Origin of the sequence: Sinanaerobacter chloroacetimidivorans (assembly GCF_018128545.1) — a bacterium.
GTDB classification, from domain to species: domain Bacteria; phylum Bacillota; class Clostridia; order Peptostreptococcales; family Anaerovoracaceae; genus Sinanaerobacter; species Sinanaerobacter chloroacetimidivorans.
Map to the genome: position 1 here is coordinate 1 of NZ_JAGSND010000007.1, position 57,671 is coordinate 57,671.

60 protein-coding genes (1 of these 60 running past the window's edge) are annotated in these 57,671 nt (G+C 44.5%); 45 read left to right on the forward strand and 15 right to left on the reverse strand.

All coding sequences use genetic code 11. The features are described from left to right. The 16 genes from KCX82_RS11220 to KCX82_RS11295 form a co-directional block, all read left to right on the forward strand. The coding region (locus KCX82_RS11220) for a DNA cytosine methyltransferase (protein WP_227018563.1) at positions 1 to 1,748 on the forward strand (1,748 nt) is incomplete at its 5' end. A 2-nt stretch (positions 1,749 to 1,750) separates the two neighbouring features. After that, positions 1,751 to 2,044 (forward strand): hypothetical protein, encoded by a 294-nt coding sequence (locus KCX82_RS11225; protein WP_465250650.1) that lies wholly within the window; start codon positions 1,751 to 1,753, stop codon positions 2,042 to 2,044. A 1-nt stretch (position 2,045) separates the two neighbouring features. Further along, a complete protein-coding gene (locus KCX82_RS11230; protein WP_227018564.1) occupies positions 2,046 to 2,633 on the forward strand; it encodes a hypothetical protein in 588 nt (195 codons plus the stop codon). Beyond that, positions 2,626 to 4,449: a VirB4 family type IV secretion system protein gene (locus tag KCX82_RS11235; protein ID WP_465250651.1), complete on the forward strand. Its 1,824-nt coding sequence runs from the start codon at positions 2,626 to 2,628 to the stop codon at positions 4,447 to 4,449. The genes KCX82_RS11230 and KCX82_RS11235 overlap by 8 nt, the downstream gene beginning before the upstream one ends. Positions 4,450 to 4,469: 20 nt before the next feature. Further along, positions 4,470 to 5,558, forward strand: a complete 1,089-nt coding sequence (locus KCX82_RS11240) for a M23 family metallopeptidase (protein ID WP_227018565.1) — start codon at positions 4,470 to 4,472, stop codon at positions 5,556 to 5,558. Positions 5,559 to 5,633: 75 nt separating this feature from the next. Further along, positions 5,634 to 6,281, forward strand: coding sequence for a hypothetical protein (locus tag KCX82_RS11245; protein ID WP_227018566.1), 648 nt, complete (start codon positions 5,634 to 5,636; stop codon positions 6,279 to 6,281). Between the two features lie 47 nt (positions 6,282 to 6,328). Further along, on the forward strand, positions 6,329 to 6,712 hold the full coding sequence (locus KCX82_RS11250; protein WP_227018567.1) for a DUF6103 family protein: 384 nt from the start codon (positions 6,329 to 6,331) through the stop codon (positions 6,710 to 6,712). 155 nt (positions 6,713 to 6,867) lie between these two features. Beyond that, the gene (locus KCX82_RS11255) at positions 6,868 to 7,263 is read left to right on the forward strand and encodes a hypothetical protein (RefSeq protein ID WP_227018568.1); all 396 of its coding nucleotides are present in this window, start codon (positions 6,868 to 6,870) and stop codon (positions 7,261 to 7,263) included. A gap of 13 nt (positions 7,264 to 7,276) precedes the next feature. Next, on the forward strand, positions 7,277 to 7,489 hold the full coding sequence (locus KCX82_RS11260; RefSeq protein WP_227018569.1) for a DUF6103 family protein: 213 nt from the start codon (positions 7,277 to 7,279) through the stop codon (positions 7,487 to 7,489). Positions 7,490 to 7,544: 55 nt separating this feature from the next. Then, a complete protein-coding gene (locus KCX82_RS11265) occupies positions 7,545 to 8,207 on the forward strand; it encodes a hypothetical protein (RefSeq protein WP_227018570.1) in 663 nt (220 codons plus the stop codon). 160 nt (positions 8,208 to 8,367) lie between these two features. Continuing rightward, positions 8,368 to 8,862, forward strand: coding sequence for a hypothetical protein (locus tag KCX82_RS11270; RefSeq protein ID WP_227018571.1), 495 nt, complete (start codon positions 8,368 to 8,370; stop codon positions 8,860 to 8,862). A gap of 379 nt (positions 8,863 to 9,241) precedes the next feature. Next, the gene (locus tag KCX82_RS11275; RefSeq protein ID WP_227018572.1) at positions 9,242 to 9,658 is read left to right on the forward strand and encodes a hypothetical protein; all 417 of its coding nucleotides are present in this window, start codon (positions 9,242 to 9,244) and stop codon (positions 9,656 to 9,658) included. After that, positions 9,658 to 12,501, forward strand: a complete 2,844-nt coding sequence (gene mobP3, locus KCX82_RS11280; protein WP_227018573.1) for a MobP3 family relaxase — start codon at positions 9,658 to 9,660, stop codon at positions 12,499 to 12,501. The genes KCX82_RS11275 and mobP3 overlap by 1 nt, the downstream gene beginning before the upstream one ends. 50 nt (positions 12,502 to 12,551) lie before the next feature. After that, positions 12,552 to 13,973 (forward strand): DUF3991 and toprim domain-containing protein, encoded by a 1,422-nt coding sequence (locus tag KCX82_RS11285; RefSeq protein ID WP_227018574.1) that lies wholly within the window; start codon positions 12,552 to 12,554, stop codon positions 13,971 to 13,973. Positions 13,974 to 13,987: 14 nt separating this feature from the next. Beyond that, positions 13,988 to 15,805 carry a VirD4-like conjugal transfer protein, CD1115 family gene (locus KCX82_RS11290; protein WP_227018575.1) on the forward strand — a complete coding sequence of 606 codons (1,818 nt, stop codon included), beginning with the start codon at positions 13,988 to 13,990 and terminating at the stop codon, positions 15,803 to 15,805. An 11-nt stretch (positions 15,806 to 15,816) separates the two neighbouring features. Beyond that, the gene (locus KCX82_RS11295) at positions 15,817 to 16,086 is read left to right on the forward strand and encodes a helix-turn-helix domain-containing protein (protein WP_227018576.1); all 270 of its coding nucleotides are present in this window, start codon (positions 15,817 to 15,819) and stop codon (positions 16,084 to 16,086) included. Between the two features lie 215 nt (positions 16,087 to 16,301). On the opposite strand, the gene KCX82_RS11300 is transcribed toward KCX82_RS11295, so the two are convergent. The 9 genes from KCX82_RS11300 to KCX82_RS11335 form a co-directional block, all read right to left on the reverse strand. Next, on the reverse strand, positions 16,302 to 17,225 hold the full coding sequence (locus KCX82_RS11300; RefSeq protein WP_227018577.1) for a S66 peptidase family protein: 924 nt from the start codon (positions 17,223 to 17,225) through the stop codon (positions 16,302 to 16,304). 229 nt (positions 17,226 to 17,454) lie between these two features. Beyond that, positions 17,455 to 18,807, reverse strand: a complete 1,353-nt coding sequence (locus KCX82_RS11305) for a sensor histidine kinase (protein ID WP_227018578.1) — start codon at positions 18,805 to 18,807, stop codon at positions 17,455 to 17,457. Between the two features lies 1 nt (position 18,808). Further along, positions 18,809 to 19,501: a response regulator transcription factor gene (locus KCX82_RS11310; protein ID WP_227018579.1), complete on the reverse strand. Its 693-nt coding sequence runs from the start codon at positions 19,499 to 19,501 to the stop codon at positions 18,809 to 18,811. A gap of 139 nt (positions 19,502 to 19,640) precedes the next feature. Then, complete coding sequence (locus KCX82_RS11315; protein ID WP_227018580.1) at positions 19,641 to 20,135, reverse strand: DUF2127 domain-containing protein; 495 nt, start codon at positions 20,133 to 20,135, stop codon at positions 19,641 to 19,643. Between the two features lie 35 nt (positions 20,136 to 20,170). Further along, positions 20,171 to 21,364, reverse strand: a complete 1,194-nt coding sequence (locus KCX82_RS11320; protein ID WP_227018581.1) for an MFS transporter — start codon at positions 21,362 to 21,364, stop codon at positions 20,171 to 20,173. Further along, positions 21,339 to 21,992, reverse strand: a complete 654-nt coding sequence (locus KCX82_RS11325) for a lysophospholipid acyltransferase family protein (RefSeq protein ID WP_227018582.1) — start codon at positions 21,990 to 21,992, stop codon at positions 21,339 to 21,341. The genes KCX82_RS11320 and KCX82_RS11325 overlap by 26 nt, the downstream gene beginning before the upstream one ends. After that, a complete protein-coding gene (locus KCX82_RS11330; protein WP_227018583.1) occupies positions 21,985 to 24,228 on the reverse strand; it encodes a glycosyltransferase in 2,244 nt (747 codons plus the stop codon). Before KCX82_RS11330 ends, KCX82_RS11325 begins: the two co-directional genes overlap by 8 nt. A 4-nt stretch (positions 24,229 to 24,232) precedes the next feature. Beyond that, positions 24,233 to 24,463, reverse strand: a complete 231-nt coding sequence (locus tag KCX82_RS22970) for a lysylphosphatidylglycerol synthase domain-containing protein (RefSeq protein WP_319633349.1) — start codon at positions 24,461 to 24,463, stop codon at positions 24,233 to 24,235. Then, complete coding sequence (locus KCX82_RS11335) at positions 24,460 to 25,233, reverse strand: lysylphosphatidylglycerol synthase transmembrane domain-containing protein (RefSeq protein ID WP_264373260.1); 774 nt, start codon at positions 25,231 to 25,233, stop codon at positions 24,460 to 24,462. The genes KCX82_RS22970 and KCX82_RS11335 overlap by 4 nt, the downstream gene beginning before the upstream one ends. A 320-nt stretch (positions 25,234 to 25,553) precedes the next feature. On the opposite strand from KCX82_RS11335, the gene KCX82_RS11340 reads away from it, so the two are divergent. From KCX82_RS11340 to KCX82_RS11395, 12 genes are all read left to right on the forward strand, one after another. After that, positions 25,554 to 25,973 carry a GtrA family protein gene (locus tag KCX82_RS11340; protein ID WP_227018584.1) on the forward strand — a complete coding sequence of 140 codons (420 nt, stop codon included), beginning with the start codon at positions 25,554 to 25,556 and terminating at the stop codon, positions 25,971 to 25,973. Continuing rightward, entirely contained in the window at positions 25,960 to 28,545 is a 2,586-nt protein-coding gene (locus KCX82_RS11345; protein WP_227018585.1) for a YfhO family protein, read from the forward strand. Before KCX82_RS11340 ends, KCX82_RS11345 begins: the two co-directional genes overlap by 14 nt. Before the next feature lie 5 nt (positions 28,546 to 28,550). After that, positions 28,551 to 29,483: a glycosyltransferase family 2 protein gene (locus KCX82_RS11350; RefSeq protein ID WP_227018586.1), complete on the forward strand. Its 933-nt coding sequence runs from the start codon at positions 28,551 to 28,553 to the stop codon at positions 29,481 to 29,483. 113 nt (positions 29,484 to 29,596) lie between these two features. Further along, on the forward strand, positions 29,597 to 31,198 hold the full coding sequence (locus KCX82_RS11355) for a putative polysaccharide biosynthesis protein (RefSeq protein ID WP_227018587.1): 1,602 nt from the start codon (positions 29,597 to 29,599) through the stop codon (positions 31,196 to 31,198). Between the two features lie 25 nt (positions 31,199 to 31,223). After that, positions 31,224 to 31,859, forward strand: a complete 636-nt coding sequence (locus tag KCX82_RS11360) for a VTT domain-containing protein (protein WP_227018588.1) — start codon at positions 31,224 to 31,226, stop codon at positions 31,857 to 31,859. Continuing rightward, positions 31,856 to 32,638 (forward strand): undecaprenyl-diphosphate phosphatase, encoded by a 783-nt coding sequence (locus KCX82_RS11365; protein WP_227018589.1) that lies wholly within the window; start codon positions 31,856 to 31,858, stop codon positions 32,636 to 32,638. Before KCX82_RS11360 ends, KCX82_RS11365 begins: the two co-directional genes overlap by 4 nt. Positions 32,639 to 32,690: 52 nt before the next feature. Next, positions 32,691 to 34,157, forward strand: a complete 1,467-nt coding sequence (locus KCX82_RS11370) for a sensor histidine kinase (protein ID WP_227018590.1) — start codon at positions 32,691 to 32,693, stop codon at positions 34,155 to 34,157. Continuing rightward, the gene (locus tag KCX82_RS11375; protein ID WP_227018591.1) at positions 34,154 to 34,849 is read left to right on the forward strand and encodes a response regulator transcription factor; all 696 of its coding nucleotides are present in this window, start codon (positions 34,154 to 34,156) and stop codon (positions 34,847 to 34,849) included. Before KCX82_RS11370 ends, KCX82_RS11375 begins: the two co-directional genes overlap by 4 nt. Before the next feature lie 103 nt (positions 34,850 to 34,952). Then, positions 34,953 to 35,834, forward strand: coding sequence for a hypothetical protein (locus tag KCX82_RS11380; protein ID WP_227018592.1), 882 nt, complete (start codon positions 34,953 to 34,955; stop codon positions 35,832 to 35,834). Positions 35,835 to 35,895: 61 nt separating this feature from the next. Next, positions 35,896 to 36,621, forward strand: a complete 726-nt coding sequence (locus KCX82_RS11385; RefSeq protein ID WP_227018593.1) for an ABC transporter ATP-binding protein — start codon at positions 35,896 to 35,898, stop codon at positions 36,619 to 36,621. Between the two features lie 2 nt (positions 36,622 to 36,623). Then, positions 36,624 to 37,355, forward strand: a complete 732-nt coding sequence (locus KCX82_RS11390) for an ABC transporter permease (protein WP_227018786.1) — start codon at positions 36,624 to 36,626, stop codon at positions 37,353 to 37,355. Between the two features lie 29 nt (positions 37,356 to 37,384). After that, entirely contained in the window at positions 37,385 to 38,587 is a 1,203-nt protein-coding gene (locus KCX82_RS11395) for a COG4705 family protein (RefSeq protein WP_227018594.1), read from the forward strand. Positions 38,588 to 38,613: 26 nt separating this feature from the next. Here the strand turns inward: KCX82_RS11395 and KCX82_RS11400 are convergent, their stop codons facing one another. Continuing rightward, positions 38,614 to 38,811: a hypothetical protein gene (locus KCX82_RS11400; RefSeq protein WP_227018595.1), complete on the reverse strand. Its 198-nt coding sequence runs from the start codon at positions 38,809 to 38,811 to the stop codon at positions 38,614 to 38,616. 120 nt (positions 38,812 to 38,931) lie between these two features. Here KCX82_RS11400 and KCX82_RS11405 point away from each other — a divergent pair, with 120 nt between their 5' ends. Beyond that, positions 38,932 to 39,141 (forward strand): hypothetical protein, encoded by a 210-nt coding sequence (locus tag KCX82_RS11405; RefSeq protein WP_227018596.1) that lies wholly within the window; start codon positions 38,932 to 38,934, stop codon positions 39,139 to 39,141. Between the two features lie 79 nt (positions 39,142 to 39,220). On the opposite strand, the gene KCX82_RS11410 is transcribed toward KCX82_RS11405, so the two are convergent. Further along, a complete protein-coding gene (locus KCX82_RS11410) occupies positions 39,221 to 40,483 on the reverse strand; it encodes a purple acid phosphatase family protein (RefSeq protein ID WP_227018597.1) in 1,263 nt (420 codons plus the stop codon). Positions 40,484 to 40,711: 228 nt separating this feature from the next. Here KCX82_RS11410 and KCX82_RS11415 point away from each other — a divergent pair, with 228 nt between their 5' ends. The 8 genes from KCX82_RS11415 to KCX82_RS11450 all read left to right on the forward strand — a co-directional run bounded on the left by KCX82_RS11415 (position 40,712) and on the right by KCX82_RS11450 (position 47,692). After that, complete coding sequence (locus tag KCX82_RS11415) at positions 40,712 to 41,434, forward strand: ABC transporter ATP-binding protein (protein WP_227018598.1); 723 nt, start codon at positions 40,712 to 40,714, stop codon at positions 41,432 to 41,434. Then, positions 41,431 to 42,357, forward strand: a complete 927-nt coding sequence (locus tag KCX82_RS11420) for an ABC transporter permease (protein ID WP_227018599.1) — start codon at positions 41,431 to 41,433, stop codon at positions 42,355 to 42,357. Before KCX82_RS11415 ends, KCX82_RS11420 begins: the two co-directional genes overlap by 4 nt. Beyond that, positions 42,354 to 43,175, forward strand: a complete 822-nt coding sequence (locus KCX82_RS11425; RefSeq protein ID WP_227018600.1) for a COG1470 family protein — start codon at positions 42,354 to 42,356, stop codon at positions 43,173 to 43,175. Before KCX82_RS11420 ends, KCX82_RS11425 begins: the two co-directional genes overlap by 4 nt. Positions 43,176 to 43,181: 6 nt before the next feature. Next, positions 43,182 to 44,147, forward strand: a complete 966-nt coding sequence (locus KCX82_RS11430) for an ABC transporter permease (protein WP_227018601.1) — start codon at positions 43,182 to 43,184, stop codon at positions 44,145 to 44,147. A gap of 20 nt (positions 44,148 to 44,167) precedes the next feature. After that, positions 44,168 to 44,875 (forward strand): thrombospondin type 3 repeat-containing protein, encoded by a 708-nt coding sequence (locus tag KCX82_RS11435; protein WP_227018602.1) that lies wholly within the window; start codon positions 44,168 to 44,170, stop codon positions 44,873 to 44,875. Positions 44,876 to 44,991: 116 nt separating this feature from the next. After that, positions 44,992 to 45,684 carry a response regulator transcription factor gene (locus KCX82_RS11440; RefSeq protein WP_465250652.1) on the forward strand — a complete coding sequence of 231 codons (693 nt, stop codon included), beginning with the start codon at positions 44,992 to 44,994 and terminating at the stop codon, positions 45,682 to 45,684. Continuing rightward, positions 45,681 to 47,057 carry a sensor histidine kinase gene (locus KCX82_RS11445; protein WP_227018604.1) on the forward strand — a complete coding sequence of 459 codons (1,377 nt, stop codon included), beginning with the start codon at positions 45,681 to 45,683 and terminating at the stop codon, positions 47,055 to 47,057. Before KCX82_RS11440 ends, KCX82_RS11445 begins: the two co-directional genes overlap by 4 nt. A 140-nt stretch (positions 47,058 to 47,197) precedes the next feature. Beyond that, positions 47,198 to 47,692 (forward strand): PepSY domain-containing protein, encoded by a 495-nt coding sequence (locus KCX82_RS11450; RefSeq protein WP_227018605.1) that lies wholly within the window; start codon positions 47,198 to 47,200, stop codon positions 47,690 to 47,692. Positions 47,693 to 47,937: 245 nt separating this feature from the next. Here the strand turns inward: KCX82_RS11450 and KCX82_RS11455 are convergent, their stop codons facing one another. The 3 genes from KCX82_RS11455 to KCX82_RS11465 form a co-directional block, all read right to left on the reverse strand. Continuing rightward, complete coding sequence (locus KCX82_RS11455; protein ID WP_227018606.1) at positions 47,938 to 48,135, reverse strand: 4Fe-4S dicluster domain-containing protein; 198 nt, start codon at positions 48,133 to 48,135, stop codon at positions 47,938 to 47,940. 113 nt (positions 48,136 to 48,248) lie between these two features. Continuing rightward, positions 48,249 to 49,700, reverse strand: coding sequence for a sensor histidine kinase (locus tag KCX82_RS11460; RefSeq protein WP_227018607.1), 1,452 nt, complete (start codon positions 49,698 to 49,700; stop codon positions 48,249 to 48,251). Beyond that, positions 49,690 to 50,385 (reverse strand): response regulator transcription factor, encoded by a 696-nt coding sequence (locus KCX82_RS11465; protein ID WP_227018608.1) that lies wholly within the window; start codon positions 50,383 to 50,385, stop codon positions 49,690 to 49,692. The genes KCX82_RS11460 and KCX82_RS11465 overlap by 11 nt, the downstream gene beginning before the upstream one ends. A 197-nt stretch (positions 50,386 to 50,582) precedes the next feature. Between KCX82_RS11465 and KCX82_RS11470 the strand changes: the two genes are divergently transcribed. The 4 genes from KCX82_RS11470 (at position 50,583) to lgt (ending at position 53,438) form a co-directional block, all read left to right on the forward strand. Next, positions 50,583 to 51,059 carry a DUF2680 domain-containing protein gene (locus KCX82_RS11470; RefSeq protein ID WP_227018609.1) on the forward strand — a complete coding sequence of 159 codons (477 nt, stop codon included), beginning with the start codon at positions 50,583 to 50,585 and terminating at the stop codon, positions 51,057 to 51,059. 227 nt (positions 51,060 to 51,286) lie between these two features. Next, positions 51,287 to 51,958, forward strand: a complete 672-nt coding sequence (locus KCX82_RS11475; protein WP_227018610.1) for a cytochrome c biogenesis CcdA family protein — start codon at positions 51,287 to 51,289, stop codon at positions 51,956 to 51,958. 8 nt (positions 51,959 to 51,966) lie between these two features. After that, positions 51,967 to 52,542: a TlpA family protein disulfide reductase gene (locus KCX82_RS11480; protein ID WP_227018611.1), complete on the forward strand. Its 576-nt coding sequence runs from the start codon at positions 51,967 to 51,969 to the stop codon at positions 52,540 to 52,542. Between the two features lie 134 nt (positions 52,543 to 52,676). Continuing rightward, a complete protein-coding gene (gene lgt / locus KCX82_RS11485) occupies positions 52,677 to 53,438 on the forward strand; it encodes a prolipoprotein diacylglyceryl transferase (protein ID WP_227018612.1) in 762 nt (253 codons plus the stop codon). Between the two features lie 104 nt (positions 53,439 to 53,542). Here lgt and KCX82_RS11490 read toward each other — a convergent pair whose 3' ends face one another. Next, entirely contained in the window at positions 53,543 to 54,832 is a 1,290-nt protein-coding gene (locus KCX82_RS11490) for a PLL family lectin (RefSeq protein WP_227018613.1), read from the reverse strand. A gap of 168 nt (positions 54,833 to 55,000) precedes the next feature. Between KCX82_RS11490 and KCX82_RS11495 the strand changes: the two genes are divergently transcribed. From KCX82_RS11495 to KCX82_RS11510, 4 genes are all read left to right on the forward strand, one after another. Further along, on the forward strand, positions 55,001 to 55,576 hold the full coding sequence (locus KCX82_RS11495) for a hypothetical protein (RefSeq protein WP_227018614.1): 576 nt from the start codon (positions 55,001 to 55,003) through the stop codon (positions 55,574 to 55,576). Between the two features lie 29 nt (positions 55,577 to 55,605). Continuing rightward, positions 55,606 to 56,181, forward strand: a complete 576-nt coding sequence (locus tag KCX82_RS11500) for a hypothetical protein (protein ID WP_227018615.1) — start codon at positions 55,606 to 55,608, stop codon at positions 56,179 to 56,181. Positions 56,182 to 56,427: 246 nt separating this feature from the next. Further along, positions 56,428 to 56,922, forward strand: coding sequence for an RNA polymerase sigma factor (locus KCX82_RS11505; RefSeq protein ID WP_319633350.1), 495 nt, complete (start codon positions 56,428 to 56,430; stop codon positions 56,920 to 56,922). After that, positions 56,910 to 57,671, forward strand: the 5' portion of a protein-coding gene (locus KCX82_RS11510) for an anti-sigma-I factor RsgI family protein (RefSeq protein ID WP_227018616.1). The gene runs 447 nt beyond the window's last position; 762 of the gene's 1,209 nt are visible here — the first part of the coding sequence; the start codon lies at positions 56,910 to 56,912; its stop codon lies off the right edge, out of view. Before KCX82_RS11505 ends, KCX82_RS11510 begins: the two co-directional genes overlap by 13 nt.

Here is a 57,671-nt window from a genome sequence, read left to right on the forward strand (position 1 = left end):
AAGTGAGGTGTTATCTATCTTTTTTCTACTATAATAATCCACTCTTCGGGATAACTATTTCTTCGGTATTATCCTGGTTATCCCGATATCGGGATAACCAGGATCTTTCTATCGCCGGACAGCGCGCCGGTCTTGCAGGGGAACGTTCCAGCCTTTTTATGGACCAAGTCAGAATCGCAAGGGAGATGAGAAAAGCCGATGAACAGCGAGGAGTATCAGATCACCTTATCCGACATCGATTCCTCGTCTGGGAAAACGTCCCTGGAGCATTTTCCAGCGCAGACGGCGAGGATTTCAGGGCGGTCCTCGAAGAAATTGTCCGAATTAAGGACCGCGCCTGTCATGTGCCTCGACCTGACGACGGGACATGGCAATCTGCTGGGGCAATCGTATTGGGAGATGTATTCAGCCTGGCTTGGCGAGTGCTGGATGCTCAATACTGGGGTGTCGCCCAACGTCGCCGTCGAATCTTCCTTGTCGCGGATTTTGGAGGCCGGGCCGCACCCCAAATATTATTTGAGCAGGACAGCCTGTTTGGGAATTCTGCGCAGAGCGGAGGTCAGAGGCAAGGCGCTGCCGCCTCAACTCAAGGATGCCTTGATGACCCAGGCGGGGCTTGCCTGACTCCGTGGGATGTACAGAGCCGCCGCGTATTTAAGAACAGCGGGACATGGTCGGCTTGCTATAGCGGTGAAGGCGGAGAACACGGATCCGTCAAAACAGAAGAAAAAGCAGTCGTAGCCTTTGCCGCAAACCAACGGGATGAGGTGAGGGATCTTCAGAACATCGCCGGAGCCCTGGCCGCACAGCCCGGCATGAAGCAGCAGACCTTCGTAGCGAGCTTTTGCGCCGGCGCCGGTCCCGCGGCAGGCGGCATCGGATACAGTGAAGATCTTTCACCAACGTTGAAGGCATCTGAGAGTGGCACCAACATGGTGCCGGCCATTCTCTGTCTCAACGATCAGGGTGATCAATGCATGAGTGTTTCACAGGATATTTCAGGGACACTGCGGGCACAGATGCACAGCCAGCCTCTGGTGCTGGCAAACCAGCAGGGCGGCGCGGAAATCGGAGAGGGTGTCTGCCCAACCATTACCTCGGCGGCGGGAACCTCAGGAAACAATCAGCCTGTACTGTTTGAAAACCACGGCATCGACAGCCGCTACACCGGACCTCACGAGGTAGCGCCCACCATGTCCGCCCGTTATGGAACAGGCGGAAACAACCAGCCTTTGATATCACAACCCGATGAAGTCATCTGCATCTCCGGCAATACCATTGACCGGGAGCCGGAAAACGGCGGTAACGGTCTCGGCTGCCAGGCTGATCTCGCATATACATTAACCGGAGCCGACCGGCATGCCGTATACAGCCGCCAGCGCAGTGACGAATTCTCTGAAAATGACGTGGTCGCCACGCAAAGCGCCCGGCAGCATAAGGACGCCACCGATCTCGTCTGCCAACCCTATCAGGAAACGGTCGGAACTATCGGCTATAGCGGTCGCAAGGGCGTTAACAACCAGTTTGTGTCCAAGGACAATTGCGTTATGAAACGCCGTAAGCTGATCCGCCGCCTGACTCCGCTGGAATGCGAACGGCTTCAGGGCTACCCGGATGGCTGGACTGACATACCCGGCGCGTCGGACAGCGCCCGATATAAGGCGCTGGGCAATAGTGTGGCGATTCCCTGCGTAGACTTTGTCCTCCGGGGGATCGCGTATTTTTTATCAGAAACGAGAGGTGAATGACCGTGAATAAGCACATCGAAATCGATATGATATCTCCAATGTATATCTACCCGGACAACCTCAAGGCAAAGGCCACATTGTGGCTGTGGGAGCTGCGGGACATCGGGATTATCGGAATCGGCTGCCTGATTTCTGTTTTCATCCTTACGCAGTTAGGCTTCCTGCTGCCTATCGTTCTCACGGCGCTCTACGCCTTTTTGTCCATCCGCTTCGAGGATACCAGCATTCTTGAATTTATCCGCTGCGCCTTTTTATTCTTCATCGGGCACCAGCAGCTTTATAAATGGAGGGCGTGATATGAACAGAAAAGAAAAAAGAGCGGCGAAAGAAAATCAGTCCACTCGCCAGCTCATGGGCATCGCGGGCATCACCGATTACAGCCTGGTGACCGGCCATGGAAGGCTGGTTTTTTTTATCATCAAGCCGACCAACATCAGCGTCCTGTCCGACATTAGCGTCGCGGCACGGATCTATGCGCTGATGAACGTCCTCAAAGGCATCGCTGAAATCGAAATGCTATGTCTGAACTCCCGTGAGAACTTCGAGGACAATAAGAGCTTTCTGCGCCGGAGGATCGAAGCCGAGCAGAATCCTGTCATCCGAAAGCTCCTCCAGCAGGACTTGGCAAATCTGGATCGGATGCAGGTTCAGATGGCGACCGCGCGGGAATTTCTCATTATTATTCGTCTGCGGGACGAAAAGGAATCAGACGTTCTTCCATACCTCTCCCGGATTGAAAAAAGCCTGAAGGATCAGGGGTTTACCGCACGCAGAGCGGACGAGGCGGATATCAAGCGGCTGTTGGGTGTTTACTACGAACAGAACGTCACTACTGAAAAATATGAGGACTATGACGGAGAAAGGTGGGTGATTCTCGGTGAGTAAAATCAGAAAAAAAGAAACGGTGGAGGACGATAAAATCAAAGATTTCCTCGACATGGTAGCTCCTGGGATTATTAAATTCAGCACGGACCATTTCATATGCGGCAATACATTCCGCTGTGTGTGGGCACTGCGTGAGTACCCCACCAGCACCTCCGAGCAGGCGATCCTGCGGCACCTTGGGGAAAAGGACGGCGTTACGCTGCGCATCTATACCCGGCAGGTGACGGCAAACGAGGAAAAGAAGATCATCCATAACGCTGCCAACAAAAACCGCATGAACCGCAGCGCTACCCACGACCTCCAGCAGACCGTCACCGCGGAAAGCAACCTGCAGGATGTGGTGACGCTTGTATCCTCCATGCATCGAAACCGGGAGCCGCTCCTCCACTGCGCCGTCTACATCGAGCTGACGGCCCACGACCCGGACGAACTGAAGCTCCTTCAGACTGACGTACTGACCGAGCTGGTGCGAAGTAAGCTCAACGTGGACCGCCTGCTGCTTCGCCAGAGAGAGGGCTTTCTTACTGTGGGACCGGCGGGACACAATGTGTTCGGCAGTCAGTTTGAGCGGGTTCTGCCGGCCAGCTCCGTCGCCAACCTCTATCCTTTCAATTACAGCGGCAAGACCGACGCCCAGGGCTTCTACCTTGGGCGGGACAAATTCGGGAGCAATGTCATCGCGGACTTCGATCAGCGGGATGAGGACAAGACCAACGCGAACATCCTGATTCTGGGCAACAGTGGCCAGGGCAAGAGTCATTTGCTCAAACTGATCCTTTGCAACATCCTTGAATCCGGCAAGAACGTAATCTGTCTCGACCCCGAACATGAGTATGTCGAGCTTGCCGAAAACCTTGGCGGATGCTTCGTTGATCTGATGCGCGGACAGTATATGATCAATCCCCTGGAACCAAAAACATGGGACGAAGACGGAAGCCCCGGTGACGAGAATGCGCCGCAGACCTTCCGTCAGCGCACGAAGCTCAGCCAGCACATTTCCTTTCTCAAGGACTTTTTCAGGTGCTACAAGGATTTTTGCGACCGCCACATTGATGTGATCGAAATTATGCTGGGTAGGCTCTATGAAAAATGGGGCATCAGTGACCAAACCAATTTCAACAGGCTGACTGCCGATTCGTATCCCATCCTTTCCGATCTGTACACTCTGATCGAGGATGAGTACAAGAACTATGACACAGCAAAGTGTCAGCTTTACACAGCTGAGCTTTTACAGGAAATCCTGCTGGGGCTGCACTCCATGTGCCAGGGCGCCGAGAGCAAATTCTTCAATGGCCGCACCAACGTGACCTCCGATCGCTTCATCGTGTTCGGCGTCAAAGGTTTGTTGCAAGCCAGCCGTAATGTTAAAAACGCCTTGCTATTCAATGTGCTGTCCTTCATGTCGGACAGGCTCCTGACAGAGGGCAACACAACCGCTTCCATCGATGAGCTCTATCTATTCCTCTCAAACCTGACGGCAATTGAATACATCAGAAACTTTATGAAGCGTGTCCGTAAAAAAGAATCCTCCGTGATTCTATGTTCGCAGAACCTTGAGGATTTCAACATCGAGGGCATCCGAGAGCTGACCAAACCCTTGTTTTCCATTCCCACCCACGCATTCCTTTTTAACGCCGGCAACATCGACAAACAGTTTTATATCGACAGCCTGCAGCTTGAAGAATCGGAATACAACCTTATTCGTTTTCCCCAGCGCGGTGTGTGTCTGTACAAGTGTGGAAACGAGCGGTATAACCTTGCGGTCCATGCTCCGGCATATAAGGAGAAGCTGTTTGGAAAGGCGGGAGGGAGATAAAAGGAAGAAGGTGAAAAACAATGGCTGATCCAGCAACAATCGGGCTGGCGGTCAAGGCGGCGGTAACGGCCCTGTCGGATGAACGTCTCAGAAAGACCATCGGCTGGATCATCGCCGCTGTCTTGTCGCCCCTCATTTTAGTCATCGTCCTTATCTGTGGCCTGCTTTCCGGAACCGCTGATCATAACAATTCGGCGGTAGATTTATGCTTTAATGGAGGTGTCATTTCGGGTAATGTTCCCGAAAGCTATCGCGGCTATATCGAAGAAATGCGGAGCAGCTTCACTATGCTGGACGGCTCCATTGCCGCCCTGAATGCGGAAATGGAGGACGGCGAAAGCCTCGATTCGGTGAGGTTGAAAGCGATTTTTTACTCTCTGTTTTTCGGCGCGGAAAGTCCCTCCCGGCTGGAGCATCGAAAATTTGCCGAGTGCTTTGTCGCCTATGAAGAGCGTTCCCGCACCGTAACGAGCAATGACGGCACGGCCAGCGAAGAAGCTTACACCATGTCGGTTCCCATCGGGGAACTGCCTGTGGTATACGCAAACATCGCGTCAGCGATGGGCATGACGATTACAGCTGAGAATCAAGCCAATGCTACTGAAGTCTATTATCGTGTGCTTTACGGCAAACCGGCTCCCACCTACGGTGATGAGTTTGACCAATGGTCGAACAGCTTGCCCCTTTCCTCTGAGCCGTTCATCGGTGCGGATGGTTTCTGTTCTCCGCTGGGAAGTGATTGGAAAAGCTTAGTGACTTCCGAGTTCGGCTACCGAAAAGATCCGTTCACCGGAAAGGGTGCGGGGCACGGAGGAATCGACCTTGGCGCTCCCAAGGGGACTCCTATCCATGCGGCGCTTCCCGGTACCGTTTATGTTGTGCGCTATTCCACAAGCGGCTACGGTTATCATGTGATGATTGATCACGGCGGCGGCTTCGTTACCCTGTATGCTCATTGTTCCAAGCTTTTCGTCACCGAGGGGCAGAAAGTGGATGCGGGAACGGTCATTGCCGAGGTTGGCTCCACCGGCAGATCCACGGGACCTCACTTGCATTTTGAGGTGCGGATCGACGGAGAAAAACAGAATCCGAGAAACTATCTCCCGTGAAAAGGTCGAAAGGGATGGCAGGCCATTATGACAACACGCATGAAAACAACAGAGAAAAAGAAGGAGGATGACGCCATGATTGAGACGAATCAGGAGAAACCGACTCAGCCAGAGTATCTGGCATTAAGATCCCTATGCAAAAACCTGGCGGATTGTGTGGAGCATATCATTCAAACCGCCATGGAATCAGGACAGACGGAATATACCGTTCCTTACGAAACAATCAGTGAAGAGACAGGCATCAATGTGGAATTCAACGATGCTATTTTAACTGCCGTTCACGAAATGCTTCTGGAACGGCCGGAGCTTTCCGAGCTGGAAGCGTTGGAAACGGCCTTTCATCTGGAGGTTTCACAACAGCAGAACAGCAGGGTGGAAAAAAACAATCTGCCGAGGCTTGGAGATTTGCTTGCTTGCGAATGGAAGGATCTTCACCTGATCCATGATGAGATCGATCAGCTTCCTGCTACCATTGTTGAACTGTCAAACACCACTCTCACCGAATCCGGGAGGGCTGCCTGGGCGGACATTCTCAATGCAAAGGTCAAACAGATTTATGCTGGTTCATATGGTTTGCAGATGGAAGTGACCGGAGTTAAGGCATCCCGCCTTAAGGAATTCTCATATATGCTGGCTGGATACTGCTCCATAGAAGAGTATGAGATGTGGGTGGCGGGAGAGACAGAACCAAATCGGGAGTTAGAGCAATCCTGCTCGGAATAAACTGCCGCAGCATGCTGTGATTGAAAAAGATCTAGGAGGAAATGAAAATGGAAAAAGAAAACAAGAAAGAACTTCAAATCAACGTTGCTTATGACGAAAAGAAACTGGAAGCGATGACTTATTTTATGGAAGAAAAGAAAGTCACACTCGAATCTGCTATGCAGGATCATCTAAATGAACTGTATGAGAAATATGTTCCTACCGCGATGAGAAGGTATCTGAACAGGAATGATACCCCAGAGCAGCAGCAGGGCAGCAAACTCGGAACGAGGCAAGCGGAGGCGACTGGTCAGGGAAGCACTCCCGTAAAGAGACGGGAAGATCGCCGTCAGTCACGGGAGCAGAGTCAGGGCGATGCCTCCCCTTTAAAAGAAGTACAGACGGGGGAGCCAGCGGAAGAAAACAACCAGGGAATGTCCATGAGCATGTAAAAAGAAATAAGGAGAAGCTGTCAAAGGACCCCGTCTATGATCTGGAAAATTGTTTTAAGCGGTGGGAGGATTGTTATGTAAATGGAGGCTCGGATCCCTTTTGGTATGATGGGTTTAACTTAAACCTCATCCGCAGACATATCCTGGTTTACAAAATGAAAATCAAAGAGGAATACGATGTGGACGACTACCCGGAAATATATCATCGGGATACGCCACCAGAGGTTCCAGACGACTATATGGCAAATGCAGACTCAATCAGGGCGGGGGCTAAGAAGGCTCTCGCCCTGTATCTTGAGGATGAAAATTATTTGTATCTGTGGGAAAGTAAAGACAGAATTCCACAAAAGGCAGCGGAAAAGCTCAGTCTTAAAAGTATACTCGGCTGCGCTTCCTGCCTGGAATATGCCATCATTTCCGACGATCTTCTGGCGATGCGGCGGCATGGGAATGCGGCGGGGTATCTGTCTTGCTTTGCGTTTTGTGCCGAAAGAGTCCGTGAAATTTTGAAACCTGTGGAGGAATGCCAGGGGATGGTTATGAGCATGTAAAGGGGGTGAAAAAATGAAGCAGGATACCGTGACCGTCAGCTTTGATGCTGCAAAGCTTAAAGCAATCAAGCTGTATATGAGCCGGAAAGGGGTCTCCCTTGAACAGGAGCTGGCGGAACAATTGAATAAACTGTATGAGAAATATGTGCCTGTCAATGTCCGGGATTACATCGGTGAAACGGAAGATGTCGGAGCAGGGAACGCCCAGCCTCGCCAGGTAAAATAGAAGCTTTGGTGCGGTCTGCTTTTGACAGAAGCCAAATACCACAAGGAGGATTTATATGGGAGACACATCAATAGAACTGCGGATAAACCGGCATCAGTGCGACGCGCTTGAGCGTATCCTGACGGAGAGAGGTACGAATATCGAAACGGTGATGCAGGCACGGCTTATAGAGCTTTATTGTCAGACGATACCCGAACAGGAGCGCGTGGACATCAACAATCAGATAGAAAGCGAGCGCCTTGCAGCGGAGCAACGTGAAGCAGAACTCCGCCGCTTTTCTGTTTTCCGCATCACGGAAAAGGGTTCCACTGTCTTTCTCGAATGCAACCAAGCCCTTAATTTCATGCAGGTGGCTTACCAGACACGACGCTATCTGCGGCAGGAGATGGACCCTCCAAACAGCGCCTTTGCGGAATACTTTCTGCGTAACGGCACGCTGATCAGCGAGGAAAAATTCCGTATGCTGGCGGGAGAACGTATTGAGGGAAGTCACAACATCACTAGCCTTTGTGATATTGATCTCGACTGTGGGATGTTCCATACGGCCCATCATCTGGAAGGATGGGCAAGCTTCCGGCTCAAAGATGTGATCACTGCCGCTTATCATGCTTATCGCAAGAGCTACTGCAGCAACGACGACATGTGGAGGATCTTTCTGGATTACCTCGACGGCAGACAGATCACGGAAGCCTCCGCCGCCATGAGCATGGAGATGTGAAGTCCTTACCCGGATGCCGGGGAAGGCTTACATTTTATGCGGCTGTGCCCTTCAAAGTTTTTCGCGTGCTTTTGATTTTTCACTTGCTTTTGACGGCGGAGGGCTTTATTGTGTCGCTTGAGGTTGAAGCCTTGAAAATACTCACAAGGAGGGATTTTTTATGAGCAAAGCAACGAAATCACTTGGACCAAATGAACTAATTGGGATGCTGACACTGGAGGCCGTAAATTTATTATTTCTTGGTGGCAATGCGGACGAGCCGGACGTCAGAAAGCTGGAATCGCTCATCGCACTGATAGCTGAGGCATGGGAGTTACCGCAGGAGGCCTTAGATCAAAGCAAGAAAATTATTGATGCGGAGCGCGAAGCGGTACGCCATATAGTGCGTGGTGAAAAGGCGAAGAGATTGATTCCACAAAATGAACTCCTGCAATGCGTCGGAAGCGCCGATATTATACAGAGCGTGTGGGGACTTTTTGAAACGGCTGTCCGACTTGACACGCGGGAGAAACGGGAGCAAATCTTGCAAAATACCAAGTTTCTAGCCGAATATCTAGGGATGGAGGAATGGATTTTTCACACCAAAATTCTTCATCGTAATAAGGTCGATATGACTGATCCCGCAGCACCGTCACCTCAGATCTCTCTTGGCTGACAATGATAACAATCCTTGCCCCGTATTACCCCTGTGTACCGCTTTACCGGTCAGGGTGGCATCCGTGTACCCCAAGCCAGCCAGAAGCGCCGTGTCGGGCTTTTGGAAAAGCTAAAAAGACATAAAACTGGCGCGTCAGGCAGAAAAGCGGGGATTAACTCCCTGTCGAAAAAAGAGCAGGATAAAGGCGGGTGGTCGCAGGCGACTACCCGCCGCCCACTTCGCCCAGCAGTGCTGGGCGTTTTCTAGTTTTCTGCTCAGGTGGTCGGATTCGGGCTTTGGCACAGTCAGGGTGGTCGGAATCCCAAGGAGTCCAAGCGACCAGAGGCTTTTGAGCGGTCACCTGACAGGTGGCTGTCTGCGGAATGGAGGAATCGAAGTGAAAAACAACAAGGAAAGAACCGCCATCTGGCTCTATCCCGAGACGATGGACCGGATGGACGGATGGCTTGAAAAGGACAACTGCAAAAGCCGCAGTGAGTTTGTCGAGAAGGCCCTTTGCTTCTACATGGGATACCTTGGAACCGAGGACACATCCTCCTATCTTTCCAAAGCCTTGCTTTCGTCGATTCAGGGAACCTTACAGAAAACGGAAGATCGGGTAGCAGGGAATCTCTTCCGGCTCTCGGTGGAGATCAGCATGATGATGCATCTGTTGGCAACCACGCTTCACATCACGGACGAAGAACTGCGCAGACTGCGAGGGCGCTGCGTCGTCGAGGTAAAAAGGACCAAGGGGAGAATCCGGCTGGATGACGCGGTACAATTCCAGAACGGCCCGGATGACGAAGAATAATGGCACGCATCATTCTCAAGTGTCCCTATCTCAAGGGCGGCAGTAAAAAGACCGCCTCTCACTTAGGCCACCTCGTCAAATACATTGCCACCCGCGAGGGCGTGGAGAAGATCAAGAGCGGCCATGAGCACTGGCATTCTACGAAAAAACAGCAGAAACTGATTTCTCAAATTCTCCAAGAATTTCCCGAAAGCAAGGAACAGTTTGAATATGAGGACTATCTCGTTCAGCCTAACCGGGAAAACGCTTCGGAATTTATTACTATCGCACTGGAGCAGAACCTCGATAAGATCGGCGGCCGTGAAAAATATCTGGATTACATTGCAAACCGCCCACGTGTCGAAAAGCTTGATACTCACGGTCTGTTCACCGGAGGGGATGCCCCTCTTATCCTCGCACAAGTCGCAGAGGAAGTATCGGCGCATACCGGAAACGTATGGACGCCGATCGTTTCCCTGCGCAGGGAGGATGCGGCACAGATGGGTTTCGACAGCGCCCAATCATGGAAGGCGCTGCTTTCCTCCAAAGCGCCGGAACTTGCAGAGAACCTGAAAATTCACCCTGACCACTTGAAATGGTATGCTGCCTTTCATAACGAATCCCACCACCCTCATATTCATATGATTTGCTACAGCACCGACCCCGGCGAGGGCTATCTTACAAAACAGGGTATCCAAAAGATGAAGTCCTCTCTGGCACAGGAGATTTTCAGGCAGGAGCTTATTCCGCTCTATGAAGAAAAGACTCGGCAGCGGGAAGAGTTGAAAGAGCAGGCTGTCGAAACGATGCGTGAGCTGATCCGACAGATGAAGAATGGAATCTTACAGAGCGACCGGCTGGAACAGCTCATCTCCTACCTTGCAGACCAGCTCCGTGACGTCTCCGGCAAAAAGCAGTACGGCTATCTTCGACCCGAGCTGAAAAATGTTGTTGATGAGATCGTAGACGAACTGGCAAGGGATAGCAGGGTGTCAGAAGCCTATCGTTTCTGGTGGGAAACCAGAGGGAGGATTGAGGCAGTCTATACCGAGACGCCGACCGATCTATTTCCACTCTCCCGCTGTGCGGATTTTAAACCGATCCGAAACATGGTTATTCAGGAAGCCATGCACATCAGTGATGGGACTCTGACCTTTGAAGAACCGGTATCGGTTGATACGATCCTGCCGGCACCGACGTCAGCAGATGAGCCGGAACCGGATCTGTCAGATGACCCGGAGCCAGAAAATGAATTGGATTCGGAGAGTGAGCCGAAACCGGAACTTGACGATGATGGTCAGGGCGATGTCCTTCCGGAAGGTGAGGTCCTTGATCCGATGGGTGATTTCAGAAAACAGGCGTCTCGGCATGAGCCCTCTGACTCCTGGTGGACAGATGAATATTTACTGGCAAAGCAATATCTGTTTGGGGATGAGGAAGACGAAATCCCGCGTGATTTTAAGGAGGCTCGCGTTCTGTTTTTATCCGAGGCGGAAAGGGACAATCCACTCGCCATGTACGATCTCGGCAGAATGTGTGCGGACGGCCTTGGCTGCGAAGCAAACGCGGAGGAATCCTGGAAGTGGTATGAAAGGGCCCTTGACGGATTTTACATGGCAGAGCTAGAAAAGCCTTGGAAGTATACCGAGTACCGCATCGGGAAAATGTATGCCGCGGGGCTTGGTACGGAGCAGGACTATGAGAAGGCCGCGGACTGGCTGACTCTGTCCGCCAATAAAAAATACAAATATGCCCAATACTCACTCGCCGGCCTTTATTACCACGGCAAAGGTGAAGAGCAGGATCATGAGAATGCATTTTCTCTCTATTTAAGTGCGGCAAACCAGAGATTTCCCTACGCCAGCTTCGAGCTTGGTAAAATGCTGCGGGACGGGATCGGCTGCAGGACAAACAGCGCTCGTTCGGAGCAGCGCTTCCAGGAAGCATTCGACGGCTTTACTTCTCTGGAATCCCAGAGTCATGACGATATGCTCCAGTACCGTCTCGGCTGGATGCTCTTAAACGGCGTTGGTACGGAAAAGAATATTCCGCAGGCAAATGAGTATCTGGAGAAGTCGGCTGGTGTAGGAAACCTTTTCGCCGGCTATCAGCTTGCTCGGTTGATCCTGTCCGAAGACGGCGCCAGCCCGGACGATGTAAAAAAGGCGCTTAATTATCTTCGTCAGGCGGCAGAGGCAGAAAATCCCTATGCTGCATATTTTCTCGGCAAGCTCTACCTCCGCGGTGATGACATCCTGAGGGATGTGGAAGAGGCACTGTGCTGGTTCCGTTTTGCCGCAGAAAAGGGAAACCAGTATGCCGAATGCGCCCTGGGCATTCTTTATCTAAAGGGAGAGGATGTTCCAAAGGATGTGGCTGCGGCATTAGAATACCTGAAACGTGCTGCCGGAAAGGGCAACCAGTTTGCGCAGTACCACCTGGGCAAGATTTATCTTACCGGCGAGGATATCCCGAAGGATATGGAGGAGGCGCGGCGATATCTGATTGCGGCCGCGCAGCAGGGAAATCAGTACGCGCAGTATCTCCTCGGCAAGCTGTACCTGACGGGGAAGGATGTTCCGAAGGATAAGGAGGCTGCTTTTCGGTGGTTTACCCTGTCGGCAACCCAGGGGAATCTTTATGCCCAATTTTTCCTCGACCATATGGATGATTTTAAGGAACCGTCTGTGCTTCTGGCGGGAACCCGGTTGCTGCATCATTTGAGTCGCATCTTTTCAGACAACGCGCCTCTCCTGAAACCGCCCGGCCTGAAGATCGACAGAAAGCGCAGATTGAAGCTGAACGAGAAGAAGTGCGGCACAGGCCACGCCAGAGGTGATCACGAATCGGCCATGAGTCTGTAATTTTTGGCGACCCCTCGTGGATCTGCTAAGAAACGAAAAGGAGGTGCCATATGGGCGTTTACATTCATTTCACAGAGGAACAAAAGCTTCGCGCCAACAACGTAGATCTTGTAGATTTTCTCCAGAAGCGCAGTGAAAAGCTGCTCCCCAGCGGCCGGGAAAAGCGCATTGCATCTGATCGCAGCATCACCATCCATGGAAACGAATGGTATGATCATTCCTTGGAATACGGTGGGTATGCCATCGACTTTGTCCAGCAGTTTTATCACCTGTCCTATCCGGAGGCTGTGACCATGCTGCTGAGCGGCGAACAGGGCGAAGTTTACCGATCGGCAGAAGAAACGCAGGTGGAACCAAAGAAGCCGTTCGCTCTGCCCGCGGCCCACAGCGATATGCGCCGTGTCTATGCTTATCTGGTTAAAACACGGCTCCTGGACCACGTGGTGGTCAGCACTTTTATAAAAGAGAAACTTCTCTACGAAAGCTGTGAAAAATCAAAGGACGGCAAGAAAGAATATCACAACGCCATATTCGTGGGTTTTGATGAGCACGGCATTCCGCGCCATGCTCATAAACGCGGACTCTATACAAAGGGCGCCGGCTTCAAGGGCAATGTGGATGGCAGTGATCCCGCTTACAACTTTCACTATATCGGCACGGGCAATGCCCTCTATGTGTTCGAAGCCCCGATTGATCTGCTGTCCTACATCACCCTGCGCCCGCAGGATTGGGAAAAGCATAGTTATGTAGCACTCTGCGGACTTTCTGAGTACGCCATGACTAGGCTGCTGGAACTGCATCCGAACATCAATCGTGTGGTTCTGTGCCTTGACCATGACGCCGAAGGAATCGAAGCCTCAGAAAAATATTTCGACATGCTCACAGGATGGGGAATCCTCTGCGAACAGGAGCTGTCCGCTCAAAAGGACTGGAATGAAGATATCAAGGCGGCTCATGGCTTTCCCGCCATTCCTGCCGAGGAACATCCTCAGCGCCTGCTCTGCGAAGTGATCTGCGCAGGCCTTGGCGAGGGGATGCAAGATAGTCAAGCCGACTGTTCCCCGGATGCCTTTTCCGCGCTCTTGGCTACGACCCGCGCCCATCTGCATGGGGGGCGTTTTTTACAGGCGGAGGACTGTTTGTGGGATATGCTCTGCCGCGCAGTGAATACCGCCGCAAAGGAATACCGCCAGATGGATCACAGCAGGGACCATGCCACAGTGCAGGCCCGGTTGCAGTACGGATTCAAAACTTATGAAAACCGGAGAAAGATCAAGGCGCGGCTGGATTTGCTGGAGGCAGACATCATAGCCCTTCGGAGCTTCGACCGTGTGCTCACCTCGGGAGAAAAAGATGATTTAGCGGAACGATTTGAAAGCATCGCCGCCCACTGCTTGAAGTCAGTGATCCTAATAGAGCAACACCTGCAAAAACAAGAGCAAAAACAGGAAATGAAATTATCCATGCAGTAAAGGAGGGAATCGAATTGCAATCCCAGGTATCAATTCTGATCGGAGCGGCAGCCATCATGTTTACCGTCATCGGCGGGCTGTCGCTGCTGGCTCATTACTATACCTTAAACGGTATCAAGAGCCATACGGTAGGCGACGGCCAACATGGCACCGCCCGCTTTGCGGCAGAAAAAGAAATTCGAACCACCTATGAGCATATTCCCTTTCAGCCGAAGCTCTGGCGAAAGGGCGAAAGTCTTCCGACCGCGCAGGGCATCATCCTCGGAAGCAAAGGAAAGAATAACAGCATTACGGCGCTGGTGGATACCGATGATGTCCACTGTCTGATGATCGGCGCATCCGGCGTGGGTAAAACGGCCTTTTTCCTGTATCCCAATCTGGAATACGCCTGCGCTTCAGGTATGAGTTTTTTGACGACCGACACCAAAGGCGATCTATTTCGCAATTATGGGGCCATCGCAAAGGATTACTACGGTTATCATGTAGCCGTGATCGATCTGCGGAACCCCACCCGCTCAGACGGAAACAATATGCTGCATTTGGTCAATACCTACATGGATCGTTACCTCGCGGACAACAGCAATTTAACGGCAAAGGCCAAGGCTGAGAAATATGCAAAAATTATTGCCAAGACCATCATCAACGCAAGCGGCGAGAACTACGGCCAAAATCAGTTTTTCTATGATGCCGCCGAGGGCCTGCTTACGGCGGTAATTCTTCTCGTGGCGGAGTATCTGCCTCCCTCGGAGAGTGAGGGGGAGAAAACAGACTGCCGCCACATCATCAGTGTGTTTAAATTGGTGCAGGATTTGATGGCTCCGAGCCGTGTTAAGGGCAAGAGTCAGTTCCAGTTGCTCATGGATAATCTGCCCAACAACCACAAGGCCCGCTGGTTCGCCGGCGCCGCCCTTAATTCTGCCGAACAGGCCATGGCATCGGTACTCTCTACCGTACTCTCTAGGCTCAACGCCTTCCTCGACAGTGAGATGGAGCAGATCCTATGCTTCGATACCGTCCTCGATGCGGAAAAATTCTGCAATGAAAAATCCGCACTGTTTATCGTGCTGCCGGAGGAAGACTTAACCAAATATTTCATGGTCAGCCTGATGATTCAGCAGCTCTACCGCGAGATCCTTGCCGTAGCGGATGAAAACGGCGGGAAGCTTAAAAATCGCGTGATGTTTTATTGCGACGAGTTGGGAACACTCCCCGCCATCGAGTCACTTGAGCTGATTTTTTCAGCCTCGCGTTCACGTCACCTCTCCATGGTGCCGATCATACAATCGTTCGGTCAGCTTCAGAAAAACTATGGCAAAGAGGGGGCTGAAATTATTGTTGATAATTGCCAGGACGTCATCTTCGGCGGCTTTGCACCCAACAGTCAGACCGCCGAGGTGCTCTCCAAGGCGATGGGCAGCCGCACCGTTATGAGCGGAAGCATCAGCAGGGGAAGGAACGATCCCAGCCAATCCCTTCAAATGATGGAGCGCCCCCTCATGACGGCTGACGAATTGAAGTCCATTCCCAAAGGGAATTTTGTGGTCATGAAAACAGGCGCTCATCCAATGCGCACCAAGCTTCGTCTGTTTCTTGATTGGGGTATTACTTTCAATGGAGTTTATGCCGTGCCTGAAAAAAGCAACCGCAAGGTTATCTATGCCGATAAACTTACTTTGGAGGAAAATATCGTCCGCAAACACCTGTCCTGTTTCACCATGCCGGGTGATGATACGGAAGATCGAGAAATGCCCGGAGGCACCGGAGCACTCCACACCCCTGTGGAAGAAGCTCCCGATGGCGCATCACGCCGCAGGTCCATACTCAGAACGTAAGGAGAAATGCCATGAGTTATTTCAACTCCATCTATGCCGCCTCACCCGATGAGTTTCCTCACCGGGCGAGAACCGTCTATATGTATCTGAAGGATCGTGCAGGAAAGGGACCGGACTGTTGGCCTGCTGTGAACACCATCGCCGCTGATCTGCAACTTTCCCGCAGCACCGTCAAACGTGCCCTGCACGATCTTGTCAAAGCTGGGCTGATCGAAAAGGAAGCCCGCTATCGCGAGAACGGGAGCCGCACCTCCAATCGGTTTATTTTAAAAAAGCAATAGACTCGCATAAGTAAATAAGATCAGCTTCCGCCAAGGGAACCCTGCGACTTTTTGCTGAACCGAGTGTCGGTTCATGGTGAACCGCCAAGAACCTCCCACTCTAAAGAATTCTTATCACAGAAAAAGAAGATGTTAGTGGCCAATAACATGTAATTAGTGCATACTTTCATCTCAAAGAAATTGGAACGCTTTGCATTACCTGTAAGATAACGCAACTATTTACTCACCGTTGGTTCTAACACTGTCAATGTATTATTAATTGTATTGAGGTTGACCATTGCACCAATTGGTATAGCAGCTTTATACTTGCCGTGTCCAGATGCGATATTTGTTAATAAAGGTTTTCCTAGTGGAACCATTACCTCTGAAATCAAGTCTTCATAAGACTTCCCATATTCATCTGTACAGTTGGTACATTCACCCATTACGATACCAATGCAATCATTGAATTTACCCGCTGTCTTCAGTTGATTAATATATCTGTACACAGTGTTGACAGGCTCATGGGTCTCTTCAATCAAGAGGATTTTTCCTTTGGTGTTAATATCATAAGGTGTACCAAGTGAACCAACAAACGATGTTAGATTGCCTCCAACCAAAGGTCCTGTAACATTGCCTGGAACTCTGCTAATGGTCAGCATGTCGGGTGGATTTGAGATTTGTCTGGGTGAAAACATTGTTGATGTGGTATTAAAGTATTGCTCAAAGTTATATGCAGGTGTGCTATCTCTAAAGTCAAGCAGCAATAGGCTATGAAAGGTTATTTGGTTGGTAAATTGGTATAAAACGTTTAACAAAATGGTTATATCGCTATAACCTGAAATTATTTTTGGATTATTTGCAATAAAGGAATAATCAAGGTATGGTAATATCCCTTCGACTCCTACTCCACCTCTTGTCGGTAAAATTGCTTTTACATTGGTATTTTTATACATGCTCATCAAATCAGATGCCCTTTGCTGGTCGGTTCCTGCCAGATAGCCGTTGCTCGCATAAACATAATGACCTAAAACAACATTAAATCCAAGGTTTTTCAAAAAAGCGATCCGATCATCTATTTCAGTGGGATCCAGAGGGCTCCCAAGCGTGACAATTCCAATAGAATCCCCAATATTTAAAATTGGTGGTCGTGTTGTCATAATAATCACTTCCAATCACTTGTATTATATGAATCAACTATTTCAGATGTTAATTGATGAAAAATTGCATAATCATGCTAGAACCATTTAATATTAATTCCTGTATTCTTGACCGGATGCACACACTGATTAAAATAGATGTAAAAACCTCCTCGCTGATGTATATCTTACATCAACCAAGAGGTTTACACGAAACTTTGGAACCAACTAAATTCTAAATTTAGCCCCCCTATATAGGTAAAATAATTCTTGCTAATGTTCCAGAACCCTCATTACTTGTAATTTCAATTTTACCATTATGCAATTTCACAATTGATTCGGCAATATGTAAGCCTAATCCGGAGCCGCCGGTTTCTCTGTTTCTTGCCTTATCAACGCGGTAGAATCGCTCAAAGATATTCCCAAGTTCCTCTTGTGGAATTCCGATACCGTAGTCTTTAATGCCAATAATAATATTTTCATCATTCTTTTCTATAAAACAGTCAATTTTATCGGCGCTATATTTCAATGCATTATCCAGCAATATAACAATAACTTGTTTGATTCTTAATTCATCAACCGAAACGATGAGCGGTGAGTAACTGAAGGACAGATTTATTTCACGCTTATAAACGGATTGTAATTGATCTGCCGTACTTTGGCATAACGCTACGAGATCCGTTTCATTTAGAACGATAGAGTTGTCCAGATTCGCTAAATCAAGAAATGCCTCGGTCATTTTCTGAATTCTAGTTGTCTCTAAGTGTATAGTCTGAACTGCATCTCTAGCCATAATTTCATCTTGAAATCCTTGTCTTTGCAGCAGATTAGCGTAACTTTTTATCACTGTCAACGGTGTTTTAAATTCATGAGATGCATCCGAAACAAATTGCTTTTGTTTTTCCATATTCCCCTGAAGCCTGTCGATCATTTTATTAAAAGTCATGACCATAGTATACAGTTCGTCTTTTGTATCCTTTTGCATATCGATTTTCACCATTGAACCGCTTTTTTCAATTCTATCCATTGTAGAAATCATGTTGAAAACAGGCTTCATGATAAGATTGCTTAACCATCTTCCGCCAATCAGCGATAGAACCGCTGCAAAGATAGTGCTGGATATTAATATAACTCGAAGAATCTCCCTTCTTAGTTCCAGCCCCAGAAGGCGTTCTGAAATCTGCAAGCAGATGACGCCCTGATTCCCAAGCCGAATAGGCACATTGGCGACCAATACCTGCACCTCTCCTTTTTGCCCTGCTATGACACGGGTTTTAATATTTTTCGTATTTACATATTTAGCCTTGATCTTTTGAGACAGTATTTTATCATTTGTTACCTCAGTCATAACTCTATTACCCGGAAGGATGATCCGGATGAAAGAATCCTCGACTAATGAATTATTTAATATCTTATCAAGGTCATTAGAAATTTGGTCTTTCTCTATTTCTTTTGTTATTTGGTCAGCCTTATCAAAGATGTTATTTTGCTCCATATGAATCATAGTTTCCATAAATAAAAAGAAAACAATAATATTTATAACAACTAGCAACCCAACTATCCAAGCGGTTGTAAGCAAATTAATTTTCGTAGTGATTCTCATTCTATTTCTCCTTCAATGTATACCCAACACCACGGATTGATAGGATGAAAGTCGGATCATCCAGTTTCTTTCTGAGGTGTCGAATGTAGACGTCAATTACATTCGTGTCCCCCTCATATTCATAACCCCATACATTTGTCAAAATGTTATCGCGCGTAACCACTCTGTTTTTATGGTCTATTAAGTAAACCAACAGTTCATACTCTTTCTGTGTCAATTGGAAGGTTGTACCGGCCTTCGTCACTTCTCTGGAGACCGTATCGACCGTTATCTCACCTACCGTAATGATCGGATCATGCTCACTTGATGCATTCCGCTTTTCCAATAATTCATTATGACGAACCGCGGCACGAACACGCGCCAATAATTCTTCTGTTTCGTAAGGCTTTGTAATATAATCATCTGCCCCCAGGTCTAATCCGAAAACCTTATCCATCGTCGCATTACGTGCCGTCAAAAGGATGACGGGGGTATGGTTGTTAACCTTTCTATACCTTCGTAAAACTTCGGAACCGCTTAGTTTTGGCAACATAAGATCTAATAAAATCAAATCAAAATTAGATTGCAGCATCATTTCAAGACCAGAGTCTCCATCATACGCTAAAGCGGTCTCAAATCCTTCGTATTCAAGTTCGAGCTTAAGGACTTTTGCAATCTGAACTTCATCTTCAACTATTAAAATACTTTTTTTCATATTAACCTCCGAACTACTGATTATGAGAGAATTCTATCTTACTTTACGAAGATTGTTCACAGTTAATTACTACAGTCGTTTATTGATTCGTGCTCAATAAAATCAGCGCATGACAGAGTTTAAATATCATGAAAGGCTTTCAGTGCGATTTATTCTTGATTCTTTTATATTCCAAATAGGTTAGTGCAATCATTATAATATCAAATATACTAAGCAATATTAAAAATGCGGACTGAGTTAATGTATAACGATATATCTGGTAAGCAATAAATATTATTAAAACAAGGATGGCAAGCGGATAAGCCCACAGCTTCTTTTTCCACAATAAGTGAATCAGGATGCACTTTATAACGCCATGTGACATTAGATAGAATACGGCAAAATGTTGCGTACTGATCGAAAAGCTGCCGCTTACATGCAATAGATAATTTGCTACTATATCCCGTGGATCTTCCGACAGCTCATGTTTTGTCAAAAAACGAGTCAGCAAATTCAGTCTGTTGGGAGTAAGAAATAACAAAAAAACACTACCGATGATCTCCAGCAAACCGTGAATTCCCTTTAGAAGAAGCCCTATTTCAAAGCCTACATGAATGATTTCATTGGCTTTCTGTTTATTGACATTATCTTTCATAGAAGTTTTCCGCAAATACACGTCCTTTCTTCGTTCTAAGCGCCTTTCACTGTCTTCCGGAAAAACTTGATCAAATTATCTTTATCTAAAATAAGTAAAATTATTATGGCAGATAGAATGCCAATGATTCCTCCGAATAAAAACGGCGAGTCGGAATTGATATGGTCCCACAACAGACCGGCAATAATGGAAGACAGGAGCAGACCAATGCCCTGAAGCATACCGTAAAGTCCGAGTATAGTCCCCTTGAGGCCAGGCGGAGAGTTTTCTACGATAAACGCCCGTTCTGCACCGCTGATAAAAGCGTTGTATGCGCCATACGCAATAAACAGGATCACGATGGCAGGTTTCTCCGACAGAAATGAAAATCCGAGATAAACAAGTCCGTAGATCAGGTATCCCGGCACAAGGATCTTACTTCTCCCGAATCTATCGGACAACTTGCCTGACGGGATGGCAAGCACGGAAGCGGACACATTAAAAATCAGATACAACAAAATGACCTGCGCTGCTGAAAATCCTCTTTCCTGTGCTTTCAGCAGCAAGAATGTGTTGGATGAATTCCCAAGGCAGAAAATAAAGATAACGGCGAGATACACTTTCAGCTTACCATCAAACTTTAACCCCTTAAGTGTGAGCTTTTCACATACCGTTTCTCTGTTTTTATCTTCCCTGACGGCAAAAATGATCAAAACTCCGATAACTGCAGGAATGATAGAAAATAGGAATGCCTTGTGAAACCCAAAGTTAGTCGCCACAAAAATATAAGCAAACAAAGCGCCGAGTGATGATCCGGCCATATCCAGCATTTTATGCAACCCGAACGAACCGCCAAGCTTTTTCACATCACTGGACTGCGCTACAAGCGCGTCGCGCGGAGCGGTTCGAATGCCTTTTCCCGTGCGGTCAATTACTCTGGCTACTAAAACGCCGGGCCATGACGCAGCCAGAAGAAGAAATATTTTGTAGATAACGGATGCCGAATATCCTGCGAATGCAAGACGTTTTTTATTGTGATATACGTCTCCAATATAACCGCTGAAGACCTTGAGAAGTGATGCAATGCTTTCGGCAAGTCCTTCAATAACACCTACGATTGCGGGTGACGCCCCAAGCGTGGCGGTAAGGTATAGAGGCACCAGAGGATAAACCATTTCGGTGCTCATATCGACAAACATGCTGACAAGCCCCAACAATACTATATTAGAGAAAACTTTGCTCTTTTTCAATACTTTGATCCTCCATTAGCATTTTGACCCTTCTTTTAATTGATTCAAATCTTTCGGCTTTATCTGCTGAGCTCACTTCAATCGGTTCGTGAAAACCAAGAATGATTTCATTAAAAGGCAGCGGCAATTTATAGTTATCCCATCTTTTTCGGAATTCAATTTTTCTTTTCACGCTTATCGCAACCGGCATTAGTTTCCTTTTCGTCAGAAGAGCCGTGACGAATGAAAAGTCCTTCGGGACATGATACGGTCCAAGCGGTCCGTCTAAGGAAATTGCCAGATTTGATACGTCCTTATTATTAACAATATCTCTGATTTTGAATAAGTAATTACCGCCATCAGAGGTATCCGGAATCCGGATCGTATGATATCCGAAATAGTTGCAGATCCCCGCTATGTAGTCACCCCGTCGATCCCTCGTAACGGCAACGTACAATTTCGAACCCTTTAATGCTGGATATAGGCAATACGTATCTCCGTGCCAAAATAAAGCAATCACTTTTTCTCTGTTTTCCTGAGTCAGAACTTCTTTATCGCCGTAGATAATAATTTTGCTTGTACGATACACAAAATTAATATATCCCACAAGAAGATAAACTGCAATCTTTCCCCAAATTTTTTTAAGCATCCTTGCTCTCCCGTGGCTGTTCATTTCTGGTCTGGATTGTTTTTTTATAAAATGACTCGACTCTCTCCGCCATCTTTTCCATTGAATAGTTCTGAGCATATAAGAGTGCATTGGAGCCCATCGTCTCGAGTTCATTTTTATTTTCAAGGAGACAGATTACTTTCTCCGCCCAGGCTTCAATTTCCATCGGCGTTTTATAGCCGTTATATCCGTCTTTGATCACATCATCTGTTCCGCTCGATCGAATGCAGGCTACCGGGCATTTCCCTGCCATAGCCTCCAGAAGAACCATCCCCTGTGTTTCGGATACAGAGCTGAAAACGAAAAGGTCTGAAGCCAGGTAATATCCGGCGATTTTTTCCGGATCTACCGAACCAATCAATAAAATGTCATCAGATAGTGAATACTCATCGACTAAGTTCTTTATGTTCTCTCTTTCCGGTCCGTTTCCGATAATCATGCATTTAAATCTGACATCGGTATTTTCTTTTACGTATTTCAGCCCCCGAATTAAAAAATTGATATTCTTTTCTACGGCCAGTCTGGAAACGGAACACAGCAGGGTTTCACCATTCGGGGCTTGAGAAAGCCTTATATTATTAATGAAATCATCATCAATAACATTATATTTTTCAAAATCGATTCCGGTAGGCAGAACAAGCTTCTGCCGGCTTACACCTACATTTACCAGATATTCTTTGACTGAAAGAGTCGGCGCTATGACGGCATCACACTTTTGAGCAAATTTTCTGGTCATCCTGTGAGACAGAATGTTTTTAAATACCATTTTAAAAATCGGCAGATTTTCAGAATACATTTCAAGACGGGTGTGATAGGTCAGAACCACAGGGATATCATATTTCAGTCCCAGCTTTAGTCCCCTTTTTCCCATCCAGAAGGGATGATGAACGTGAATGACGTCATATTTGTTTTTTATAAATTCCCTGTTGATATCAGGGGAATAGATATTTGCGATCGCGAAATCAAATTTGTTGGTCTTTCTGTAATTCAGCAGCTTGCAACGAACAACGCCTTCCTCCGCTTCAACCGCTCCCGGATATTGAGGCGCAAAGATCACTACGCTGTTTCCCCTGTTCCGCAAGGCAATAGCAAGTCTTCTTATGGAAACAGGAACTCCTCCGAGAAACGGGAAATAGTTGTTTGTGAACATTGCTATATTCAATTTACCATCCGGTACAGGAGCTTTTCCGGAACCGGTAAAGTTCCTGTAATAATGGACTTCCTTAGAGACTTTTCTGTAAAGCACCAAGAATAACAGGAGAACACCGAACATCAGCAGGAGGATGTTGATAAACTGAGCATAAAAAATCGAATGGATAAAGATCCAAAGGCTCTCGATCCTTCTTGTTATTGAATGCGTTGCATTGAGTGATACTGCTTGGGGCTCGACGACTACTTTATCACCGGTGACATCTACCTTTAAATAGTGATAACTGCTGTTTGTGGAATCATCCAGCAATACCCCTCCGGCTCCTCCGCTAAGATAATACGAAACGCCATCTATAACTTTTTTCTCATAATCTGTAGATCCATTCGTAAATACGCCCGTTACCTTATGCTTTGAGAATTGTGTCTTAAGAAAACTTCTGAAGCCCTCTTTTTTAATATAATTGCTGTCGGCAAACAAATCCTGGTTGCCTGGCTCAACCGGCGAGTCATTCATGAATACGAACTTTCGGCTGTAATTATCCGCTTTGACCAACTCATTTACGATCCAATCCTTTTGCCAGTCGGCAGAGGTCATGCCTGTAGTATCAATGAAGATAAAATAACTGTCGTCATACACAAACGAATAGTAGAAAGGTCCAAAGTGCTTATAAAACCTTTCGCCTCCGCCGTCCGAGATCTCACTTTCTCCCAAACCCATCAGATACGGAACGGTAAGCTTGCTTAGCGATTTATTTAAGATTCGGTATTTGTCTTCGGTTCCATCGAGTACTGAATTTCCGGTTGAAATAACGAAACCAATGCTCTTATCTGCGTTAATGTCATTGATCATCTTATCCTGAAATACGTCAATTGAATTCTTTATTGATCCAACAATAGCAAACGAATAGGAAGCCTTTTGTTCTCCGTTTTGAATCATTTTCATGTTTTTATAATTGCTTTCATGAAAGTTGGATTCACTGGAGATTAAATAGATCTTATAGGATAGCAAGGCAATAATGATAATGCCAATAGTGTAAATGAGTCTTTTTAATGATTTTTTGTCCAAAATACTATCCTCCCAATTTGTTTACTTCAATTTTATCATGATTTCTGAACAGTTTCCCATAAAAGATGATCATTCCAATGATAACCCCAATATAAATTGTAAATAGTCTCCAGGTAAAAGTTAAAGAAACAATGTCGCTGTGATTTACATAACCCGAAAATAAAAACGTAAACGCCGCTTCTGCCACACCTGACGCGCCCGGAGTAGGCGCAAAATACATTACTGCCGTTATCACGATTTGTGAAGAAAGATTTCTATTGCAGATGCGGAAGGGTTCAGATCCCGGATCAGCAATACTGGGAACAGAAATAGGGTAAAAAGGAACAGCAATGTAAACCCAATTGAGAGAAATACGTATTTTCTGTTGCCATGGAGGTACATCTGTAAATGCTCGGAAAAGCCTTTTATTTCGACGGCTAATTTATCAAGCTTTTTCGAGGTCCTGTTGTTTGCCGACTCTTTCCTGTTAAAAAATGATATCAATTTTTGAATGGTAAGGATGATTGATTCAGGCTTTTTTATAAGCTTATAAATGAAAATAATCCCAAATGCAGCCAACACCAGCACTACACCCATATAAACCAGAACATTTCTGTTTGGAAACAACCGTTCAATATTCCGATCAAAAATTAATATGATCGGCGCTAAAACCATAAAGAAAATTAAAGGAAGTGCCGTTCTTATAGAAGAACCTGCTGTTGCAGCTCCTATCGGTACTCTCGCTTTATTTAAAAAATAAATTTGTGCGAAGCCTCCGCCGGTTGCAGCCGGTGTGATATTGGACACAAAAATATTGATAAAAGCCAGACTGATGATAAATTTAAACGGTACGTTCACATTAATCGCTTTCAAAGTATAGTAAAACCTTAAGGTATCTGCGATGAAATAGATCGGCAACAATATTGCAATCTGCACAAATAGTTCTTTTGAGAAAATGCCTAAAGATAAAAAGGATGATTTATCACTTGCGATGTGGTATACCGCAATCAACGACAGATACGACATCGCTATAAATATTACCAAAAATATTAAGTATTTAATTTTTATACTAATTGATTTCATACAGAACCTGCCTTTTTTTCTTAAGTAACGCTACTTTTGCGCTTAAAACTATTCTCGGCCATCATGAAACAAATATACTAAATCTGCCATAAAAAGTATCGGTTTTCATTTATTTTTCATTTATTTTTAATCTGTTTTTTATTGTTTATTGAGTGTATGGTGGGTAAGATAAAAATGCCTAAAAATATATTAAAGTTAAATTTATATAACCTTAAAAATGTTTAATCAAACAAATATCACAAAATTAGGAAGCTGCAAATTTTATGAAGATTTTAAAGAAGATAATAGAAAACCAGTTGATTCGATATATTTTTTTCGGGGTTTGTACCACTGCGGTTAATGTGGTACTGTTTTACTTGCTGCGGGAAGTCCTCGTACTTCCTTTATTTCTGTCCAATTTTATTTCCATCAGCATAGCGATCTTATTCGCCTTTGTAGTAAACAAAGTGATGGTTTTTGAGTCTAAAAGCAAAAGCAGCAAGCACATATCAAAAGAATTCTTCTTGTTTTTAAGTATGCGTTTAATTTCAATGGCTGTTGAAATTTTTGGAGTATGGTTTGCAGTTGAAGTTCTGCTGTTTTCAGATATCTACGGTAAATTAATGATGCAGGTGATAGTGATCGTATTCAACTTCATCTTCAGTAAATATATAGTGTTTAAAAAGGGAAGTGTTTCAAATTAGCCGGTTCAAGGATAAAGGTCAGGCAATCCTAACCTTTTTTATAATATTAACAATAGGAATTTATATAGCCAGAAATGGATTTCTCGGATCCAATACGGACTGGATAAGCCAGCATACCGTTTTCCCGGACTATTTCAGGACATTGTTTTATGAAACCGGAGACCTGTTTCCGAACTACTCAGCAAACTTAGGGGCAGGGCAGAACCTTTACAATTTTTCTTATTATGGATTTTTGAGTCCGGTGGTTCTGTTGTCCTATCTGTTTCCGTTTGTAAAAATGCCAAATTATATCATGGCAACCAGCCTCATCAGTCTTGCGACGGCCTGTCTGCTGTTTTACAAGTGGCTTAAATCAAAAGGGTTCTCAGAATTTATCAATATTTCGGTAAGCATGATTTTTCTGCTTGCTTCACCGATGCTCTATCAAACGTACAAGCAGATCATATTTATAAACTACATGCCTTTTTTATGTATGGCCCTCATTGGTGTTGACCGGTATGCCACCACAAAGAAAAAAGATTTGCTGATCATCAGCGTGTTCCTTATGATTATGAGCAGCTTTTACTTCAGTGTCAGCGGGTTGCTTGCACTATGTTTATATTGGCTTTCGGTCTATCTGACGGGAAATGAGAAACTCAAAATCAGAGACTTGTTAAGGAACGGAGCATGGTTTACTGTCCCTATTTTGGTGGCAGTCCTGATGGCAGGGATCCTGCTGATCCCAACCTTCGCCTCGCTCCTTGAAAGCCACAGAGATGGCCAGATGGCAGTAACCCTTTCTGCCATACTGATACCGCAGTTTAGACTTTTGAGATATGCTTACTCCCCATATGGGATCGGTTTGCCCTCCATCGTAATCACCGGCTTGATTGCGGGACTGTTTTACAAAAAAAGAAATGAGCAGATTCTTGCAGTTGGAATGTTCTTAATCACCGTATTGCCAATTTTTCTGTTTTTGTTAAACGGCGGACTCTATGTCGAAGACAAAGCGCTGATACCTTTTTTACCGATAGTTTGTTATTTGATTGCAATACTTTTTCAAAAGCTCGAATCAAAGGACAGACTGTTTAGTAAGAGAATATTTTTAGCCTTTCTGGGTACGGTCATTTTAACTATATTTAGTATAGAACAGACAATATATTGGATCGTAGTATTTGCAGACGCACTGATAATGCTTTTACTGTATTTCATATACCGAAAACATCCTTCAATCAAGCTTTTTATCATTCCAGTGATCGTCATGTTACTGATTACCAATTTTGTGATTCAGAATCCAGGGAAGCTGGTTAGCGGGAATATCTACCGGGAAATTTTCAATCCAGATATCAAAGTGGCGTTAAAGGAAGTGAACCGTGAGGACCCGGCGTATTATCGTTTGGATTCCCTGCTAAACAAGGACGCTAATCTTAACCGGATCTATACTGGAAGTCAATACCTGACATCCTTTTATTCCTCCTCCTATCAAAAGGATTACTTTGACTTCCGAAGCGAGGTCTTTCAGTTGGAGCGACCATACCGCAACTACCTGATGCAGCCTGCTTCCCAGAATCCGTTATTTCTGACCTTCATGGGAGTGAAATATGTCCGCTCAAATTACGCGCCTGTTGACTATGAATTGTTCAAGGAAAAGGGAAACATAAAAATCTACCGCAACGAAAATGTTTTCCCGCTAGGTTATGTAACAAATGATTTGATTCCGGAGAAACTTCTATATAAATATGAATTCCCTTACAGACAGGAACTGCTTCTGCACAATGCCGCAGTCGACGAAAATTCTCCTGATGCGAAAATTTCCACCGGGATGTCACACTTCAAATCGGAAATTAAGCCGTCAGAGGTAATTTTTCCGCAAGTAAAGGGAAGCAATTGCTCACTCACATCCAAAGGCAAAATTTATCGGGTAAAAGCTGAAGAAGAAACAAATCAAACCATCCGTCTGCAGCAGCCCGCACCGGAAGACGAAATACTCTTTCTGGAAATGAACGTGAAAAACCTGTCTCCGCTTCAGGATATCAGCATGAAAATACAGAATGAGCAGAACAGGTTAAGCGCGGAAGACCATGTATACTACAACAAAAATACGGTCTTCCACTACGCAGTCTCCGTTAAGAAAAGAGAAACTGCGTTGCCGGTGACATTCAGTACAGGTGAATATGAGTTTTCAAACGTTCGAAGCTATACCTTGAGTGCCATCGCCTTAAACATCAGAAAGGACAGCCCGTTTGTGGTTTCGTCGATCGGTACGAAGGGCGACGTCATCTCAGGATCGGTAAACGCGGCAGAAGACGGTTGGTTTATAACCACGATTCCTTATGATAAGAATTTTGAGGTTGCCGTAGACGGAAAGGCTGTTTCATTTGAGAAAGTAAATACGGCCTTCGTCGGATTTCCGATTACAAAAGGCGCCCATCGGATCGTATTTCACTATGTCTCCCCGGGGTTTTCTGACGGTGCGATTGCCAGTATTATAGGATTTTTGATCTTCGGTTTTGCCGTTTACACGGACCAGAAAAAGAATACTGACCGAAGAGACCGGAAAACAGGGATTTCCGGTATATCAGTGACGAGGTAAATACCATGGAAAATAAAAAATTATCAATTATAGTATCAGTATATAACGAACAGGAGGTCTTGCGGCACTTCCACAGCGAAATGACAAAGGTATTGGATGGAATGAACGTGGATCATGAATTAATCTATGTAAACGATGGAAGCAGTGATTTCAGCCAGAGTATCCTGGCAGATCTCGCAAAAGACCAACCTACGGTGAAGGTTATTAATTTCTCACGGAATTTTGGCCATGAAGCTGCGATGGTTGCAGGAATCGATAATTCTACAGGTGATTTTGTTGTCTGTATTGATGCAGATCTTGAAAAGCCGCCTGCAGAAGTCATCCGAATGTACCAGGCCTATCTGGATGGCAACGAAGTTGTCAATATGGTGTACAGCAACAATAAAATACGGGGGGCAGTAAGGCAGTATATGACAAAACTGTATTATAAATTTCTCAATAAAATTTCACGAATACAATTTGTCGAAAGCTCATCAGATTTTTTTGGCATTTCACGGACCGTGGCAGATATTCTCAAAGAGAGTTACAGAGAGCGCAAAAGATACATCAGAGGGTTTATCCAAAGTATGGGTTTTCGGTCTATATCGCTGGAATACATTCCAAATGAACGATACGCTGGAACAAGTAAATACAATTTTAAGGCTTTATTGAATCTTGCCATCGTTGCTATTACAAATTTTTCAGACAAGCCGCTTCGGCTGGGATTTTATCTGGCTGCTTTCTGTTTCTTTTTGGCTGGCATTGCTGGAATGATTACGATAAAAGATCTGATTATCGGAAATGGTGCCATGATACTTGATTTCGCCATGCTGATGTTTTTATTTATATTTTCACTCATGTTTTTCTTCTTAGGTATTCTGGGCATTTACCTGGGTGATATCCAACAGGAGTGTAAAGGAAATCCAATTTACCATATTAAAGACACATATAATTTTTAAGCATCCGGGAGCCAAATAAAAATTTATCTTTTGTTTATTTGCATCTTCTATAAATTTTATTTTTAGATTTTATACTAATTTATAGAAATGGTAGAGATGATTGTGGAGGATCGATGAATAAGAAGTCATTCGTGAGAGGCGCAGCGATATTAGGAATTGCCGGTATTCTGGTTCAGGTTATGGGAGCGATTTTTAGAATACCACTTGCCAATATCATAGGAGATCAGGGGATGGGCTACTATCAGACCGTCTATCCCATCTACGTGTTGCTTCTGATTTTCTCGACGAACGGAGCTCCGACAGCAATTTCAAAGATGGTATCAGAGCGGCTCGCACTTGGGAAGCTGAAGGAGGCCCATCGAGTCTTTAGATTGTCGTTCATTCTGATGCTCGTGATCGGAGTATTGGCGTTTTTGGTCTTCTTTTACGGCGCGAAGCAGATTGTTACTGCTCTTGGCAATCCCGGCGCATATTACGCGATGATTGCGATATCTCCGGCCTTGCTGTTTGTCCCACTGATGTCCGTTTACAGGGGATATTTTCAAGGGCATCAGTCAATGGGACCTACCGCCGTATCCCAGCTGACGGAGCAAGCTATCCGGGTAGTCGCAGGGCTGACCTTCGCAGTCCTTCTTCTTGACAAAGGGCTGACTTATGCCGCGGCGGGAGCGACGATCGGAACCAGTGTCGGCCCGATTGCCGGCGTGATCATTCTGATTATAATATATTACCGCCGCAGAGAAGGGTTGCACGAGAAGCTGCGAAGCAGTCGGCATGAACCGATGGAAAGCGCGGGCAGCATTCTCGCTAAACTTGCATCGGTTGCAGTACCGGTCACGGTTGGCGTATCGATTATGCCCATCATGAACCTTGTGGATGTCACGATCATCATGAGACGACTTCAGTATGCTGGATTTACTCACCAGCAGGCGAATGCGCTGTACGGTCAGCTTTCTGGGATGGCCGGACCTGTGATCAATATCCCGATGGCTATGGCCTTGAGTGTTGCATTAAGCCTGGTTCCGGCGATCGCGGCTGCGAACAGTGTAAAGGATCAAGATTTTTTAGATACTAATATAAGGCTTGGCTTCAGGACTGCTATGATCATCGGGATTCCGTGTACATTCGGTTTAATGTCCCTGGCGGGACCGATCATGCAGCTCTTCTATCCGATGCAGGCTGACAGTGCAGCGAACGCGGCTCCTTGTCTTTTCATACTGTCCACGGGTATCATTTTCCTCTCCCTCGCACAAACCATGGTGGGGATACTGCAGGGACTCGGAAGGCCGTATGTTGCTGTGGTGTCTCTCGGAACCGGAGTTCTGGTAAATGCCGTTCTCACCTATGTGCTGACCGGAATCCGAGCCTTGAACGTTCAGGGAGCGGCAATCGCAACCGTCGCAGGATTGATCGTTGTGGGTATCATGAATTTTGGACTTGTGAAAGCGACTACCGGGACGAAGTATGATCTGAAGCTGTCTGTAGTGAGACCGCTCATATCCGGAATCGTGATGACGGTTTTTGTACTGGTCGTCTATTATTCCCTTAAGCCGGTTATCGGCAACAGCTTGGCAACGGCATTATCCATCCTGGTCGGAGGAGGCGTTTATGTGATCATGTTGCTCAAGACAAAATCAATCGCCGCAAACGAAATAAAACTCCTTCCAAAAGGTGAAAATTTGATCGGGCTGCTGCAGAAGATGAAACTGATTTAACAATGCTAACTAAGGATGACGGAACATGAACAACGTAATTGATTTTTTATTGAATATGGATCAGTACCTTAATACAATAGCGGGAAGCTATGGCTATCTCATCTATGCCATATTATTCGCTGTGGTTTTTTGTGAGACCGGTCTTGTGGTTACTCCATTTCTACCAGGTGACTCGATCATCTTTACCTGCGGTGCTTTAGCTGCAATTGGACAGGTCAATATTTTTCTCGTGTTGGCCGTTTTTGCCGCGGCTTCGATTTTAGGAGATACGGTAAATTATATTTTGGGAAAACGCTATGGGACAATGTTGGTGACCAAAATCGGTGGCCGGTTTATCAAAGAAAGGCATATGGAGGAAGCGAGTTTGTTTTATGCCAGATATGGCGGAGCAGCGATATTCCTGGGACGCTTTGTGCCGATCATTCGAACCTTTGTCCCGTTTGTCGCAGGGATAAGTAAAATGAGATATCAAAAATTTGTATTTTATAATATTTTCGGGGGACTTGTCTGGGTAGCTTTGTTTTCGCTGACCGGATTCTATTTCGGAAATATGCCGTTTATTAAAAGCAACTTCAGTATCGTCATTCTAGCAATTATTTTTATCTCTGTACTGCCGATACTCATTAAATATATAACCAGTAAAAAGGAGAGGAAATCATGAGTGTTTTCCAAGCAATCGTATATGGTATTGTCCAAGGCATAACTGAATTTTTGCCGATTTCCAGCACAGCGCATTTGAAGTTGATGCCCTGGATTTTCGGCTGGCCCGATCCCGGAAACGTCTTTGATGTGGCGCTTCATTTCGGGACGGCAATCGCTGTTATAACATTTTTCTTCAAGGATTGGATCAGGCTTGTTACGGCCGGCTTAACTAAGCCTAAGACAGAAGAAGGGAGGCTGTTCTGGAATCTGGTGCTTGCCACGATACCCGGAGCGCTTGCCGGTGTTGTTCTGGACAAGTATATGAGCGTCTTTTCCAACCCGCTTTTGGTCGGCATCCTCCTTATCATAATGGGTATTATTCTGTATCTGTGCGACAAGGCAGGAAAGAGCGACATTCATCTGGAAAAAATCGGATTGAATCGCAGCCTGCTCGTTGGAATTGCGCAGGTGCTCGCAATTATTCCGGGTGTTTCACGGTCCGGAATTACGATGTCGGTCGGCCGTGCAGCAGGCATCGATCGTGAAAGCATCGCAAAGTTTACATTTCTGCTGTCAACCCCCATCATACTTGGCGACGCGCTGTATCATGCAAAGGATCTATCTGGTGTGAACATTGACGCGTTGCCTTTTGCAGCTGCTGTTTTGACCGCTGCTGTCGTCGGGCTCCTCAGTATTCGATTTCTGCTTAATTATCTTCGAACAAAGAGTTTCTTCATCTTTACGGTATACCGCTTTATGTTCGGCTTGCTTGTAATTGCGTTGTCCCTTATTCGTTAATACAATTCCGTACGGCTGAGGCTACACTAATAAGTAGGGGGAGGCTGAAAAATTGTTAATCAGAAAAAGAATAATCATTTCAAATATTGTTATGATCGTAATCCCGGTTGTGCTGATCGTTGTCGCATCCGGTCTTCTGTATCTGTCTTATATGCATCTTTATGATCTGCCACATGATCTGATGGAGGACGGTGGCGACAAATCAGTCTGGGCACAGCACTCGGTTGAAGAATATCTGAACCGCCTTCAGTATTCACAGGAAAATTCGGATTATGATAAACGGGATCTGTCTGATATTCTGGAGCACCTGAAGGACGGGGGATTTTATTGCGAAATTACTCAGAATGGTAAAGTAATCGCATCAAATTATTCGAATGAAATTAAACTGCAAGCTGATGAAATAAGCACCGGGACGACTCTGCCCAACCCGGTTGTCATTCAGACGGGTTCCCGTTTACTGATCCGTGACAGTATAACCAAAAACCAGAATACGATTGCGGTCACCGCGTTTGATCCGGAGTACAAAATCAGCCGGGTAGACTGGCTCAAACAGATGGCGGTCGTCGGCGCATATGTCCTGATCCTCTTTATTCTGTCTATTATTATAATCGCATTAACGAATGCGATCGTCTCCGTGAGGCTTTCAAAAAAAATAACAGGACCTCTGGATCTGCTGAATTATGGAGCCGAACAAATAAAAAACGGCAATCTTGATTTTGAAATTAACTATAATGGCAAAGACGAATTCGGGCAGGCAATATCCAACTTTGATGAGATGAGGCGAAGGCTCCATCAGTCGATTCAATCGCAGCTGAAATACGAAGAAGACCGCAAGGAAATCGTTGCCGGGATATCCCATGACTTGAGAACGCCGTTGACCGCAATTAAAGGATATGTGAAAGGACTGATAGACGGTGTCGCTAATACTCCTGAAAAACAGGAGCAGTACCATGGCATTATCTATAGCAAGGCGTGTGAGATGGATGTGCTGGTAGACAACCTGTTCCTGTTTTCAAAGCTTGATACGGGGCATCTGCCTTTCTATTTCGACGAGGTGGATTGTAAAGAATACATGGATAAGCAGATTGATCGTTTTAAGGATGATTATGAAACGAAGGGATTAAAAATATCCTATTGCAATAACTGTCCTTCGGGTGTTCCGCTTAAAATTGATTATGATCAAATGAACCGCGTATTTATCAATATTTTGGACAACAGTGCAAAATATAAGCCCGCAACTGTTTGCAATGTTAATTTCGAGGTGAATTCTAATGAATATGAAGTGATGATCGAAATCAGTGATGACGGGGACGGTGTTCCCGAAGAAATCATTCCGAATCTGTTCAAAAGCTTCTACCGCGGGGACTCGTCAAGAACCAATTCAAAAGGAAGCAGCGGACTGGGCCTTTCGATTGCGGACCGGATCATCAAAGCCCATAACGGAACGATCAGAGCGGAAAATAAAAAGGGGTTTAAAGTCATAATAAATTTGCCGATTTCAAAGGGGGAAAAAGAATGAAGCGCATTTTAATTATTGAAGATGATAACATTATCGCTGAACTGGAAAGAGACTATCTTGAGATCGACGGTTATGAAGTCGAAATCGCTGCAGAGGGGGATGCAGGGCTTTACCTTGCCTGCAATAACGATTACGATCTGATTCTGCTTGACTTAATGCTGCCGAAAGTCGACGGGTTTGAGCTGTGCAGGGAAATCAGAAAAGAGAAAGAGATTCCGATCCTTATGGTATCGGCCAAAAAAGAATCCATCGATAAAATCAGAGGGCTTGGACTGGGTGCTGACGACTTTATTGTGAAACCGTTTGATCCTGCAGAACTTGTTGCAAGAGTGAATTCCCATATATCCCGGTATGAAAGGCTTATTTCTGCTGACAGACCGATGCCAAAGCAGCAGGAAATCATAATCGGAAAATTAAAGATCCAGCCGGAAGCCTGGCGCGTTTTTCTTGACGATGAGGAAATTAAGCTTACGAATAAAGAATTTGAGCTTCTTCTCTTTTTAGCAACCAACCCCAACATCGTGTTTACGAAAGAACGCTTATTTGATCGCATATGGGGGATGGATGCGATGGGCGATATGGCTACCGTTATTGTCCATATTAACCGGCTGCGGGAGAAGATCGAGAAGGACAGCAGCAAACCCAGCTATATCGAGACCGTATGGGGCGCCGGATATAGATTTAAAGTTTAAGAATTAATTTATCTTTTTTTTATCCCGACGTTATTGGGATGTTATTCACTTCAACTATGATAAAGAAGGCTGTTAACAGACTATCAAAAGAAAGGAGTATGCAATGAATAAAAAGAGATTAAAAACAATCGCAGCTACGGCTGTAGCGGGCTGTTTGCTTCTGACGATGAGCGTTACGGCATTTGCAGCTTCAGGCTCGGGGTATGAGAGTTATAAGAATGCGGTGGAATCCACGATTCTAGCACAAAATGCAACTGTCGATGCGCAATTTGAGGTAAAAGACAACGGATCAGTCATTCTGTCAGGAAACAGCAACGTAAAACTTGACAACGAGAACAGTTCTTCAAAAACAACCCTTACGGCAGATGGAGTGACAAAAACCTTTGCAACGAGCAAGGATGAGTCAACTGGCGCTTTTATAAGAAGCGTAGATGACCAGTATTACGTAATGCAGAAGGACAATGAAAAACAGAATGCCGACCAGAAAGAAAATGACAAACTCACTGCGTCAAGCAGCACAGTGAAGCTCGCCGAAATGCTAGCCGACACATTAGCCGGCGATGTTAAAAATCAGTTCGTAAAGAACGGGCAGACCGTTAGCCTGAATCTTGAGGGCTCGCAAATTCCAGAACTCGCAAAGCTTGCGGTTTCTGCAGCAGCTGAAAACAACGGACGGATTGAGAAAGAGCATAATGGAGACAGTGCGGATCAAGCATCCCTCAAGACATTGATGGATCGGATACCAAAACTCAGTAACACCGATGTAAAATCGGTTTCAATGACCGCAACCGTCGACGGCAACTTGCTCAAGAATAATGTGGCAACCGTTGTAATTACCGGTACCGATGCAAGCGGAAGTACCCATGAACTGTCGATAATGATCAAGGGCGATATTTCAAATGTTGGAAACACCAAAATCGATACGATCGACACGACAGGAAAAAACGTCACAACAATCAGTCGGAATGAACATCACGAAGACTGAGAAGTAAAAAAGTTTTAGAAGGTGGTTTCGGCCACCTTCTATTATCAGGAGGGATACAGTCATGGTTTTAAAAATAGATAATGTCACCAAGATATATCGGAATGGACGGGGGATCAAAGATGTTTCATTTGAGGTAAATGAAGGTGATATTTATGGACTGCTCGGGCCGAACGGTTCCGGGAAAACCACTACCATGAAAATTATTACGGGCCTGTCGAGAGCCGACAAGGGCGATGTTCAGATACTCGGAAAGGCTGTGAAAGACGGCGGAGAAAATTCCATGGAGCAGGTGGGCTGCCTGATCGAAGCCCCTGCTGTTTTTGAATATTTAAGCGCTAGGAGAAATCTTGAAATAGCGGCTGCATATTACCCTAATATCAAAGCACCGAGAATAGAAGATATTTTAAAGCAAACCGGGCTGCTCGATTATCAGAACGATAAGGTCAGGGAGTTCTCTTTAGGGATGAAGCAGAGGCTGGGGCTGGGGCTGGCCTTATTGTCAAACCCGAAGCTGGTCATATTGGATGAACCGGCAAACGGCCTGGACATTGAAGGAATGGTCGACATTCGTGAAATAATACTGAAGCAGGCTAAAAATAACGGCATAACATTTCTGATTTCGAGCCATTTGGCGCATGAACTGGAAATGATCTGTAACAAGATCGCTGTCATGAAAGATGGAAGTCTTCTGGCAACAGCCACGATGGAAGAAGCAATGACACAAGGCGGAAATCTTGAAAACTTCTTTTTGCAAACGATTAGAAGCGAAAAGGAGGTGGCACAGTGAATATGATCTATGCTGGAGTCAGAAACGAGTTTGTAAAACTGCTGTATTTAAAAAAATATAAGGCGTTGCTTGTTCTGCTCAGTCTTTTCTGCATCGGCACCGGTTTGGCAGGGCATTTAGCGAAGGGTTTCATTGGACTGTCACTTTCGAATACACCGCTTGCCGTTTTACCCGTAATAACAGGATTTCTACTTCCGCTTATCATTTCTTTAGCGGCGGCTGATTTGTTTACGGCAGAGCAGGAAAATGGTTCGGTCAAGGCTATAATTACAAGACCTGTAAGCCGAATCAATATCTATACGTCTAAAATATTGACGATCGTGTTGTACGTTATGCTGGCGCTGTTGTTGTGTCTGATAATTAGTTCTGCTTGGAGCGTGCTGGTCAACGGCACCAGCTTAATGTCGGTCATAGAAGCGGTCATATCGTATACTGTATCGATCATTCCTATGCTTCCATACGTGCTATTTGCAGTCATGATATCGCAGCTGTGCAGGAACAGCTCCAGCACCGTTATGCTCTCGGTATTCGGATATATTGCCATCACAGGTGTGGGTATTTTGATGTCAGGCATTTCACCGATTGTCTTTACCTCATATACCGGCTGGTACAAACTGTTTATCGGAGCGGCTATGCCGATCACACACATTTTAAGCGCAACATCGTTACTTGCTGCATATACATTGATTTTCTATGCGGCCGGCGCTTGGGCTTTCGAGAAAAAAGAGTATTAAAAAGAATTGAAATGAAAGAATAAAATTATATGAACATAGCGGAACAAAACAAATCACAAATTATCCTGAGTAAAGTGCCGGAAGTAACTGTTTTCTTCTGGATCATCAAAGTTTTATGTACGACGGTCGGAGAAACCTTTTCTGATTTCATAAATGTAAACCTTGGATTGGGCTTGATCCTTACTACCGTTATTATGGGGATCGCATTTTTCGCGGTATTGTATCTCCAGTTCAGATCGAACAAGTATGTCCCCGGAACTTACTGGCTCACAGTCGTGCTGATTAGCGTATTCGGAACGCTAGTGACTGATAACCTGACTGACGGTCTCGGTGTGCCTCTTGAGTACAGTACAATCGTTTTCAGCGCGTTGCTGGGACTTACGTTCCTCCTTTGGTATTTCAGTGAAAAGACGCTCTCGATTCACTCGATTTTCACAAGAAAAAGAGAAGCCTTCTATTGGCTGACGATTCTCTTCACCTTCGCCCTCGGGACAGCGGTCGGCGACTTGTATTCCGAAGAGCTCGGTCTTGGGTATCTCCGTACGGGTATCATCGTTGCCGCTATCATTGGTTTAGTATATCTGGCGCATAAATTCCTGAAGCTAGATTCTGTATTAGCATTCTGGGTTGCATACATTTTTACACGGCCGCTTGGAGCATCCCTTGGAGATTATCTGTCACAGTCACCTAAATATGGGGGATTGGGCTTAGGAGCTACCATTACCAGCGTTATCTTCCTTGCGGCCATACTCGCGATTGTTGTATATCTTGCCGTTACAAAATGTGATACCGTATCAAATGCAGACTCAGCGGTATTGAAGCACACGAAATTGAGCCATAAGGTCGTATTAGCGCAGACCGTTGCAGTATTGGTTATTTTTCTGTCTGTGGGAGTAGGTGATTATGTATGGTGCAGCAACAGTATTGCGCAGGAAGCTGCCTCGGCCACATTACAAGGTCAATTGACAGATTTCATTAACATAGAAACTGATATGCTCAACTCAGTTAACTCAAACGACTTTGCATCAGCGAAAACCGGAGCAGATGATCTGGAACATGGCTGGGACAATTCAGCGGCGCAATTAAAAAGTATCGATAAAACGACTTGGACGAAAATTGACGGAACCCTTGACGAGGTATTGTTGGCAGTCCGATCACAAAATCCGGATGCCAGCAAATGCAAATCGGTATTAAATAATTCACTTGTAGTTTTAACTGAAGCAAATAAATAGCGGAAAATTTGCCAAAGCGCCGGATTTCAAATCTGGTGCTTTTTTTGGCAGTCGGTCAGATCATCACTATTCAGCTGTGTCTGTAAAACCGCTTTTTCTGTTAAAGCATTCCCAAGTAACTTAAACATTACTGCCAGCTGATTAATCTCATCTTTATCGTTTGAATAAGCAGCGATCAACATTGCAATTCTGTAAGCGCGATTATTCACTTCATCTAGGTTCATAAGAACACCTCTTTTATGTAATTTCCTAATATAATATGAGATTTAATGAAAATAGTTCCGATATTAAAGGAATGCCATAATTCAGTTAAACGTCATATAATACTGTGGGCGGTGGTTAATGTGGATTTGGCAAAGGTAAGTCCTTTTAAGCTTGTAATTATCGGAATGTTGCTAACATTTGTAATTTCTGATGACAAGGATATCGATGAGTTAAATGTTTACGGAAATTTTATTGTGGCTGTAGGAAGTCTGTTATTGACTGTGGCGGCACACAAAGAATTAATAAAAACAAGAGATGAGGAAAAAACAAAAAATATAGTTATCGGCTAGAATTTATTTTAAGCTAAGCATACATAGAGCTCCAGATAATATCGGTGCTCTATTTCTGTGTTCTTTAAAAACTGTTACTTTACTGATTCAAAGTTATAGCATCGTTTAACGTGTTATTAACATCATAAGCCTGTATCTTTAAAGTGTTTTTGTTAACAGTAACCGCAACGAACATCTGTGTGTAAGGCTGTAAATCAACGGCCTGCCAGGAACGCAATTTCCCCGGATAGAACTTCACTCCGCCGGAGTTTGCAGTGATATAGACGGTTCCGTTTCCGGCAGTTGCTTTTGCCTTATTATACATAGGATATGTTCTGACATAATTATGGTCATGACCTTGAAGAACCAGATCAATTCCAGCTTCATCAAAATATGGTGTCAGAGCATCCCTCACTTCGGCGGAGTCATAAGTCGCGCCATAAGGTCCTCTGTGCAACGCAACGATTTTCCACGGCTTGTCTGATCTTTGCATATCCGCTTTCAGCCAGTTGCCTTCCTTTTTCAGATTGTCGCTGCTGCATTCGGTATTTAATATGGCAATATGTGCATAGCCATAATCGAAGGAATATACCGTACCTGCGGGAGCACCGGTACCCATGGCGGCAGGAAGATCGAAGCTGTCAATATAATTTTTCTCATCAGGGTTTGTCCCGTTCCGGTTAATCGCTTCATGATTACCAACGGCTGGTTCGATCGGAAGATTCATCAATTCGGATTTAACAGCCCCGGTGAAAAGATCCCATTGCGCTATTTCCTCCCCGTTGTCAACCATATCTCCCGTATGCAGCAAAAACCTTGCATCCGGAAATGCTTTCAGAGCAATGTCCAAAGTATGTTCCCAAACAGCGTAATCCTTGCTGTTGGCGCCCTGCGTGTCTGTGATTTGCACAAACGTGAACTGATTTGGTTTTTTCTCAGCAGTTTTGAACGTTCCCTGTGTACTGATTAAATCTGTACCGTTTCCCACCCGGTACACATATACGGTCCCCGGCTTAAGATTTTTCAATGATGCCTTATGAATTGTCCTAGTGCCTGCGCCTTTACTGGATTCGTAGCTTTTCGCAGTGGAAATCAGGATATTCTCCCCGGTAAAGCTTTTAAATTCGTTTTTTGGACAGTATTCAATAAACCCAGTATTCATTTCCGAAGATGTTTCCCAGGTGAAATTCCGCTCTGTTTGCGGATCTTCGCCAAAATTATTCACGACACTGATCGATGTGCTTTGCGAAGCTGTTGATATTGGGAATTTTGTGGTGGCGGGAAGTATATCAATGCTGACAGTCGCAGCAGATATTAAAAGTATTATTAGGAGAAAACCCGTCAATCTTCTCAGCTTTTTCATTTTGCCAACCTCTCTAAACTTCTAATCTAAAAATGATATACCGAAACCCAATGCTTGTAAATCTTATCGGCGCGACTTTATTTATCTTTTTTATTTATTCCCCGTAATCTGAGAAAATTTTCAGATTGAGTTTATTGGAATCTCAGATTTCACCTTTATTATCATTATTGTAAAGAACAGTCAAGGAAAAAGAAATTTAGAATACAAACTTTGAAATGAGGTGTGAAAATGCTGGTAACAGAAAACCTAGGGAAAAAATACGATGACTTTACAGCAGTAGAGAACTTATCTTTAGAGGTGAAGGAGGGCTCGATATTTGGATTCCTCGGACACAACGGGGCAGGAAAGACAACGACGATATCGATGCTCACGACACTGATCCTCCCTACATCGGGAAAAGCATATATCGGCGGCTGCGATGTAGTTAAGGACAACCTTAAAGTCAGAAATATGCTTGGATATCTTCCTGAGAACGTCTCCTTGTACGGGGATTTGACTGCCGTAGAAAATCTCAGATTTTTCGGCAGACTATCAGGGATCAGGGATATCGAGCCAAGAATCGAAGAGATACTGGAACTGCTTGATTTTACAGAGTGGAAAAACAAGAAGATCAAAACCTATTCTAAAGGAATGAGGCAGAGGATCGGTATCGCTCAGGCGATCCTGCATAAACCGAAAATCCTTTTCCTGGATGAGCCGACTTCCGGACTTGATCCACAGGGAACAAAGGCAATGAGAGATATTCTTTCAAAACTCAATACAGAATGGGGAACCACGATTTTCATGAACACACACCTGCTGTCAGAGGTGACAAAGCTTTGCACGGATATCGGCATTATAAGCAACGGCAGGCTTCTGGCAGCAGACTCACTGAAGAACATTGAGAAGGAATTCCCGGGTGAGAAATCCCTTGAGGAAATCTACTTTAAGATAGAGGGGGCGAAAAAATGAACGGCGTTCTGACACTGGCAGGCAAGGAAGTGAAAGCAGCTTTCAGAGACAATATATTCCTGATCATAACAGGTCTGTTTGTGGCGTTGTCTGTGATTTCGGTATATATCGGATCAAGCACGAAGAATGCAGAAATGCAGGCATATCAGGATATCGTGCAGTTGCTGAAGTCCCAGGGTGCCGCAAGCTTCCCGGCGCCGCCGGAGATTTTCCCCTTATCCGTATTGAGCAATATCATCAGCTATGTCAGCATGATCGGCGCAGTAGTAGCGATCTTCCTTGGATTTGAAACCTTCAGCGGCGAAAGAGCCAACGGAATGCTGAAGCTGATCGCGGTCAGACCGGTATTTAGAGACCAAATTGTGACTGGGAAGCTTATTGGAGGCGGGGCCGTGATCGGATTACTGCTCGGCATCATTCTGATCTTCAATATCGCCCTGTTTGCCGCAATATCCGGAGTGATCCCCAATGGCAGCGAGATGGCAAGGCTGCTGGTATTTTTCATCATTGCCTTTACGTATCTGATGCTCTTTTATATTGCAACTGTTTATGTATCGATCAAAACGAATGACAGCGCATTTGGATTCCTGTTGATGATGATCATATGGATCACGATATCCTTTGTGCTGCCGCAGCTCGCTGACAGCCAGAGAAGCTTTGCTTATGCGCTCAGCGCGACAGCTCAGACTGTGACACAAGTTCCTTCGGATACCGTAGTATCAAAAACGATCGAATTCTTTTCGCCCGCGGCGCAATTTCAAAACATCGGGAAAGATCTGCTTCAGGTCGTGCCGGATACGGCAAATGCAGGGCTCGTGAGTATCCTGCAGAAACAGATCGGTGCGGTCGCTGAGATCCTGGTGCCGGGGTTGATCCTGCTGCTGTTGTCATTCAAAGCAGCGCAAAAGGAGGAAGTCATATGAAAAGATTTAAAAAAATACTTCTGGTTCTAAACATGACAGTCATACTTCTTGCTACGTCGATGTCTTTCGTGTTTGCCGCAGAACCCGGCAATACGACTCTTTCCTCGGGATGTACGCTTTCTCCGGGTAAAACCACATCGGTACCGCTTTTCATTCAGAATAATGATTCGGGAACGCATAGCTATAATGTGACGGCCGGGGGAATGACGAATAACTATGAGCTGTATTTTGCCTCCGGAGGAGCTCCCGCCAAAGCGATAGAGGTCCAGCCGGGAACGAACGCTGAAATTGATTTGAATATCAGTATGAAGGGGACTCCTTCTGCTGATACGGATCAACTCACGGTTACAACAATCAGGGATGACGGTAAAGAAAGTTCTGTGAATCTGACCGTCGCGGTCAACAAGGATTACGCACTTTCCATAAGCAATATGCTGAATAAAATTGATACGCTCAGCGGCAAATCGACAGAAGTAACTTTTTCAGTAACAAATAACGGTACAAAAGAATTAAGTTCTGTGAAGTTGGAGCCGGAGCTTCCATACAAATGGATCGCCGGGCAGAGTTCAGACACGGGTATCAATTTAAAGCCTGGTGAAACCGGAACGCTGAAGATGAATATCGATGTCCCAAGTTCGCAGACTGCAGGTAATTTTACGGCAAAGTTTGCTGCAACGAGCAATGAAACCAAAAGCGATCAGATCAGTATCCCGGTCACGGTCAAAACCAGCTCCAATATCGCATATTGGATGATCGGCGCACTGCTTGTGATTGCAGTATTTACTGCAGTTCAGTTTAAAAGACACGGAAGGAGGTAATGGAAAATGATGATTGAAATCGCAAAAAAAGAAATCAAGGATATTTTCAGAAACAAGCTTTTCTTAGCTATATTGGTGATGCTGCTCGTCCTGACAATTGTCTCGATCGTGCTCGGCTCCTATCAGGTAAAAATTTCAGTGGACAATTACAACAACTCGATCAGCTTCCTGAAATCTCTCGGAAAAGCAGAGCTGCCGCCGGCGCCGAATCTGAATCCGATCTCGGCGTCAAAGGGATTTGTTAACTATATCGGAATGGTAGGCGCGTTGATGGCGATCGTACTGGGCAATACGGCAATTTCAAAAGAACACAGGAATGGAACCTTAAGACTGATTTTAACAAGAAGCGTTTTCAGGGATACCTTTATGAATGGAAAGCTGCTCGGGAATTTGATCGTTCTGGCAGGGATAACAGTTGTGACCGGAGCGATAACCTTTGTTTCTTTGGCGGCCATCAGCGGTGTTACACTTTCGTCAAATGATGTTGTCCGGCTTCTGCTGTTCTTCCTGATGTCGTTTCTCTACATGGCCTTTTTCATGGTTTTAAGCATGGGAGTTGCCACAATCTCATCGAAAGGAAGTCGCGCATTGCTTATCACTGTGATCGTATGGCTGGTTCTGTCCTTCGTATTCCCGCAGATCGGAGACACCATGGATATGGATAACCAGATCCCGGGCGGTTTCTTCAGCTCAATGGGAATGACCAGAGATCAGGAACATCAGGTGCTCCAGCAATTCAAATTCTATGAAACTGTGAGAAACGGAATTGAGGAAATATCACCGACAAAGCATTATGAACGAATCAGCTTTGCTCTGCTGAATGTCAAGCCCGGATTTGAGGCAAATACACCGTGGGAAGTAGTCGGGCTGAAGTGGATCGATTTTCTGGGATTGATTATTCCAAGCGTGGGCCTATGGCTGTTATCCTATATTGCTTTTTTAAAGCGTGAAAATATATATCAAACAAACTAATAAAAATGGAGGAAAACACAATGAAAAATTTAAAAACAAACATAACCGTGAAGACCGTGGTAACGGTACTTCTGATCCTATCCGTTATGAGTCTCGGCCTAGTGGGATGCGGTTCCGGCTCAAATCAAACGGCAGATTCCGGATCAAACACAAACAGTACCCAGCCTGCAGTGACGAATAATACAGGCGGCGGCTCAACGGATACAGACGGGGACGGCATACCGAACGATGTCGAGAAAACATACGGCACGAATCCTTATATCGCAGATACGGATGGTGACGGGGTAAACGATAAGGTTGATAAAGATCCGGTAAATACAGAGAATCTGATCAAGGAAACAAGCACTGCTCCGCTCGAGGTAACGATCAAGGATGCAAGGGTGGAGGACAACGCCACAGCCGATCATCTCGAAATCACGATGACAAACACAGGCAAGACAGACTTGGCAAACTTTGATATCTACTATACAATAACGGATAAGGCCAACAATACGCAGGAATCCTATTACCAGACGCTGGGAGGATTAACACTTGCAGCCGGTGAGACAAAGACCATTCACTTCGATAACCAGGTGTCGGAAGCGGGGCATTACTACGGAAATATGAACGGCCTTTACGGGACGTCCTCAAATGGATTGACCTTTGACATCCAGCTTCATGCCGCAGGCTTCAAGCCGATGGGATTCACGGTAGAAAAGTCGAAGGGAACCGCTGAAGTGGCGGATTAAAACAATTGAATTTTATATCAGCGGGTATAAGATATAAGTGATTAGATCATTACTGGAGTTGAAACTGGGAATTAGAGCGTGCATGCTCTAATTCCCTTACCAAGGAGTTGATGAATTTGAGGAACAAAGATATCTTGATCATTGAAGACGATAAAGCAATCGTAAGGATTCTGGAGCTGGAGTTCAAGCATGAAGGCTATACGTATGACGTTGCGCTGGACGGCAAGGACGGGCTGGATAAATTTCAAAGCGGCCAATACGGAGTGATTTTGCTTGACTTGATGCTGCCGGAAATCAGTGGTCTGGAGGTTTGCAGAAAAATACGCAAAGTATCAAATGTTCCGATCATTATGCTGACAGCCAGAAGAGATATTACCGATAAGGTGATCGGATTGGACCTTGGTGCGGATGATTATGTAACAAAGCCGTTTGAAATGGAGGAGCTGTTGGCAAGGATCAGAGCCGGTATCAGAAGGGGAAACGCCAGGACTGATGAAATGAAGCTCCTGGAGCTGGCGGACCTGAGCCTGAATGTCAAGACCAGAGAGGTGATCAAGCATGGGGATCCGATCGATCTTACAAAGACGGAATATGATCTTCTGGAATACTTATTTACCAATAAGGGGCGTGTTTTAACGCGAGATCAGATCCTTGAACATGTTTGGGGCTATGATTTTGTCGGGGACGACAACGTACTGGATGTATATATCCGATATTTAAGAAACAAAATCGATTACCCCTATGATGTGAAACTGATCCATACGGTCAGGGGTGTTGGCTATACAATGAAGGAGCAAACGGAAAGATGAAACAGTTTAAATTGAGTAAGATCTCACATAGGCTGACGATGATTTATGCGCTGCTTTTTTTTGTTGCGATCGCCCTTGTGAATGCCGCAACACTGATCAGTATCAATTATTATATCAACCAAACATCAGAAGAGCAGCTTGGGCTTGTAAATCAAGCGATCATTAATGAAGTAAAAACCCTGGAGAATATTCCAAATATCGATATAAAAAACATTTCAAAGATGATCAATAATGTGGATATCAATCTGATATACCATGACAGGGTGATCTATAACTCCGGCGAAAAATATGATCTGCCGCTCAATCCAGACAATAAAACTGTGGTTTCCAAATCAGGCGAAACCAAAATCATGTATTTGAACGACACTTTTACCTTGCAGGACGGAGAAAAAGTCGGCGTCCAGATCATAAAGGATATGGACAATGAACAAAACTATCTCCATGCGCTTTCCGGCATTATGCTTATGATTGATGCAGTAAGTTTGATTCTTTCAATAATAGTAGGATATATCGTCAGCAGAAACGCATTAAGCCCAATCGATAAGATAACAAATCAGGCAAAAAAGATCGGTGCGAGCAATCTTGGCACAAGAATCGAGATCAACGGCCCGGACGACGAACTAAAGCGTCTTTCTGATACCTTTAACGAATTCATTTCCAGAATCCAAATTGCTTATGATAAGCAAAACCGATTTACATTGGATGCTTCTCATGAACTGGCCACTCCACTGGCCGTCATCAAAGGATACATTGACATCCTTGACCGGTGGGGCAAGGACGACAAGGCCGTTCTGGCGGAGGGCATAGAATCAGTGAAAGTTGAATTGTCAAATATGACCAGCCTGCTGGATACGCTGCTTTTTCTCTCCAAATGTGATAATGAGATCTACCATTTGGAAAAAGCCAGATTTTCGCTAAATGACTTGGTCGATGAGATAGTGAAAGAAACTGGATTTGTTGATGAAAAGCATTCTATTTTTGTTACGGGGGACAATGACAGAGAAGTAAAAATAGAAGGTGATCGCCGCCTGATTAAACAAATGATCAGAGCTATTGTGGACAACAGTATCAAATACTCTTCCGACAATGGAATAATTGACATCGATTACAGGATAACTGGAAGGAATGCAGCTATTTCTGTTTCAGATAACGGTATTGGAATCCCTGAAGCGGATCTTCCTCATATATTTGACCGCTTCTACAGGGCGGACAAAGCGAGATCTCGATCAATAGGAGGCGCCGGCCTCGGACTGTCTATCGTAAAATGGATCGTTGATGTTCATCAGGGAACGATACACGCGGAAAGTAAGCCGGGCGATGGAACTAAAATTGTCATAGAACTGCCTGTTGGATCAGATAATCATCTCTCATGATTTTTTCAGTCAATTCTCAGATTCATTTTATTTTAATCTCATCTTCGGTATTTATGATGTAAATATAGGAGGTAGATCAAGCTAAACAGCAAAGAGAATTATATGAATCAACCAAAAGGTAGTAAAAAGGAGATGAAAAAATGAACAAAAAAGTTATAACATTAGTATTGGTAGGCGTAATGGCTCTCGGGGGCACGGTCGTTGCCTATGCGACTACAAATAATGCGGTAAGTACAGCGCCGAATTCTTCGCCCCAGGCAGTATCGGAAGACCAATCAAAAGATCAAGAGGATCAGAACAAAGAATCAAATGATGATCAGGAACTGACAGCTGCAAACACAAAGACGGCGATCACAGAGGATCAGGCAAAACAGACAGCATTGGCTTCGATCAAGGACGGAACAGTTCAATCGATTCAGCTGGAAGATGAAGACGGCGTCGTCGTGTACGGCGTTGAAATTAAATCCGGAAACTCAACTTATGATGTAAAAGTCGATGCCAATACCTGCTCTATCGTGAAATCCGAACAGGATAATGAAAACGGCGAGAAAGGCAAAATAGAGAAAGAATCCCAGGATAATGACAATGTAGAGCACGAAAATGACAGTGAAGATCCTGCCGGATATGAAGACTGAATAAATAAAAATTCCTTCTATAAACAGCAATGCTCTCACTAAAAAAGAGAGCATTGTTTATTATAGTAAAATAAGTGGTATAGAAAATTAAACTTATTCACATTTTGACTCACCAAGAAGTTTTCTCCAATATAATCAAAACATTAGATTATTTAATAAGTACGATCGAATGATGAACAATAAAAACCAGGCTTGCAGAGTGTTGAGCCTGGTTTCTATCTTTATAAATATGATGGAGAGTTATCTTATTTCATTGCAAACGCAGCATGGGGACAAACTTTGGTACATTTCCCGCAACCGATGCATTTCGATGCATCATACGATATTCGGCTTTTAAAAAATCCTTCTTTTATACGAGTGACAGCCCCTGCAGGACAAACTCTTGTCACAGGGCAAAATGGGGACTGGTCACATTTCGATTCATTATACTTTGCTTTTTTCATTGAAACCTCCGATAGATATACCTTCGCTAAGACACGTCACTATTAATACGTACTTTTGAAGTTATCATATCAGAGAAAATAGAAGATCTCAGTGAGTTTATCACAAAACTAAATTAAAAATGTAATAGAAATTCCGTCCCCCCCGATGGACTGCTGGTTACCGATATCTGGATTCCGTGCCGTTCCGCAATCTGCTTTGCAATGGCAAGACCAAGTCCGGTTCCGTTTTTATTTTGCTCGGATTTCGATTTGTAAAACCGTTCAAAGATATGAGGCAAGTCTTCTTGTGGAATGCCGGCACCTTGATCATAGATTGATACAACTCTGTCTTTGAGGGATACGGATACGACGCTGAATTCGGGAGAAAATTTAACTGCATTGTCTATGATGATCATGATCATCTGGCGGATACGTCCATAGTCGCCTGTGATATTGCATAGTGAACTGCTTTGATGCTCATATTGAATTGCAATATGCTTTCCGGAAGCCGCATTTCTTGCGCTTCGTATTACATCATTCAAAACGTCGCACAGGCTCAGATCCCGCATCTCTATTTTAAAGTCAACATTCTGCAGTCTGGATAGCTCCAGCAGATCGTCAACAAGTCTTTGCAAGAAGACACTTTCGTTCAGCATCTGAAGGTAATAATCCTTTATTTGATCAGGATCGGTAACAACGCCATCGTGAAGAGCCTCCAAGGAACCCCGGATGACGGTCACCGGAGTGCGAAGTTCATGGGAAATATTAGCTACGAAATCACGGCGGAGCTGCGCCAGCTTTTCACTTTCTCGGCTTGCGAGAGCCAGCCGTTCGCTTAGAATATCAATTGCTGAAGCAAGCTCACCGATTTCATCCTTGGCATCAACTCCAGTTTTAACAGAATAGTCGCCGCCTGCCAGCTGAACCGCCGAACTTTTCATTTTCTTCAGAGGCTTTGTAAAGGAAATTGCCAATATAACCGATAAGATGATCGACAGCGCAAGTGCAATGAAAACACTGACCGTGAGAATCCCAAAACCCTGTCCAACCGCGTCATCAATACCTTTTACCGGAGAATGGAGCAGTAAGGCTCCGACTACTTTGCCATCTTTCTGAATGGGGATTCCGACTGTTAAGGTGGGTGATTTCAACAAATCACTGAAGCCTTCGCTGAACGTTGTATTGCCTTGGAAAACTTCCTTTACAACGGTATCGGCATCTTTCGGCAGATCTGCATAATTAAAAGACTGGTTACTCATAGGCCCTATTGTAATCAATTCGAGGTTTTCGTCTACGATCCAGACATCTGCACCTGCGATATCGTCTAAAAAGCGAAGGTAAGCCATGTATCCTCCCTGGCCTCCACCCGCCATTCCCGTTCTTGAGCCGGGGCTGAAATGAGTTTCTCCAATCAGGCCGGATAAGGTGTCAGCCATTGCAATTGCGCGGCTTTCAAGTTCTGACTTTTGCAAGTCAACGGTATGCGCTTTGAAAAGCATCATAAAGACGCTGCCGATGATAATGGAAAACAGAAGCAGCGTAATGGAAAAATAAGCAATCAGCCGATAAGCAATTTTATTTCTCATAATTTTTTCCCTCGAATTTGTAACCGACGCCCCAAATGGTTTTTATATCCCATTCTTCGTGCGGTATAGCTTCCAACTTGGCTCGCAGGCGTTTGACGTGAGAGTCTACCGTGCGGCTGTCGCCAAAATAGTCATACCCCCATAAACTGTTCAACAGGTTGTCGCGGGAAAAAACTTTATTTTTATTTGTTGCCAAGGTCCATAGCAACTCGATCTCCTTTTTTGTCAATGGGATATTGATATCATCAATTGCAGCTGTGTAATCATCGAGATTAATGATTAGATTACTGTAACTGAATTTCTGCTGCGGCTGATCCTCTGTGCGGGAAATCCGGCGTAAAATAGCGCGGACTCTTGCCATGACTTCTCCGGGGGAGAAAGGCTTGTCAATGTAGTCGTCAGCGCCTATGTCCAATCCCATAATTTTTTCGAAATCTTCACCTCTGGCAGTGATCATGATGATCGGAACACTATAATCTTTTCTAATTTCACGGCATACTTCAAAGCCATCCATTTGAGGCATCATAACATCGAGCAAAACGACGTCCGGTTTAATCTTCTGAAACAGATCCAGCGCTGCTAGTCCGTCATACGCAACGCTTGTTACAAAACCCTCTTTCTTTGCATATTCCTCTAAGATTGAAGTAATTTGCTTGTTATCATCCGCAATCAGAATCGTTGTCATAATATCTCACCCCATATTGTATGTTGTTTTATTATACCATATCGTAAATTTAGAGTTATGACAAAAGTTTGTCTTTTATAATTGAAATACCTTATTTTTAGAAATTTAAAAACATAATTTTGCCACATTTTATGAGTAATCTATCATCATAGCAGATAAAGCTAAAAACAGTTTCATGGAAACAGGAGGTAATTAAAATGAAAAATTTCAAAAAACTTATCATGGTGGGAGCTATGGTGACAATGATTGGTGCCGCATCGGTCACTGCTTTTGCAGCTTCCTCATACAGCACGCCTGCCGAAGCCGTAGCTGGTTTGACCGGTAAAACAGTAGAGGATGTAACGGCAGAAAGATATGAAACCGGAAAAACATATGGAACCATTGCAAACGACGCTGGAAAGCTGGAAGAATTCCAGACTGAAATGCTTCAGATCAAGAAAGATATTCTGGCAGACAGAGTGGAGGCCGGTTTGATGACACAAGAAAGGGCCGATGAAATCATCGCAGCGATAGAGAATAATCAATCCGCTTGTGATGGCACAGGATCACTTAGAACAGGACAAAGAATGGGTGCCGGGTTTGGCAGCATGAACGGCGGACAAGGATACGGGCAGGGAAATGGCCAAGGTATGCGTGGCTTCGGCCAGGGCGGCGGATTCTGCCAGGCACAATAGCAATACGCAACAACTTTTTAAACCAATAAATATTGCGAAACAAACGAAGGGGATGGGTTTCTGACAGAAAGGGCTCATCCTCTTCTCGTATTCGCAGGTGTTTGAAAAATGTGATTTAATCACGGTTAAAATTCTTCGATTTGGTACAATAAAGTAAATATGTACCGATGAAAACACTGGGATGCGGACATATATATTAATAGAGGCTATGAAGAAAGGGAGAATCAATGGACTATCTGATATCGTTTTTGGAAGGTACCGTTACATTTATTTCACCATGCCTTCTGCCAATGTTGCCGATCTATGTTTCTTATTTTGCGGGACAGAACACAGACGGACAAAATAGATCTACAATCAAAAATGCCATGGGATTTGTACTTGGGTTTTCACTTGTGTTTATAATGCTGGGTGCCTTTGCGGGTACAATTGGGGGCATCTTGAAAGAGCATAGCACAATCGTTAATGTCATCGCAGGAAGTATCGTCGTCCTTTTTGGATTGAATTTTATGGATATCATCAAACTCCCGTTAATCAATTCGCACAGGCAATTCAGTTCGAAGGCGGTTAAAACGGGATTTTTATCATCAGTTGTATTTGGCATCATTTTTTCAATCAGCTGGACACCATGTGTCAGTGCATTTTTAGGTTCTGCATTGATGCTTGCGGCATCCACCGGAGACAGCATTCACGGAATTTTGATGCTTTTGAGCTTCTCCCTCGGTCTTGGAATACCATTCCTTGTAAGCGCCGTTTTAATTGAACGGTTAAAATATACATTTGAAATTATCAAGAAAAACTACCGGAGAATCAATTTGATCTCTGGAGGATTGCTCGTTATAGTCGGTTTCATGATGGCAACAGGCATGATGGGATATTTTCTGTCGATCCTGACATTTTAGGAGGAATTATGAATAGTAAAAGTAAAACAATAATTGGCGCAGTTGCCTTCATCGTATTTCTTGTATTTGCATATTTTGCGTATACGACTTTGTCGGATAATTACAATAAAAAAGAAACCTTGCCGGATACTTCATCTTCGCAGAATGCCACTAAACAGGCTGCTCCGGATTTTACGGTATATGATGCCCAGGGTAACGAAGTCAGATTGTCCGATTTTAAAGGAAAACCGGTCGTACTCAACTTCTGGGCTTCCTGGTGTCCTCCGTGCAAGGGGGAAATGCCGCATTTTAATGAAGTATATGCCGATGAGAAGGACAATGTTGTCTTCATAATGGTAGATATGGTTGATGGTCAGCGTGAAACACAAAAAAAGGGACAGCAGTATGTCGGCGACCAGGGCTTTGATCTTCCGGTCTATTTTTACAATCAGCAGCAGGCAGCGGCCACATATGGGATATCTTCCATACCTACAACCGTTTTTATTGATAAAGACGGGAATATCGTTACAGGCTATCAGGGAGCGATTGATAAGGAAACGCTGCTTGATGGAATAAAATCAATTAATAGCGGAACGAATGATTAATATCTGGGAATACTTTAAATATTGATTCAGTTGTGTTACTATGAGTTTTCAAGGTGTCCCGCAGGAAGACGTTTCGACTGATCTTAGATATCTATGATGATTCCTGCCGATGCGCAGAAATGAGGAGTTGATTTATGAATCCTATTGCATTTTATATATTTGGAATTAGCATAAGGTGGTATGCTATTTTTATTTCAACCGGTATGCTAATAGGGATCATCATAGCAAAATATAACTGCAAGTATCGGAACATTGATTTTGACAGTGTCCTTGATGTGGTGCTGATATCATTGCCTATGGGTATTATTGGCGCCAGACTGTATTATGTGGTGTTTCAATTTAATGACTATAAGGATAACCTGATAAGCATATTGAATATCCGGCAAGGCGGATTGGCTATCCACGGCGGAATCTTGTTTGCAGTGCTTGCCGCATATTTTGTTACGCGGCATAAAAAGCTAAGCTTCTTAAAAATGGCGGATGCAACTGCACCGTCAATTGTCATAGCACAATCCCTGGGAAGATGGGGGAATTTCTTCAACGGCGAGGCGCATGGCGGCCCGGTATCGTATGGCTTCATTCAGCACTTTCCAAGCTTTATCCAAAATGGAATGCTGATTGACGGCGTGTACTACCAGCCGACATTTTTATATGAATCGACCTGGAATTTCGCGGTTTTTATTATTCTTATGATTACCCTGAGAAGAAGCAGAAATAACGGCCTTGTATTCTTTACTTATCTAGGACTGTATTCAGCTGGAAGATTTCTGATTGAGGGATTAAGGACTGACAGTTTAATGCTCGGCCCGTTTAGGATTGCACAATTAGTAAGTTTGATTGGAGTCGCTATTTGGATAGCATATCTCATTTTAAATAGAAAGAGTTATAGAAAATAGAATTGTTTTAGAAATCTATTAAAAGCCCCGTGTATTGGTGTGCTCCCCGTCAAGCAGACGGGGAAAATATTCATATGTGCGGGGCTTTTATAACTTCGGGGTATTTATTCCCTCCAAATATGCCAGAGATGATTATCTGGTCCTTGTGCAAATACGTCAATACGCATATCACCCCAGGATACTGCCGCTGGCTCGGATATGATTTTTCCGCCCAAAGAATGCCAGTTACTCCATCTGCGGCCATGCCAGGTTCTGAACAGCAATTGGTTCTGATCCCCCAGCGCGAAGAGCTCAAGGCGATAAGTTCCGGTCGAAGCTGCTGTCGGACCAGAATTAATGGAACCATCGCCAGTGTCTATCCACACACTCCAGCGTGAGCCATCCCATCCTTTATACCAGAGCGAGCCGTTTTGACCTCTTGCGAAGACATCGATCTGGTTCGGCCCTCTGGAAACCGCTGCCGGCGCGGAGGACAGAGTTCCTCCAAGATCCTCCCATTGACTCCACTGGGAGCCGTCCCACCATTTATGCCATAGCGATAGATTCGGGCTGCTTCCGAAAACATCAATCCGATTTTGTCCCCAGGAAGCGGCAGCCGGTGCGGAAATCAGAATCCCTCCCAGGTCTTCCCATTCGCTCCAGTTTGAACCGTTCCACCATACATGCCAAAGTGCCTGATTCTGACCGACAGCGAAAACGTCGATCCGATCAGGGCCCCATGATACAGCTCCCGGCGCTGAAGTTAAATCTCCGCCCAAATCTTCCCATTCACTCCATTCCATTCCGTCCCACCATTTATGCAAGAGTGAACCGTCCTGACTTTTTCCAAATACATCAAGTCGGTTTGTTCCCCATGATGCAACGGCCGGAGCAGAAGTCAGGTGACCACCCAAATCCTCCCAGTCACTCCAGGCGGGCCTAGGAGCAGGCCCTTGAGATGCACCAGACATCTCTCTTAAGGAGATTTCAATGAGATCGGGAAAGATAATATCAATTAAATTGTCGGGTACGTTATATCCCTTTAAGGTGTTGAGCAGCAATGCGGCTTCCTGATGCAAGCCTTCGAAGAGTCGATCGGTTTTCTGTTTGATGGTTCCCGTGTAATTCGCTGCATTATTTAGCACATAAGTAATAAGACTGATGAATAACCAATCAATGATGTTTCTCGGTACTTTATATCCTTGCAGCCACTCATAATATTCAGGCACGTCTCTATTGATTACTGCCATGATTTGATTGATATCATGCGGCAACTGGCTGATTAGAGCTTTCTTCCCCAAAGAATCGGTTTCTGAATCTTTGCCAATTTGGCTCTGGAGTCTTTGAATGGACAATGGGCATAGATAATTAAGGTCAAGCGGACATAGCATAGGCCGTTCATATAATTTTTCCATATGATAAACCTTCCTTTTTCATTAATATTTCCATTATATGCACGATGACTAACAAGAGGGATTATAGCTCTTCATAATTATTTAGACTCAACTGCAAATGCTTTAAAGTTTTCAATAACAACTGAGTCTTGCTGTTCATATAATATAAAAAAATAAGGAGACCGGAATATGATATGGATAAATCAACAGCAAGAACAAGGTATTTCTCACGAACAAATGAGTTTAATAAAAGATTTAAGATTCTTAATGACGCAATTTGCTTATTTGACAAGAGATTATATTAAATCGATTATTTATAACCTTGGCGACTCAGCAGCCATTGCCAACAAACTACATAATATTCCGTTGAAAATCAAAGCCTTAGTTGATATGATCTTTGGGGCATCAACGGGAGATGAATTAATAAATTTATTATTAAAAAACGTCAGTTATTTGGAAGATATCGTGAATGCGATGTTGTTTGGCCATTTTAGTTTTATGTACGATAGTATTAAATATTTTTACCATAATGCTGATGCATTGGCTAAATATTTTGCTCAGATTAATCCGTATTGGGATGAATCTCAATGGAAGAAGTTACTTTACATTTATAACGAAGATCTGATTAATGATACAAACGCAATTATATCGAGAAGCTTTAAGGATGAGTTGGATATGTTTGATAAACTATTGCAGGACGCCTTGGCAATAGCGGATTACCTTGCCGAAGGGATCAATCAATATTCTGCCGCCCAAAAGAAATAATTATGGAATGATATAAGGAGATTCTGATTATGATATGGACGAATCAACAGCAAGAACAATGCATTACAAATGAGCAAAGGAGTTTAGAGAATAATTTCAGACTAATAATGACGAGGTTTGCCATTTTATCCAGAGCATACATTTCATCGGTGCTTACAGGCTTAGGTGATCCGTCAGCCATTGCTTTGAAATTGTTTAACCTCCCGTCAAATATGAAGTTTAATATTGAAACGGCCTTTGGAAGAACAGTAGGTGATGAGATAATAAGACTATTGTCTGTGAACCTAATTTACTTACAAAATTTAGTCAATGCAGTTTCATCGAATGATACCGGCTTAGCGAATGAAAATATCAAATCACTATATCAAAACACTGATTATCTAGCTAAATATCTATCACAAATTAATCCGTATTGGAATGAAAATCAATGGAAGGTTTTGCTATATAATTATAATAAAGATTTAATTGACGATATAGAATCACAAAAAGTAATGGGTTTTAATAATGACTTGGATATATTTGACAAACTGTTACTGGACGCTTTGGAAATTGGGAAATATTTTGCTGATGGAATCGGTCAGTATGTGTCTGCCCCGAAAAAATAATTGATGGATAATCCCATAAATATACTGCATTAAAAGCTGCGCATTAACGTGGCTTTTTTAATATAAAAAAACAGTCATCAGTTACCATTTTTATATTTTTGTTTTATTATTATAATAAAAATATGGGTATTTTCTATAAATCAATATATTAACTAGGCCCTATCAGAGATTTTATAAAAAACTTTCTAAAAGATGAACGGATTTCCTTTTTAGAATCGTATTTATTGCAGAATGGAGGTGAGACAATTGAATTCGCAGTCCTTCAGCGCTGAAGATATGGTTGCGGCCGCAATCGATCAATATGCCGATATGGTTCGACGTATCTGCTTTCTGCATCTTAGTAACCGTTCGGATGTAGAAGATGTTTTCCAGGAAGTTTTCCTCCAATATTACCTGAATTTCAGCAAACTCCAAAATGAACAACATGAAAAGGCTTGGCTCTGCAGGGTGACTTTCAATAAATGCAAAGACCTTAATAAAAGCTTTTGGAGAAAAAAAGTGGTTAGCCTTGATGAAATGGAGATCCCTTTTGAGAATGAAGAACAAAGTGAAATCATTATAGCTCTGCTTCAATTGCCCTCCAAATATAAGGATGTTGTCTATCTGCATTATTATGAAGGCCGGTCAATTCCGGAAATTGCCAAAATAATGAGCCAGAATACAAATACGATCTATTCCCGGTTGAGACGAGCGAAGGAGAAGCTGAAAGTGAACGAAGGGGTGATTGAATGGAACGGATAATAAGATATTTTGATCAGATAAAAGCAGATGAAGAACTGAAGGAGAAGACAAAGTCTTATATCAGAGAAAGAATTGCCGCCGAAAATGAGAAGAATGATAGCTTGACATCAAATCCGTATTCTTCAAAAAAAAGAAAATATACGTTGAGAAGATGGTCTCTTGCAGCTTTGTCGATCGCAGCCTGCCTGATCATTATGATTGGCGGATACGCGTATTATAAAACCCCGATAAATTACATCAGCTTAGATATCAATCCCAGCGTGGAACTGGGGCTGAACCGCTTCGGTCGGGTAATTGAAACAGAAGCAATTAACGCAGATGGAAACAGCCTTTTAAATGGAACCAAAATCTTGAATATGTCTGCTGACGATGCAATTGAAGAATTATCCTTGAAAGCAGAAGAAAAGGGATATATTCGGGATGACGGATCAACGGTTATTGCAGTTACTGCTCTATCAAAACAGTATAACGAAGCGGCAAAAATAAGGGATCAGGCCGATAAGACTCTTCGAACCATGATTTCAAAGGGAACGCTGAATGCCATCGTCTACACAGACAGCGCCGATCTGCTGCTTCGAACAGAAGCGCGGGGATTTGGACTCTCGCCTGGCAAATACAAATTGATATTACTATTGCAGTCACTGGATTCAGGTGTAGAAATAGACCAATATCGGAACACAAGGATAACGGACATTCTTGTAAAAGCAAATGAATTATTACAGCAGAATGACAATACGGGATCCGGCCGG

What these genes read in the sequence shown, in the direction of transcription:
- KCX82_RS11230 (WP_227018564.1), top strand. Translation starts at nt 2,046, where the DNA reads ATGAACAGAAAAGAAAAAAGAGCGGCGAAAGAAAATCAGTCCACTCGC.
- KCX82_RS11240 (WP_227018565.1), top strand. Translation starts at nt 4,470, where the DNA reads ATGGCTGATCCAGCAACAATCGGGCTGGCGGTCAAGGCGGCGGTAACG.
- KCX82_RS11245 (WP_227018566.1), top strand. Translation starts at nt 5,634, where the DNA reads ATGATTGAGACGAATCAGGAGAAACCGACTCAGCCAGAGTATCTGGCA.
- KCX82_RS11250 (WP_227018567.1), top strand. Translation starts at nt 6,329, where the DNA reads ATGGAAAAAGAAAACAAGAAAGAACTTCAAATCAACGTTGCTTATGAC.
- KCX82_RS11255 (WP_227018568.1), top strand. Translation starts at nt 6,868, where the DNA reads ATGAAAATCAAAGAGGAATACGATGTGGACGACTACCCGGAAATATAT.
- KCX82_RS11260 (WP_227018569.1), top strand. Translation starts at nt 7,277, where the DNA reads ATGAAGCAGGATACCGTGACCGTCAGCTTTGATGCTGCAAAGCTTAAA.
- KCX82_RS11265 (WP_227018570.1), top strand. Translation starts at nt 7,545, where the DNA reads ATGGGAGACACATCAATAGAACTGCGGATAAACCGGCATCAGTGCGAC.
- KCX82_RS11270 (WP_227018571.1), top strand. Translation starts at nt 8,368, where the DNA reads ATGAGCAAAGCAACGAAATCACTTGGACCAAATGAACTAATTGGGATG.
- mobP3 (WP_227018573.1), top strand. Translation starts at nt 9,658, where the DNA reads ATGGCACGCATCATTCTCAAGTGTCCCTATCTCAAGGGCGGCAGTAAA.
- KCX82_RS11285 (WP_227018574.1), top strand. Translation starts at nt 12,552, where the DNA reads ATGGGCGTTTACATTCATTTCACAGAGGAACAAAAGCTTCGCGCCAAC.
- KCX82_RS11295 (WP_227018576.1), top strand. Translation starts at nt 15,817, where the DNA reads ATGAGTTATTTCAACTCCATCTATGCCGCCTCACCCGATGAGTTTCCT.
- KCX82_RS11300 (WP_227018577.1), bottom strand. Translation starts at nt 17,225, where the DNA reads ATGACAACACGACCACCAATTTTAAATATTGGGGATTCTATTGGAATT.
- KCX82_RS11305 (WP_227018578.1), bottom strand. Translation starts at nt 18,807, where the DNA reads ATGAGAATCACTACGAAAATTAATTTGCTTACAACCGCTTGGATAGTT.
- KCX82_RS11310 (WP_227018579.1), bottom strand. Translation starts at nt 19,501, where the DNA reads ATGAAAAAAAGTATTTTAATAGTTGAAGATGAAGTTCAGATTGCAAAA.
- KCX82_RS11315 (WP_227018580.1), bottom strand. Translation starts at nt 20,135, where the DNA reads ATGAAAGATAATGTCAATAAACAGAAAGCCAATGAAATCATTCATGTA.
- KCX82_RS11325 (WP_227018582.1), bottom strand. Translation starts at nt 21,992, where the DNA reads ATGCTTAAAAAAATTTGGGGAAAGATTGCAGTTTATCTTCTTGTGGGA.
- KCX82_RS11335 (WP_264373260.1), bottom strand. Translation starts at nt 25,233, where the DNA reads ATGTCGTATCTGTCGTTGATTGCGGTATACCACATCGCAAGTGATAAA.
- KCX82_RS11340 (WP_227018584.1), top strand. Translation starts at nt 25,554, where the DNA reads ATGAAGATTTTAAAGAAGATAATAGAAAACCAGTTGATTCGATATATT.
- KCX82_RS11350 (WP_227018586.1), top strand. Translation starts at nt 28,551, where the DNA reads ATGGAAAATAAAAAATTATCAATTATAGTATCAGTATATAACGAACAG.
- KCX82_RS11355 (WP_227018587.1), top strand. Translation starts at nt 29,597, where the DNA reads ATGAATAAGAAGTCATTCGTGAGAGGCGCAGCGATATTAGGAATTGCC.
- KCX82_RS11360 (WP_227018588.1), top strand. Translation starts at nt 31,224, where the DNA reads ATGAACAACGTAATTGATTTTTTATTGAATATGGATCAGTACCTTAAT.
- KCX82_RS11365 (WP_227018589.1), top strand. Translation starts at nt 31,856, where the DNA reads ATGAGTGTTTTCCAAGCAATCGTATATGGTATTGTCCAAGGCATAACT.
- KCX82_RS11375 (WP_227018591.1), top strand. Translation starts at nt 34,154, where the DNA reads ATGAAGCGCATTTTAATTATTGAAGATGATAACATTATCGCTGAACTG.
- KCX82_RS11380 (WP_227018592.1), top strand. Translation starts at nt 34,953, where the DNA reads ATGAATAAAAAGAGATTAAAAACAATCGCAGCTACGGCTGTAGCGGGC.
- KCX82_RS11385 (WP_227018593.1), top strand. Translation starts at nt 35,896, where the DNA reads ATGGTTTTAAAAATAGATAATGTCACCAAGATATATCGGAATGGACGG.
- KCX82_RS11390 (WP_227018786.1), top strand. Translation starts at nt 36,624, where the DNA reads ATGATCTATGCTGGAGTCAGAAACGAGTTTGTAAAACTGCTGTATTTA.
- KCX82_RS11395 (WP_227018594.1), top strand. Translation starts at nt 37,385, where the DNA reads ATGAACATAGCGGAACAAAACAAATCACAAATTATCCTGAGTAAAGTG.
- KCX82_RS11400 (WP_227018595.1), bottom strand. Translation starts at nt 38,811, where the DNA reads ATGAACCTAGATGAAGTGAATAATCGCGCTTACAGAATTGCAATGTTG.
- KCX82_RS11410 (WP_227018597.1), bottom strand. Translation starts at nt 40,483, where the DNA reads ATGAAAAAGCTGAGAAGATTGACGGGTTTTCTCCTAATAATACTTTTA.
- KCX82_RS11415 (WP_227018598.1), top strand. Translation starts at nt 40,712, where the DNA reads ATGCTGGTAACAGAAAACCTAGGGAAAAAATACGATGACTTTACAGCA.
- KCX82_RS11420 (WP_227018599.1), top strand. Translation starts at nt 41,431, where the DNA reads ATGAACGGCGTTCTGACACTGGCAGGCAAGGAAGTGAAAGCAGCTTTC.
- KCX82_RS11425 (WP_227018600.1), top strand. Translation starts at nt 42,354, where the DNA reads ATGAAAAGATTTAAAAAAATACTTCTGGTTCTAAACATGACAGTCATA.
- KCX82_RS11430 (WP_227018601.1), top strand. Translation starts at nt 43,182, where the DNA reads ATGATGATTGAAATCGCAAAAAAAGAAATCAAGGATATTTTCAGAAAC.
- KCX82_RS11435 (WP_227018602.1), top strand. Translation starts at nt 44,168, where the DNA reads ATGAAAAATTTAAAAACAAACATAACCGTGAAGACCGTGGTAACGGTA.
- KCX82_RS11445 (WP_227018604.1), top strand. Translation starts at nt 45,681, where the DNA reads ATGAAACAGTTTAAATTGAGTAAGATCTCACATAGGCTGACGATGATT.
- KCX82_RS11450 (WP_227018605.1), top strand. Translation starts at nt 47,198, where the DNA reads ATGAACAAAAAAGTTATAACATTAGTATTGGTAGGCGTAATGGCTCTC.
- KCX82_RS11455 (WP_227018606.1), bottom strand. Translation starts at nt 48,135, where the DNA reads ATGAAAAAAGCAAAGTATAATGAATCGAAATGTGACCAGTCCCCATTT.
- KCX82_RS11460 (WP_227018607.1), bottom strand. Translation starts at nt 49,700, where the DNA reads ATGAGAAATAAAATTGCTTATCGGCTGATTGCTTATTTTTCCATTACG.
- KCX82_RS11465 (WP_227018608.1), bottom strand. Translation starts at nt 50,385, where the DNA reads ATGACAACGATTCTGATTGCGGATGATAACAAGCAAATTACTTCAATC.
- KCX82_RS11470 (WP_227018609.1), top strand. Translation starts at nt 50,583, where the DNA reads ATGAAAAATTTCAAAAAACTTATCATGGTGGGAGCTATGGTGACAATG.
- KCX82_RS11475 (WP_227018610.1), top strand. Translation starts at nt 51,287, where the DNA reads ATGGACTATCTGATATCGTTTTTGGAAGGTACCGTTACATTTATTTCA.
- KCX82_RS11480 (WP_227018611.1), top strand. Translation starts at nt 51,967, where the DNA reads ATGAATAGTAAAAGTAAAACAATAATTGGCGCAGTTGCCTTCATCGTA.
- lgt (WP_227018612.1), top strand. Translation starts at nt 52,677, where the DNA reads ATGAATCCTATTGCATTTTATATATTTGGAATTAGCATAAGGTGGTAT.
- KCX82_RS11490 (WP_227018613.1), bottom strand. Translation starts at nt 54,832, where the DNA reads ATGGAAAAATTATATGAACGGCCTATGCTATGTCCGCTTGACCTTAAT.
- KCX82_RS11495 (WP_227018614.1), top strand. Translation starts at nt 55,001, where the DNA reads ATGATATGGATAAATCAACAGCAAGAACAAGGTATTTCTCACGAACAA.
- KCX82_RS11500 (WP_227018615.1), top strand. Translation starts at nt 55,606, where the DNA reads ATGATATGGACGAATCAACAGCAAGAACAATGCATTACAAATGAGCAA.